This is a genomic window from Streptococcus mitis, from assembly GCF_009496285.1.
Classification (GTDB): Bacteria; Bacillota; Bacilli; order Lactobacillales; family Streptococcaceae; genus Streptococcus; species Streptococcus mitis_BP.
The window spans coordinates 1-54,471 of the sequence record NZ_WIJK01000016.1 but is presented as its reverse complement, the minus strand read 5'-3'; the positions used below and the strand labels follow the sequence as shown (position 1 = coordinate 54,471).

50 protein-coding genes and 4 pseudogenes are annotated in these 54,471 nt (G+C 38.9%); 50 read left to right on the top strand and 4 right to left on the bottom strand.

Annotation, left to right across the window (positions count from 1 at the left end):
• The first annotated feature begins 182 nt into the window (after window positions 1-182).
• From glgB to GEZ89_RS06405, 6 genes are all read left to right on the top strand, one after another.
• Entirely contained in the window at window positions 183-2,111 is a 1,929-nt protein-coding gene (glgB, locus tag GEZ89_RS06430) for a 1,4-alpha-glucan branching protein GlgB (protein WP_153225397.1), read from the top strand.
• Window positions 2,101-3,243, top strand: coding sequence for a glucose-1-phosphate adenylyltransferase (locus tag GEZ89_RS06425; protein WP_153225396.1), 1,143 nt, complete (start codon window positions 2,101-2,103; stop codon window positions 3,241-3,243). Before glgB ends, GEZ89_RS06425 begins: the two co-directional genes overlap by 11 nt.
• Window positions 3,233-4,372, top strand: coding sequence for a glucose-1-phosphate adenylyltransferase subunit GlgD (gene glgD / locus GEZ89_RS06420; protein ID WP_153225395.1), 1,140 nt, complete (start codon window positions 3,233-3,235; stop codon window positions 4,370-4,372). Before GEZ89_RS06425 ends, glgD begins: the two co-directional genes overlap by 11 nt.
• Window positions 4,369-5,802, top strand: a complete 1,434-nt coding sequence (gene glgA / locus GEZ89_RS06415) for a glycogen synthase GlgA (protein WP_153225394.1) — start codon at window positions 4,369-4,371, stop codon at window positions 5,800-5,802. Before glgD ends, glgA begins: the two co-directional genes overlap by 4 nt.
• A 211-nt stretch (window positions 5,803-6,013) precedes the next feature.
• Window positions 6,014-6,655 carry a phosphoserine phosphatase SerB gene (serB, locus tag GEZ89_RS06410; protein ID WP_153225393.1) on the top strand — a complete coding sequence of 214 codons (642 nt, stop codon included), beginning with the start codon at window positions 6,014-6,016 and terminating at the stop codon, window positions 6,653-6,655.
• Between the two features lie 16 nt (window positions 6,656-6,671).
• Window positions 6,672-7,787, top strand: a complete 1,116-nt coding sequence (locus GEZ89_RS06405; RefSeq protein WP_153225392.1) for a glycerate kinase — start codon at window positions 6,672-6,674, stop codon at window positions 7,785-7,787.
• Here the strand turns inward: GEZ89_RS06405 and GEZ89_RS06400 are convergent.
• Window positions 7,784-8,230 (bottom strand): DUF1694 domain-containing protein, encoded by a 447-nt coding sequence (locus GEZ89_RS06400; protein WP_153225391.1) that lies wholly within the window; start codon window positions 8,228-8,230, stop codon window positions 7,784-7,786. The two genes, GEZ89_RS06405 and GEZ89_RS06400, sit on opposite strands and share 4 nt — an antisense overlap.
• Before the next feature lie 164 nt (window positions 8,231-8,394).
• On the opposite strand from GEZ89_RS06400, the gene eno reads away from it, so the two are divergent.
• The 28 genes and pseudogenes from eno to GEZ89_RS06265 all read left to right on the top strand — a co-directional run bounded on the left by eno (window position 8,395) and on the right by GEZ89_RS06265 (window position 38,290).
• A complete protein-coding gene (eno, locus tag GEZ89_RS06395; protein ID WP_000022825.1) occupies window positions 8,395-9,699 on the top strand; it encodes a surface-displayed alpha-enolase in 1,305 nt (434 codons plus the stop codon).
• Window positions 9,700-9,929: 230 nt separating this feature from the next.
• Window positions 9,930-11,270 (top strand): exodeoxyribonuclease VII large subunit, encoded by a 1,341-nt coding sequence (gene xseA, locus GEZ89_RS06390; RefSeq protein ID WP_153225390.1) that lies wholly within the window; start codon window positions 9,930-9,932, stop codon window positions 11,268-11,270.
• A complete protein-coding gene (locus tag GEZ89_RS06385) occupies window positions 11,248-11,460 on the top strand; it encodes an exodeoxyribonuclease VII small subunit (protein ID WP_016465776.1) in 213 nt (70 codons plus the stop codon). Before xseA ends, GEZ89_RS06385 begins: the two co-directional genes overlap by 23 nt.
• Window positions 11,457-12,332: a polyprenyl synthetase family protein gene (locus tag GEZ89_RS06380; protein WP_153225389.1), complete on the top strand. Its 876-nt coding sequence runs from the start codon at window positions 11,457-11,459 to the stop codon at window positions 12,330-12,332. Before GEZ89_RS06385 ends, GEZ89_RS06380 begins: the two co-directional genes overlap by 4 nt.
• Window positions 12,325-13,140: a TlyA family RNA methyltransferase gene (locus GEZ89_RS06375; protein WP_153225388.1), complete on the top strand. Its 816-nt coding sequence runs from the start codon at window positions 12,325-12,327 to the stop codon at window positions 13,138-13,140. Before GEZ89_RS06380 ends, GEZ89_RS06375 begins: the two co-directional genes overlap by 8 nt.
• Window positions 13,133-13,564 (top strand): arginine repressor, encoded by a 432-nt coding sequence (locus tag GEZ89_RS06370; RefSeq protein ID WP_049526273.1) that lies wholly within the window; start codon window positions 13,133-13,135, stop codon window positions 13,562-13,564. Before GEZ89_RS06375 ends, GEZ89_RS06370 begins: the two co-directional genes overlap by 8 nt.
• A gap of 6 nt (window positions 13,565-13,570) precedes the next feature.
• The gene (recN, locus tag GEZ89_RS06365) at window positions 13,571-15,238 is read left to right on the top strand and encodes a DNA repair protein RecN (RefSeq protein WP_153225387.1); all 1,668 of its coding nucleotides are present in this window, start codon (window positions 13,571-13,573) and stop codon (window positions 15,236-15,238) included.
• Window positions 15,239-15,967 (top strand): metallophosphoesterase family protein, encoded by a 729-nt coding sequence (locus GEZ89_RS06360; protein WP_153225386.1) that lies wholly within the window; start codon window positions 15,239-15,241, stop codon window positions 15,965-15,967.
• Between the two features lie 78 nt (window positions 15,968-16,045).
• Window positions 16,046-17,869 (top strand): translation elongation factor 4, encoded by a 1,824-nt coding sequence (gene lepA, locus GEZ89_RS06355; RefSeq protein ID WP_153225385.1) that lies wholly within the window; start codon window positions 16,046-16,048, stop codon window positions 17,867-17,869.
• A gap of 298 nt (window positions 17,870-18,167) precedes the next feature.
• Window positions 18,168-18,398: pseudogene (locus GEZ89_RS09725) on the top strand (transposase); the annotation flags it as partial.
• A gap of 204 nt (window positions 18,399-18,602) precedes the next feature.
• Window positions 18,603-18,800: a hypothetical protein gene (locus GEZ89_RS06345; protein ID WP_075230276.1), complete on the top strand. Its 198-nt coding sequence runs from the start codon at window positions 18,603-18,605 to the stop codon at window positions 18,798-18,800.
• Between the two features lie 213 nt (window positions 18,801-19,013).
• A pseudogene (locus GEZ89_RS09720) lies at window positions 19,014-19,469 on the top strand (hypothetical protein); the annotation flags it as partial.
• Between the two features lie 201 nt (window positions 19,470-19,670).
• A complete protein-coding gene (locus GEZ89_RS06340; RefSeq protein ID WP_000521965.1) occupies window positions 19,671-20,147 on the top strand; it encodes a PTS sugar transporter subunit IIA in 477 nt (158 codons plus the stop codon).
• A gap of 39 nt (window positions 20,148-20,186) precedes the next feature.
• Complete coding sequence (locus tag GEZ89_RS06335) at window positions 20,187-20,492, top strand: PTS sugar transporter subunit IIB (protein ID WP_000590576.1); 306 nt, start codon at window positions 20,187-20,189, stop codon at window positions 20,490-20,492.
• Window positions 20,493-20,536: 44 nt separating this feature from the next.
• Window positions 20,537-22,012, top strand: a complete 1,476-nt coding sequence (locus GEZ89_RS06330; RefSeq protein WP_045763399.1) for a PTS galactitol transporter subunit IIC — start codon at window positions 20,537-20,539, stop codon at window positions 22,010-22,012.
• 103 nt (window positions 22,013-22,115) lie between these two features.
• A complete protein-coding gene (locus GEZ89_RS06325; RefSeq protein ID WP_194251839.1) occupies window positions 22,116-23,009 on the top strand; it encodes an aldose 1-epimerase family protein in 894 nt (297 codons plus the stop codon).
• A gap of 259 nt (window positions 23,010-23,268) precedes the next feature.
• The gene (gene lacA, locus GEZ89_RS06320) at window positions 23,269-23,694 is read left to right on the top strand and encodes a galactose-6-phosphate isomerase subunit LacA (protein ID WP_153225383.1); all 426 of its coding nucleotides are present in this window, start codon (window positions 23,269-23,271) and stop codon (window positions 23,692-23,694) included.
• A 148-nt stretch (window positions 23,695-23,842) separates the two neighbouring features.
• On the top strand, window positions 23,843-24,358 hold the full coding sequence (gene lacB / locus GEZ89_RS06315) for a galactose-6-phosphate isomerase subunit LacB (protein ID WP_001216925.1): 516 nt from the start codon (window positions 23,843-23,845) through the stop codon (window positions 24,356-24,358).
• A 10-nt stretch (window positions 24,359-24,368) separates the two neighbouring features.
• Complete coding sequence (locus GEZ89_RS06310; protein ID WP_153225382.1) at window positions 24,369-25,298, top strand: tagatose-6-phosphate kinase; 930 nt, start codon at window positions 24,369-24,371, stop codon at window positions 25,296-25,298.
• Window position 25,299: 1 nt separating this feature from the next.
• The gene (gene lacD, locus GEZ89_RS06305) at window positions 25,300-26,280 is read left to right on the top strand and encodes a tagatose-bisphosphate aldolase (protein WP_153225381.1); all 981 of its coding nucleotides are present in this window, start codon (window positions 25,300-25,302) and stop codon (window positions 26,278-26,280) included.
• A gap of 233 nt (window positions 26,281-26,513) precedes the next feature.
• Window positions 26,514-27,350 (top strand): PRD domain-containing protein, encoded by an 837-nt coding sequence (locus GEZ89_RS06300; RefSeq protein WP_006147554.1) that lies wholly within the window; start codon window positions 26,514-26,516, stop codon window positions 27,348-27,350.
• A 34-nt stretch (window positions 27,351-27,384) separates the two neighbouring features.
• Window positions 27,385-27,702, top strand: coding sequence for a PTS lactose/cellobiose transporter subunit IIA (locus tag GEZ89_RS06295; RefSeq protein ID WP_045763395.1), 318 nt, complete (start codon window positions 27,385-27,387; stop codon window positions 27,700-27,702).
• The gene (locus tag GEZ89_RS06290) at window positions 27,702-29,393 is read left to right on the top strand and encodes a lactose-specific PTS transporter subunit EIIC (protein ID WP_049548114.1); all 1,692 of its coding nucleotides are present in this window, start codon (window positions 27,702-27,704) and stop codon (window positions 29,391-29,393) included. The genes GEZ89_RS06295 and GEZ89_RS06290 overlap by 1 nt, the downstream gene beginning before the upstream one ends.
• 213 nt (window positions 29,394-29,606) lie before the next feature.
• Window positions 29,607-31,013: a 6-phospho-beta-galactosidase gene (gene lacG / locus GEZ89_RS06285; protein WP_153225380.1), complete on the top strand. Its 1,407-nt coding sequence runs from the start codon at window positions 29,607-29,609 to the stop codon at window positions 31,011-31,013.
• A 42-nt stretch (window positions 31,014-31,055) separates the two neighbouring features.
• The gene (locus tag GEZ89_RS06280; protein WP_075231579.1) at window positions 31,056-31,310 is read left to right on the top strand and encodes a DUF3884 family protein; all 255 of its coding nucleotides are present in this window, start codon (window positions 31,056-31,058) and stop codon (window positions 31,308-31,310) included.
• A 310-nt stretch (window positions 31,311-31,620) separates the two neighbouring features.
• The gene (locus tag GEZ89_RS06275) at window positions 31,621-34,203 is read left to right on the top strand and encodes a pneumococcal-type histidine triad protein (RefSeq protein WP_153225379.1); all 2,583 of its coding nucleotides are present in this window, start codon (window positions 31,621-31,623) and stop codon (window positions 34,201-34,203) included.
• A gap of 153 nt (window positions 34,204-34,356) precedes the next feature.
• Window positions 34,357-35,286: a metal ABC transporter substrate-binding protein gene (locus tag GEZ89_RS06270; protein WP_153225378.1), complete on the top strand. Its 930-nt coding sequence runs from the start codon at window positions 34,357-34,359 to the stop codon at window positions 35,284-35,286.
• Between the two features lie 7 nt (window positions 35,287-35,293).
• Entirely contained in the window at window positions 35,294-38,290 is a 2,997-nt protein-coding gene (locus GEZ89_RS06265; protein ID WP_153225377.1) for a pneumococcal-type histidine triad protein, read from the top strand.
• Between the two features lie 76 nt (window positions 38,291-38,366).
• Here the strand turns inward: GEZ89_RS06265 and pepT are convergent, their stop codons facing one another.
• Window positions 38,367-39,590, bottom strand: a complete 1,224-nt coding sequence (pepT, locus tag GEZ89_RS06260) for a peptidase T (RefSeq protein ID WP_153225376.1) — start codon at window positions 39,588-39,590, stop codon at window positions 38,367-38,369.
• A gap of 154 nt (window positions 39,591-39,744) precedes the next feature.
• Between pepT and hemH the strand changes: the two genes are divergently transcribed.
• Window positions 39,745-40,839: a ferrochelatase gene (gene hemH, locus GEZ89_RS06255; protein WP_153225375.1), complete on the top strand. Its 1,095-nt coding sequence runs from the start codon at window positions 39,745-39,747 to the stop codon at window positions 40,837-40,839.
• 435 nt (window positions 40,840-41,274) lie between these two features.
• Here the strand turns inward: hemH and mnmE are convergent, their stop codons facing one another.
• Both mnmE and GEZ89_RS06240 read right to left on the bottom strand, forming a co-directional pair.
• Window positions 41,275-42,648, bottom strand: coding sequence for a tRNA uridine-5-carboxymethylaminomethyl(34) synthesis GTPase MnmE (gene mnmE / locus GEZ89_RS06245; protein ID WP_153225374.1), 1,374 nt, complete (start codon window positions 42,646-42,648; stop codon window positions 41,275-41,277).
• Window positions 42,649-42,770: 122 nt separating this feature from the next.
• Window positions 42,771-42,953 (bottom strand): 4-oxalocrotonate tautomerase, encoded by a 183-nt coding sequence (locus tag GEZ89_RS06240; RefSeq protein WP_001117401.1) that lies wholly within the window; start codon window positions 42,951-42,953, stop codon window positions 42,771-42,773.
• Between the two features lie 123 nt (window positions 42,954-43,076).
• On the opposite strand from GEZ89_RS06240, the gene GEZ89_RS06235 reads away from it, so the two are divergent.
• The 15 genes and pseudogenes from GEZ89_RS06235 to GEZ89_RS06160 all read left to right on the top strand — a co-directional run.
• Window positions 43,077-43,676, top strand: a complete 600-nt coding sequence (locus GEZ89_RS06235; protein ID WP_153225373.1) for a thymidine kinase — start codon at window positions 43,077-43,079, stop codon at window positions 43,674-43,676.
• On the top strand, window positions 43,666-44,145 hold the full coding sequence (locus tag GEZ89_RS06230) for a GNAT family N-acetyltransferase (protein WP_153225372.1): 480 nt from the start codon (window positions 43,666-43,668) through the stop codon (window positions 44,143-44,145). Before GEZ89_RS06235 ends, GEZ89_RS06230 begins: the two co-directional genes overlap by 11 nt.
• Window positions 44,146-44,154: 9 nt before the next feature.
• Window positions 44,155-45,234: a peptide chain release factor 1 gene (gene prfA, locus GEZ89_RS06225; protein WP_001028810.1), complete on the top strand. Its 1,080-nt coding sequence runs from the start codon at window positions 44,155-44,157 to the stop codon at window positions 45,232-45,234.
• A complete protein-coding gene (gene prmC / locus GEZ89_RS06220) occupies window positions 45,234-46,061 on the top strand; it encodes a peptide chain release factor N(5)-glutamine methyltransferase (RefSeq protein ID WP_153225371.1) in 828 nt (275 codons plus the stop codon). Before prfA ends, prmC begins: the two co-directional genes overlap by 1 nt.
• Window positions 46,054-46,656 carry an L-threonylcarbamoyladenylate synthase gene (locus GEZ89_RS06215; protein ID WP_194251837.1) on the top strand — a complete coding sequence of 201 codons (603 nt, stop codon included), beginning with the start codon at window positions 46,054-46,056 and terminating at the stop codon, window positions 46,654-46,656. Before prmC ends, GEZ89_RS06215 begins: the two co-directional genes overlap by 8 nt.
• Window position 46,657: 1 nt before the next feature.
• A complete protein-coding gene (locus GEZ89_RS06210) occupies window positions 46,658-47,089 on the top strand; it encodes a GNAT family N-acetyltransferase (RefSeq protein WP_153225370.1) in 432 nt (143 codons plus the stop codon).
• Between the two features lie 67 nt (window positions 47,090-47,156).
• Window positions 47,157-48,413 carry a serine hydroxymethyltransferase gene (glyA, locus tag GEZ89_RS06205; RefSeq protein ID WP_153225369.1) on the top strand — a complete coding sequence of 419 codons (1,257 nt, stop codon included), beginning with the start codon at window positions 47,157-47,159 and terminating at the stop codon, window positions 48,411-48,413.
• A 7-nt stretch (window positions 48,414-48,420) separates the two neighbouring features.
• Window positions 48,421-49,395 carry a nucleoid-associated protein gene (locus GEZ89_RS06200; protein ID WP_194251836.1) on the top strand — a complete coding sequence of 325 codons (975 nt, stop codon included), beginning with the start codon at window positions 48,421-48,423 and terminating at the stop codon, window positions 49,393-49,395.
• The gene (locus GEZ89_RS06195; protein WP_075231768.1) at window positions 49,395-49,997 is read left to right on the top strand and encodes a lysozyme family protein; all 603 of its coding nucleotides are present in this window, start codon (window positions 49,395-49,397) and stop codon (window positions 49,995-49,997) included. The genes GEZ89_RS06200 and GEZ89_RS06195 overlap by 1 nt, the downstream gene beginning before the upstream one ends.
• Before the next feature lie 82 nt (window positions 49,998-50,079).
• Window positions 50,080-51,054, top strand: coding sequence for a DUF1002 domain-containing protein (locus GEZ89_RS06190; protein ID WP_153225367.1), 975 nt, complete (start codon window positions 50,080-50,082; stop codon window positions 51,052-51,054).
• A gap of 74 nt (window positions 51,055-51,128) precedes the next feature.
• Entirely contained in the window at window positions 51,129-52,487 is a 1,359-nt protein-coding gene (gene rlmD / locus GEZ89_RS06185; protein ID WP_153225399.1) for a 23S rRNA (uracil(1939)-C(5))-methyltransferase RlmD, read from the top strand.
• Window positions 52,488-52,662: 175 nt separating this feature from the next.
• Window positions 52,663-52,881: a hypothetical protein gene (locus GEZ89_RS06180; protein ID WP_194251840.1), complete on the top strand. Its 219-nt coding sequence runs from the start codon at window positions 52,663-52,665 to the stop codon at window positions 52,879-52,881.
• Between the two features lie 20 nt (window positions 52,882-52,901).
• Entirely contained in the window at window positions 52,902-53,393 is a 492-nt protein-coding gene (locus GEZ89_RS06175; RefSeq protein ID WP_153225366.1) for a phosphoribosylanthranilate isomerase, read from the top strand.
• Window positions 53,394-53,791: 398 nt separating this feature from the next.
• Window positions 53,792-54,105, top strand: a pseudogene (locus GEZ89_RS06165) (23S rRNA (uracil-5-)-methyltransferase RumA); the annotation flags it as partial.
• Window positions 54,106-54,158: 53 nt separating this feature from the next.
• A pseudogene (locus GEZ89_RS06160) lies at window positions 54,159-54,471 on the top strand (SAM-dependent methyltransferase); the annotation flags it as partial.

Genomic DNA, 54,471 nt, shown 5'->3' with positions numbered 1-54,471 from the left:
TAATAGTAGCTAATAGAAAATTACATCGCTTATTATAATTTATGAAAATTTTAGAAATGTTAAGATAACTATATGAAGATTTTCGAAAAAAATTTTAGGAGAATTCGGAAATTAGTTGAAAGTTTTCTTAAAAGGTAGTATAATAGAAATATAGAAAACGCTTACAATAAAAGGGGGATTCAATGGATAAATTTGAGGCTTTAAGAACTTTTACTAGTGGCGAAAATTTTCATCTTCAGCACTATTTGGGAGCGCATCGTGAAGAAAGAGACGGTGAGTATGGCTATACATTCCGTGTCTGGGCGCCAAATGCGCAGGCTGTCCATCTAGTTGGTGATTTTACTAACTGGGCTGAAAATCAAATCCCCATGGTTCGTAATGAATCTGGAGTTTGGGAAGTTTTTACAACTTTAGCTCAAGAGGGGCATATTTATAAATATCATATTACTCGTGCTAATGGTCATCAGCTTATGAAGATTGATCCTTTGGCAGTACGCTATGAAGCTCGTCCGGGAACAGGAGCTGTTTTAACAGAAATACCTGAGAAAAAATGGAAGGACGGTCTCTGGTTAGCTCGTAGAAAACGTTGGAGATTTTTCGAAAGACCGGTCAATATCTACGAGGTGCATGCAGGATCTTGGAAGAGAAATCCTGATGGAACACCTTATAGTTTTGCTCAACTCAAAGAAGAGCTCATCCCCTATCTTGTTGAGATGAACTATACTCATATCGAGTTTATGCCTTTGATGGTTCACCCACTTGGTTTGAGTTGGGGTTATCAGCTCATGGGTTACTTTGCTTTAGAGCATGCCTATGGTCGTCCTGAAGAGTTCCAAGATTTTGTTGAGGAATGTCATATCAACAATATCGGTGTAATTGTGGATTGGGTGCCGGGTCACTTTACCATCAATGATGATGCTTTGGCATACTATGATGGCACACCAACTTTTGAATACCAAGATCATAATAAGGCTAACAACTACGGTTGGGGAGCACTTAACTTTGACCTTGGTAAAAATGAAGTCCAATCTTTCTTGATTTCTAGCATTAAGTTTTGGATTGATTTCTATCACCTAGATGGTATTCGTGTTGATGCTGTAAGTAATATTCTCTATCTAGATTATGACAATGCTCCATGGACACCAAATAAAGACGGAGGCAATCTCAACTATGAAGGCTATTATTTCCTTCAACGCTTGAACGATGTTATTAAGCTAGCTCATCCGGATGTTATGATGATTGCAGAGGAGTCTTCTTCAGGTACCAAGATTACCGGTATGAAAGAAATGGGTGGACTTGGATTTGACTACAAGTGGAACATGGGTTGGATGAACGATATCCTACGTTTCTACGAAGAAGATCCTATTTACCGCAAGTATGACTTTAATCTAGTGACCTTCAGCTTCATGTATGTCTTTAATGAAAATTATCTCCTACCATTCTCACATGATGAGGTTGTACATGGTAAGAAAAGTATGATGCATAAGATGTGGGGTGATCGATACAATCAGTTTGCTGGTTTGAGAAACCTCTACACTTATCAAATTTGTCACCCTGGTAAGAAATTACTCTTCATGGGTAGTGAGTTTGGTCAATTCCTAGAGTGGAAATCCGAAGAGCAATTAGAGTGGTCTAACCTAGAAGATCCGATGAATGCCAAGATGAAATACTTTACATCACAGTTGAATCAGCTTTATAAAGACCACCGTTGTCTTTGGGAAATTGATACAAGCTATGACGGTATTGAAATTATTGATGCGGATAACAGAGATCAGAGTGTTCTTTCCTTTATCCGAAAAGGCAAGAAAGGCGAGATGCTAGTCTGTGTCTTCAATATGGCACCAGTTGAACGTCCTGATTTCACAATTGGTCTTCCTGTTGCAGGTATTTATGAAGAAATTTGGAATACAGAGTTAGAACAATGGGGTGGTGTGTGGAAAGAGCATAACCAAACTGTTCAAACTCAAGAAGGATTGTGGAAGGATTATGAGCAGACTTTGACATTTACCTTGCCAGCTATGGGAGCAAGTATTTGGAAAATCAAACGTCGCATAAAACCTACTAAGAAAGTCGCTAATAAAACTCAAAAAGGAGTAGAAAATGAAGAATGAAATGCTAGCTTTAATCCTTGCTGGTGGGCAAGGAACTCGTCTCGGTAAACTCACTCAAAGCATTGCTAAACCTGCCGTGCAATTTGGTGGGCGCTACCGTATCATTGACTTCGCTCTTTCAAACTGTGCCAACTCTGGTATCCATAATGTTGGGGTTATCACACAGTATCAACCACTAGCTCTCAACAGCCACATTGGTAATGGTTCTAGTTGGGGTCTAGACGGTATTGACACAGGTGTTTCTATCCTTCAACCCTACTCTGCAAGTGAAGGAAATCGTTGGTTTGAAGGTACAAGTCATGCCATTTACCAAAACATCGACTATATCGACAGTATCAATCCTGAGTATGTTTTGATCCTTTCAGGTGACCATATCTACAAGATGGACTATGATGATATGCTCCAATCACACAAGGACAATAATGCCAGCTTGACAGTTGCTGTCTTAGATGTGCCACTTAAAGAAGCTAGCCGTTTTGGTATCATGAATACAGATGCTAATAATCGTATTGTTGAGTTTGAAGAAAAACCAGCGGAACCAAAATCAACTAAGGCATCAATGGGTATCTATATCTTTGACTGGAAACGACTTCGCAATATGCTAGTTGCAGCTGAAAAGGCCAACCTAGACATGTCAGACTTCGGTAAAAATGTTATTCCAAACTATCTTGAAACAGGTGAAAGTGTCTATGCCTATGAATTCAATGGATACTGGAAGGACGTTGGTACTATCGAATCACTCTGGGAAGCAAATATGGAATACATCTCTCCAGAGAATGCTCTAGATAGCCGTAACCGTCAATGGAAAATTTATTCTCGTAACCTTATCGCTCCACCAAACTTCCTTGGAGAATTCGCTCAAGTAGAAGACTCTCTTGTAGTGGATGGCTGTTACGTAAATGGTACAGTGAAACACTCTATCCTTTCTACAGCTGCTCAAGTTCGTAAGGGGGCAGAAGTCGTTGATTCTGTCATCATGAGTGGAGCAGTTATTGGTAGAGGTGCTAAAATTACACGTGCAATCATCGGTGAAGGTGCAGTCATTGCCGATGGTGTAGAAATTGATGGTACAGAAGAAGTACAAGTAGTCGGATATAACGAAGTAGTGGGGGTAGCAACAGATGAAGATTGATAAATATTCAGCGATTTTAGGAAATACCGTTGGTTTCCATGATATGTCAACTTTGACAAGTAACCGTCCAGTGGCAACTTTACCATTTGGAGGAAAGTATCGTTTGATTGACTTCCCACTTTCAAGTTTAGCTAATGCAGGTGTTCGTAGTATCTTTGGAATTTTCCAACAAGATAACATCAGCTCTGTATTTGACCATATTCGTTCAGGACGTGAATGGGGCTTGAATACACTTCTTAGCCACTACTATCTTGGAATCTACAATACTCGTGTAGAAAGTAGCACTGTTGGTAAAGAGTACTATCAACAACTCTTAACTTACTTAAAACGTTCAGGTTCAGACCAAACAGTTTCCTTGAACTGTGATGTTTTGGTGAATATTGATCTCAATCAAGTATTCCATTTGCATAATACAACAAAATCACCAATTACAGTTGTTTACAAGAAATTGCCTAAGAAGGACATTTCAGAAGTAAATGCAATCCTTGATATCGATGAAACTGACCATGTGCTTTCTCACAAACTCTTTGATAAAAAATCAAATCAAGATTTTTACAACATGTCAACAGATATCTTTGTTGTAGACACTCAATGGTTGATTAAACGTTTGGAAGAAGAAGCTCAAAAAGAATATCCAGAAAAATTACGTTATGTTCTTCGTGATTTGGCAGCCAAAGAAGGTGCTTTTGCATATGAATACACAGGATACCTAGCCAATATTCATTCAGTAGAAACATACTATCAAGCGAATCTAGATATGCTGAATCAGCAAAAATTCTACTCTTTGTTCTCACCAAATCAAAAGATTCATACTAAAGTTAAAAACGAAGAACCTACCTACTACGCATCTGGTTCAAAAGTGAACACCTCTCAATTTGCTTCTGGTAGTATCATTGAAGGTGAAGTGGATAAATCTATTATTTCGCGTAATGTTCGTATCAATAAAGACAGCTTGGTTAAAGAGTCTCTTATCTTCCCTCGTGTTGTCGTTGGAAAAGGTGCACAAGTTGAGTATGCAATTGTAGATAAAGGAGCTGAAATAGCTGAGGGAGTTGTTATTCGTGGTACAGCAGAAAATCCTGTTGTCATCAAAAAAGGTGAAAAAGTAACAGAGGACATTCTTTCATGAAAATTTTATTTGTAGCAGCCGAAGGAGCTCCTTTTTCTAAAACAGGTGGCTTGGGAGATGTTATCGGGGCTCTTCCAAAATCATTAGTTAAATCTGGTCATGAAGTTGCTGTTATCCTGCCATACTATGACATGGTGGAAGCCAAGTTTGGTGATCAAATTGAAGATGTTCTCCAATTTGAAGTATACGTTGGTTGGCGGAGACAATTTTGTGGAATTAAGAAAACTGTTTTAAACGGTGTTACCTTCTACTTTATCGACAATCAATATTATTTCTTCCGTGGGCATGTTTATGGAGATTTCGATGATGGCGAACGTTTTGCTTTCTTCCAACTTGCTGCCCTTGAAGCTATGGAGCGTATCGGATTTATTCCTGATGTCCTCCACGCTCATGACTATCATACAGCAATGATTCCGTTCTTGTTAAAAGAAAAATACAGATGGATTCAAGCTTACCAAGGAATCAAGACTGTTTTGACCATTCATAACTTAGAATTTCAAGGTCAATTCTCTGAAAGCATGCTTTGGGACTTGTTCAGGGTTGGATTTGAGCGCTATGCTGATGGAACAGTTCGTTGGAATGATTGTCTTAACTGGATGAAGGCAGGTATTCTCTATGCAGATCGTGTATCAACCGTGTCACCGAGCTATGCTTATGAGATCATGACTACAGAATTTGGTTGCGGTATTGATCAGATTCTTCGTATGGAATCTGGTAAGGTTTCAGGTATTGTTAATGGTATTGATACAGATTTGTACAACCCAGAGACGGATGCTTTACTTGAGTATCATTTTAATAAAACTGATTTGTCAGGAAAAGCTCAAAATAAAGCGAAACTTCAAGAAAGAGTTGGTCTTCCAGTACGTCAAGATGTTCCAATGATTGGTATCGTGTCACGTTTGACTCGTCAGAAGGGCTTTGATGTGGTGGTTGAAAGCCTGCATCGTATGCTTCAAGAGGATATTCAAATCGTTCTCTTGGGAACTGGAGATTCAGGATTTGAACAAGCCTTCTCTTGGTTTAGTCAAGTATTCCCAGAAAAACTTTCTGCCAATATTACTTTCGATGTGAAATTAGCTCAAGAGATTTATGCAGCATGTGATATTTTCCTCATGCCAAGTCGCTTTGAACCGTGTGGACTTTCACAAATGATGGCCATGAGATATGGTACGCTTCCTTTAGTAAACGAGGTGGGTGGACTTAGAGATACAGTTCAAGCCTTTAATCCAATTGAAGGAACAGGTACAGGCTTTAGCTTTAACAACCTAACTCCATACTGGCTCAACTGGGCATTGCAAACAGCTTTGGATGTTTATCACAACCATCCTGATGTTTGGAAAAATATGCAAGTTCAAGCTATGGAATGTGATTTCTCTTGGGATACAGCCTGCAAGTCCTATCTTGATTTGTACCATAGCTTAGCAAACTAAATAGTTAAAAGGCGGTGGGACAGAAATCGATAGACAAAGTCTCGATTTCGTAGTCCCAGCCCCGCGAGGATGATTAGGAGCTTTTTGGAGTCTAAAAGACGAACAAAAAGTTCAATCAGCAACCGCGTCAAAGTTTGATTGCTAATAAAAAGTGAGGTTGGGATCTTTTGTCCCAACCTCTTTTTTGAAATGAAAAAAGTAAGGAAGTTATATGAATAAAGCTAGAGGGCTCTGTGTACTGGATGTTGATGGAACACTGATAGAAGAGGAAGTTATTGATTTGTTGGGGAAAGAAGCAGAATGTGAAGAAGAAGTAGCTCTACTGACTGCCCAAGCTATGAGAGGAGAACTAGATTTTGAAGAAAGCCTGAGAAAACGTGTTTCTTTATTACAAGGACTATCTGTAGATACTTTTGATAAGATTTATCATGAACTACACCTTAGTAAAAATGCTGCGCAATTTATTAACACTCTGCAAAAAAATCAGATAGAAATGGGTTTAGTTTCGGGTGGATTTACACCTGTTGTTGAAAGATTAGCAAAAGATTTAGGGATTTCATTACTTGCTGCTAATCAACTGGAAATCAGAGATGGTCATTTAACTGGAAATCTTGTTGGTCCTATTATAAGCAGAGAAGTTAAAAAAGAAACCCTAGTAAGATGGGCTGATGAATTAAAAGTACCTATCGAAAGGATCATTGCTATTGGAGATGGAGCTAATGATTTAGCAATGTTGAAGAGAGCTGGAATCGGCATTGGCTTCTGTGCCAAAGAAATCGTGAAAGAGGAAATTCCCCTTCAAATTGAAGATAGAGATTTAACAAAAGTATTGCATCTGATAGATTTCCTTTGATTAGAAAGATGAGTGTATGAAAATTGTTATCGCACCTGACTCTTTTAAGGAGAGTCTCCCTGCAAGTGAAGTAGCTAAAGCTATTAAACGAGGCCTTAAAAAGGCTCTACCTGAATCGAAATGTTTGCTCTTACCTGTTGGCGATGGAGGGGAAGGAACAGTAGATGCCATTAAAAATTCACTTGGTCTTGTAGAAAAAACTGCTTTAGTGACAGGTCCCTTTGGAGATGAGGTTCAAATGACATATGTTCAAAAAGGAGAACTTGCTCTGTTCGAGGTGGCTGATTTAGTTGGGCTTGCTAAAATTCCTATTGAAAAACGAAATCCACTGAAGATTCAAACAAAGGGGATTGGTCAACTGATCCTTTATTTAATTGAACAAGGAATGAAAGAAATTTATATCGGAGTTGGTGGGACATCCAGTAACGATGGTGGTATTGGAATTGCCTCAGGACTTGGTTACCAGTTCTATGACAAAAATGGAGATGAACTTCTAGCTATAGGTCAGTCTTTGTTTGAAATTACTGATATCTCAAAGGAGAAAGTTATATCTATTCCTTCTGATGTGCATATCAAAATCTTAGCAGATGTTACCAATCCACTCTGTGGAACTCACGGTGCTACCTATACATTCGGAAAGCAAAAAGGATTGAATCCAACAAAATTTCAAGAAGTTGATGCTTCTATTGAAAACTTTTACCACAAAGTTGCCCCTGAAATTTTAAGCCTTGAAGGAGCTGGAGCAGGTGGGGGTATTGCGGCTGGCTTGTGTGCCTTTGCTGGAGCAGAGATTGTATCTGGTATTCAAACCTGTCTAGATATAATCAATTTTGATAAAAATGTTGCAGATGCAGATCTAGTTATTGTTGGTGAAGGTAGGTTAGATTCTCAAAGTTTATCTGGTAAGGCTCCAATCGGAGTAGCAAAAAGAACACCAGTTGGTGTTCCAGTTATTGCTATTTGTGGTAGTTTAGCTGAGGATTTACCTCCTTTACCATTTGAGAATGTCATAGCTGCTTTTTCAATACTAGAAAAAAGCGAACCATTAGAAGATAGTTTAAAAAATGCAGCTATCTATTTAGAAGATACAGCTGCAAACATTGGTCAAATTTTAGCTTTGAAGAAAAATTAACCAAACCATTTTTTCCAAAGAGAAGTAGGAGCTTTTTTCATCTCTTTTTCCTGCCATAAGTCTGAAAAGGCCTTTCTTAGGTCTTTTTCACTTGTTTGAACAGGGGCATCGCTATGGATAACTAGGCCGAAAGGAGAAGAGTTATGATCTTCAGAAACGATGGTCGCTTGGCAGTCAGCATCTTTGGATTGTTTTAGATAAAAAACTTGTTTTTCAAACTCTACCTGAGGAGAAATTTTGACAAATAGAGGTTGAGTCTCTTTTCTAAAGGTTTCTAAAATTGTTAAAAATCCATTTTTAAATTTATCATCATCAGCTGTTTCAAGGTCCGCGTAGCCAAGGACACGTTCTTCAAATGTTCCGAGAAAACGTCTTTGTTCATCAGGATTTAGTTTAAGACCACCATTGGCCTTTTCTAGGATTTGTTTAGATAGATCAGTCATAAAAATAGTATATCATAAAATAAAGGAGAAAACAGATAAAAGAAAGCGATTACTTTATAAACTTAAGGAAAATTTGCACAAAGATAACGTTTTTCCTTGAAAAAGGAGTCTTTTTAAGGTATCATAGAGGTGTAAAAAATTTAACTCAATAAGGAGAGTAAAAAATGTCAATTATTACTGATGTTTACGCTCGCGAAGTCCTAGACTCACGCGGTAACCCAACACTTGAAGTAGAAGTTTACACTGAATCAGGTGCTTTCGGACGTGGTATGGTTCCATCAGGAGCTTCTACTGGTGAACACGAAGCAGTTGAACTTCGTGATGGTGACAAATCTCGTTACGGTGGTCTTGGTACACAAAAAGCTGTTGACAACGTAAACAACATCATCGCTGAAGCAATCATCGGCTACGATGTACGTGACCAACAAGCTATCGACCGTGCTATGATCGCACTTGACGGTACTCCTAACAAAGGTAAATTGGGTGCTAACGCTATCCTTGGTGTGTCTATCGCTGTAGCTCGTGCTGCTGCTGACTACCTTGAAATCCCACTTTACAGCTACCTTGGTGGATTCAACACTAAAGTTCTTCCAACTCCAATGATGAACATCATCAACGGTGGTTCTCACTCAGATGCTCCAATCGCTTTCCAAGAATTCATGATCGTACCTGCTGGTGCACCAACATTCAAAGAAGCTCTTCGTTGGGGTGCTGAAATCTTCCACGCTCTTAAGAAAATCCTTAAATCTCGTGGTCTTGAAACAGCCGTAGGTGACGAAGGTGGATTCGCTCCTCGTTTCGAAGGAACTGAAGACGGTGTTGAAACTATCCTTGCTGCTATCGAAGCTGCTGGTTATGTTCCAGGTAAAGACGTATTTATCGGATTTGACTGTGCATCATCAGAATTCTACGATAAAGAACGTAAAGTTTACGACTACACTAAATTCGAAGGTGAAGGAGCTGCTGTTCGTACTTCTGCAGAACAAATCGACTACCTTGAAGAATTGGTAAACAAATACCCAATCATCACTATCGAAGATGGTATGGACGAAAACGACTGGGATGGATGGAAAGCTCTTACTGAACGTCTTGGTGGTAAAGTTCAATTGGTTGGTGACGACTTCTTCGTAACAAACACTGCTTACCTTGAAAGAGGTATCGCTGAAGGCGCTGCTAACTCAATCCTTATCAAAGTTAACCAAATCGGTACTCTTACTGAAACATTCGACGCTATCGAAATGGCTAAAGAAGCTGGTTACACTGCCGTTGTATCACACCGTTCAGGTGAAACTGAAGATTCAACAATCGCTGACATCGCAGTTGCAACAAACGCAGGACAAATCAAGACTGGTTCACTTTCACGTACTGACCGTATCGCTAAATACAACCAATTGCTTCGTATCGAAGACCAACTTGGTGAAGTAGCTGAATACCGTGGATTGAAATCATTCTACAACCTTAAAAAATAAAATAGTTCAGTGAACTATTTTATCCCGAACCTTGAAACTCAAAAGTTCGGCTCTTGATTAAACAAGATTTAAGCCCCTCGGATTTTATCCGAAGGGCTTTTGTATATTATAAGACAAGGTCAAAGAAATCCAGTCTTGTTTTCGTATTCTAGAGGTGAAAAAAGAGATTTTTAAACGTTTTTTTGGTATAATAATACCCAGGAAAAACTAGAGAAAAGAAGGAGGTAGAGATGGAAAAGTATTTATCGGTTACAACTTTGACTAAGTATTTAAAAATGAAATTCGATAAAGACCCCTACTTGGAACGGATCTATTTAACTGGTCAAGTCTCTAACTTCCGCAAGCGTCCAACGCATCAGTATTTTTCTCTTAAGGATGATCGTGCAGTTATTCAGGCAACCATTTGGTCAGGTATTTATCAGAAACTAGGTTTTGATTTGGAAGAAGGTATGAAGATCAATGTGGTTGGTCGTGTCCAGGTCTATGAGCCAAGCGGAAGTTATTCGATTATCATTGAAAAAGCTGAACCAGATGGTGTTGGTGCCTTGGCTATCCAATTTGAACAACTTAAGAAGAAACTGGCAGAAGAAGGTTTGTTTCAAGAGCGATTTAAACAATCTTTACCACAATTTTCAAAAAAAATAGGTGTGGTGACCAGTCGAAGTGGTGCTGTGATTCAAGATATCATTACTACAGTCAGTAGACGATTCCCTGGTGTGGAAATTGTCTTATATCCTACTAAAGTTCAAGGTGAGGGTGCTGCAGAGGAAATTGCTCGTAACATAACTCGAGCCAATGAACGCGATGACTTAGATGTTCTGATTATTGGCCGTGGGGGAGGTTCCATTGAAGATCTTTGGGCCTTTAACGAAGAAATTGTAGTTCGAGCAATTTTTGAATCTCGTTTACCGATTATTTCGAGTGTAGGTCATGAAACAGATGTCACTTTGGCTGATTTTGTTGCTGACAAGAGAGCGGCAACGCCGACAGCAGCTGCTGAACTCGCTACACCAGTAACTAAGTTAGATCTTTTGACCTATCTTCAGAATCAAGAAAAACGCATGACTACAGCGGCTAAGCATAGTTTGTCAAAGAAACAAGAAGCTTTGAGAATCCTAAGTCAATCGGTCATCTTCAGACAACCAGAGCGTTTATATGACGGTTATCTACAACGCTTGGATCAGTTACAGCTACGACTGAAACAAGGACTGAATGCTGAATTGGTTCGTAATCAACAAAAGGTTCAAGAACTAGTCCACCGTTTGGAACAATTATCACCAACCATCAAGATTCAGCGTTATCAGGATCGTATCCAGCAATTAAAGAAACTGCTGCGTAGCCAGATGGCTGTGACCTATGATGCAAAAGTAGCAGAAGTAAAACGCCTATCAGAAGCTCTCCTTATGCTAGATACTAGTCGAATTGTAGCCAGAGGTTATGCAATTGTTAAAAAAGGAGAAGTCGTAGTGGCTTCTGCGAAGGATTTGAAAGAAAATGACCAAGTATCACTGTTGATGCGGGACGGTCAGGTAGAATTAGAGGTTAAAGATGTCAAAACAAAAGAAATTTGAGGAAAATTTAGCAGAGCTTGAAACGATTGTTCAAAGCTTAGAAAATGGTGAAATTGCTTTGGAAGATGCTATTGCTGCATTTCAAAAAGGAATGGTTCTTTCAAAAGAATTGCAAGCAACACTTGATAAAGCAGAAAAGACTTTGGTCAAGGTGATGCAAGAAGATGGAACAGAAAGTGAACTGGTATGAACAAGCAGAAAAAACTAGCTTTGGTCGAATCAGCTCTTGAAGGCTTTTATGGCAACCAACGATTTGCATCCAGTTTAAGAGAGGCTGTTCTCTATTCCGTCCATGCTGGTGGTAAACGGATTCGTCCTTATTTGCTTTTAGAAGTTTTGGACTCCTTGCAAGTGCCTATCACTCAGGAACATGCTCAAGTTGCAGCGGCACTAGAAATGATTCATACAGGAAGTTTGATCCATGATGATCTTCCTGCTATGGATAATGATGATTTTCGTCGGGGGCGTTTGACCAACCATAAGGTGTATGGTGAAGCTCTAGCTATTTTAGCTGGGGATGCGCTTTTTTTGGATCCCTATGCTTTAATTGCTCAAGCTGATTTGCCGAGTCAAACCAAGGTAGATTTAATATCAAATTTATCCCTTGCTTCTGGAAGTATGGGAATGGTGGCTGGACAAGTTTTAGATATGGAAGGTGAAGGAAAACACTTGAATTTGGAGGGACTTCAGACTATCCATGCTAATAAGACCGGTAAACTTTTAGCCTTTCCTTTCCAAGCGGCTGGAATCATTGCTGGATTGGATGAAAATCTTCAGAAACAGCTTAAAACAGTTGGCGAGTTGATTGGCCTGGCTTTCCAAGTGAGAGATGATGTGCTTGATGTTACAGCAAGTTTTGAGGAAATCGGCAAGACACCCCAGAAGGATTTGCAAGCCGAAAAGTCAACCTACCCTGCTTTGTTGGGATTAGATCAGGCGATAGCATTTTGCAATCAAACATTGGATCAAGCTAATGCGAAACTTGAAGAGATTAGCCAAGTCGTGAGCTTTGATAAGGAACCAATTGTGAAAATAGTAGAAAGTTTGAGAATCCATGGCTAAGGAAAGAGTAGATGTACTAGCTTACAAACAAGGTTTATTTGAAACGAGAGAACAAGCAAAACGTGGTGTTATGGCAGGTTTGGTAGTCGCTGTTTTAAATGGCGAACGATTTGATAAACCAGGAGAAAAAATTCCTGACGATACAGAGTTGAAACTCAAGGGCGAGAAACTTAAGTATGTCAGTCGTGGTGGCTTGAAACTTGAGAAGGCGCTAGATATTTTTGATCTATCAGTTGAGGGACAAACGACCATTGATATCGGAGCTTCAACTGGAGGTTTTACGGATGTCATGTTGCAAAATGGTGCTAAACTAGTTTTTGCAGTCGATGTTGGTACTAACCAACTGGCGTGGAAATTACGTCAAGACCCTCGTGTTGTCAGTATGGAGCAGTTTAATTTCCGCTATGCTGAAAAGACCGACTTTAATCAGGAACCAAGTTTCGCAAGTATCGATGTCAGTTTTATTTCCCTAGGCCTTATTCTGCCAGCTTTGCACCGAGTTTTAGCTGATCAAGGGCAGGTTGTCGCACTCATCAAGCCTCAGTTTGAGGCTGGACGTGAGCAGATTGGTAAGAATGGAATTATCAGAGATGCCAAGGTTCACCAAAATGTTTTAGAATCAGTTACTAAAATGGCAGTTGATGAAGGATTTTCAGTCTTAGGATTGGACTATTCTCCTATTCAAGGAGGACATGGAAATATTGAATTCTTAGCCTATTTACGGAAGGAAGACCAGGCGAGCAATCAGGTTGTTACTGAAATAGAAAAAGTTGTAGAGAGAGCACATAGAGAGTTTAAAGATGAATAAAAAAGAGAGACTTGAGAAGATTAGAAGATTTGTTACAGATTATCAAATCGGAACACAGGAAGAAATCGTTGAACACTTGAGAGAAGCGGGGATCTCTGCTACTCAAGCAACAGTCTCCCGAGATATTAAAGAATTAGGTATTGTAAAAATTCCATTAAAAGACAATACTTACATCTATGAATTACCAAAATCAATCGTTAGAAGCTTGCAGTTGGCAGAAAATAATATTATTCATGCTGAGCGCATGGGGCATATGATCAATTTGCAAGTTATTCCAGGGAATACTATTTTCGTCAAGAGTCAGTTGATGACTGTTTTTTCTGACCAAATTTTTAGCTGTATTGCTGATGATAATTCCATCTTGATGGTATTGAGAAGTGAAGAAACAGCCAAAGATATTTTTGAGCAAGTTAAAAATTGGTAGGATTATATGTTACTGGAAATTTCGATTAAAAATTTTGCTATCATCGAATCAATTTCTTTGAACTTTGAACAAGGGATGACAGTTTTAACTGGTGAAACAGGTGCGGGTAAATCAATCATCATCGACGCTATGAATATGATGTTAGGAGCTCGAGCTACAACAGAAGTTATTCGTCATGGGGCTCCCAAAGCGGAAATTGAAGGTCTTTTTTCAATTGAAAGTAATCGCGCGCTAGAAGAAATTTTTGATGAACAAGGATTAGAATTGAGTGATGAAATCATTATTCGTCGCGAAATTTTACAAAACGGCCGAAGCATCAGTCGTGTCAATGGACAGATGGTTAATCTTTCAGTATTGAGGGCGATTGGTCAACAGCTAGTTGATATCCATGGTCAACATGACCAAGAGGAGTTAATGCGCCCACATCGACATATCCAGATGTTGGATGAGTTTGGGGATGCTTCTTTCTTTGAATTAAAAGAAGCCTATCAGATGAGCTTTGATAACTATCGCCGTATGCGTAAGCAAGTGCTTGACATCAAAAAAAATCAGCAGGAACACAAGGCTCGAATTGAAATGTTGGAATTTCAGATGGCTGAGATTGAAGCAGCTAATTTGAAAGCTGGTGAAGATATTGCCCTTAATCAAGAAAGAGACAAACTTCTTAACCATAAACATATCGCCGATACTTTAACAAATGCTTATAGTATGCTTGATAATGAAGAATTTTCAAGCCTTGCAAATGTTCGTTCGGCCATGAATGATATGGAAAGTCTTGAAGAGTTCGATTCAGAGTATCGTGAGATTTCAAGTTCCCTTTCTGAATCCTATTATGTTCTAGAAGATATCACCAAGCGCTTGGAATCCATTATTGATGATTTAGATTTTGATGGTAATCGTTTGATGCAGGTTGAAAGCAGACTAGATTTAATTCACACCATTACCCGTAAGTATGGTGGTAGTGTAGATGATGTCCTTGAATACTTTGCCAAGATTACAGACGAATACAATCTTCTAACAGGAAATAATTTATCTTCTGAAGATATGGAAATCGAACTCAAGAAGCTTGAAAAAAATCTTGTGGGTTTAGCAGGTCAAGTTGCTCAAGCTCGCCATAAAATAGCGAAGGATTTAGAAGCTGAAATCAAGCAAGAATTGCAAGACCTATACATGGAGAAAGCACAATTTCAAGTTCGTTTTAGTCAAGGCAAATTCAGTCGTGAAGGTAATGAGAGTGTTGAATTTTACATTTCAACCAACCCTGGAGAAGATTTTAAACCATTGGTAAAAGTAGCTTCTGGTGGAGAGTTGTCTCGTCTCATGTTAGCTATCAAGTCCGCTTTTTCTCGTAAGGAAGGCAAGACCAGTATCGTCTTTGATGAGGTGGATACGGGAGTTTCAGGTCGTGTAGCTCAAGCCATCGCGCAAAAGATTCATAAAATTGGACAGCACGGTCAAGTATTAGCTATTTCTCACCTTCCTCAAGTTATTGCGATTGCAGATTATCAGTTCTTCATCGAAAAGATTAGCAATGAACATTCGACCGTTTCAACAGTTCGCTTGTTGACAGTTGAAGAAAGGATTGAAGAAGTCGCTAAGATGTTGGCTGGAGAGAATGTGACAGAAGCAGCATTGACTCAAGCGAGAGAATTATTACAAAGTAAGGAGAAATAAATGACAGACTATTATGTAATTGGTGATGTCCACGGAAAAGCTGGAATGTTAGAAGACTTACTTAAAACATGGGATGGTAAGACTCAATTACTCTTTCTTGGAGATTTGATTGATAGAGGAGAAGATAGTCGCCGAGTTCTAGAAATGGTCAAAGACTTGGTCGACAATCAGGGAGCTATCTGCTTATCAGGAAACCATGAGTATATGTTTTTAACTTGGTTGGATAACCCTGAAGAAAGCTATGACCACTATCGTCGAAATGGTGGGGATACAACTATTAATTCTATTTTGGGGCGTCCACTGGATGCACCAGTAGATGGAGTAGCAGATGCTAAACGAGTTGAGACAGAAGCAGCAGACTTAGTGGAGTTTATCCGTCAGATGCCTTTTGTCATTGAAACAGATAAGTATATCTTTGTTCATGCCGGTATTGATTTGACTTTGGATGATTGGCATGATACTACTGATTATAAGAAGGTATGGCTCAGAAAACCATTTCACGAAGCAGCCAATCATACTGGAAAAAACATTGTCTTTGGACATACACCAGTCTATGGTTTGTTGGATCAAAAACCTGGTACATCTGAACTTTGGATGACAGAAGACGGTAAGATTGGAATGGATGGAGGAGCTGTTTACGGCGGTGTCCTTCACGGTATTGTCTTTACCGACCAAGGTATGACTGAGCACTATTTCATCGAAAATGATGGCTTTGTTGCTGAAGATTAGTACTCCTAACAGGGTATGGTCTTGTCAAAATGTTAAAAACAATTTATAATTAATAGATACCCTGAAAGGAAGAGAATGATGAACTTAGAAGAATTGAAAAAACGACAGGAGAAGATTCGTAACTTCTCTATTATCGCCCATATTGACCACGGAAAGTCGACTCTAGCAGACCGCATTTTGGAAAAGACAGAGACAGTTTCCAGTCGTGAAATGCAGGCCCAACTTCTTGATAGTATGGATTTAGAGCGTGAGCGTGGAATTACTATCAAGCTTAATGCTATCGAGCTTAATTATACGGCTAAAGATGGTGAGACTTATATCTTCCACTTGATTGACACACCTGGACACGTGGACTTTACCTATGAGGTTTCACGTTCCCTAGCTGCCTGTGAAGGTGCTATTTTGGTCGTTGATGCTGCCCAAGGGATTGAGGCTCAAACTCTAGCAAACGTTTACCTTGCCTTAGATAATGATTTGGAAATCCTTCCAGTTATCAATAAAATTGACCTACCAGCAGCAGATCCAGAGCGCGTGCGTACAGAAATTGAAGATGTCATTGGTCTAGACGCTAGCGAAGCAGTACTGGCTTCAGCCAAGGCGGGCATCGGTATCGAAGAAATTCTCGAGCAAATTGTCGAAAAAGTACCAGCCCCAACTGGTGACGTGTCAGCACCATGGAAAGCTTTGATTTTTGACTCAGTTTATGATGCCTATCGTGGTGTTATCCTCCAAGTTCGTGTCATGGATGGAGTAGTCAAACCTGGTGATAAGATTCAGCTCATGAGCAATGGTAAAACCTTCGATGTAACTGAAGTCGGAATTTTCACACCTAAAGCAGTTGGGCGTGATTTCCTTGCGACGGGTGACGTTGGTTATATCGCGGCTTCTATCAAGACTGTTCAGGACACACGTGTGGGTGATACCGTTACCTTGGCGACAAATCCAGCGACCGAACCACTTTCAGGATACAAGCAGATGAATCCGATGGTTTTCGCAGGTCTCTATCCAATCGAGTCAAATAAATACAACGACCTTCGTGAAGCCCTTGAAAAATTGCAACTAAATGATGCTAGCTTGCAGTTTGAACCAGAAACATCCCAGGCTCTTGGATTTGGTTTCCGTTGTGGTTTCCTTGGTCTTCTTCATATGGATGTTATCCAAGAACGTTTGGAACGTGAGTTTAACATTGACCTCATTATGACAGCTCCGTCTGTTATTTACAAAGTTAATTTGACCGATGGTGAGTCGATGGACGTCTCTAACCCATCTGAGTTCCCAGACCCAACTAAGATTGCGACCATTGAAGAGCCTTATGTTAAGGCGCAAATCATGGTACCACAGGAGTTCGTGGGAGCAGTCATGGAATTAGCTCAGCGCAAACGTGGTGATTTTGTAACTATGGACTATATTGATGATAACCGAGTCAATGTTATCTATCAAATTCCACTTGCTGAAATCGTCTTTGACTTCTTTGATAAGCTCAAATCTTCAACACGTGGTTATGCAAGTTTTGACTACGAGTTGTCAGAGTATCGTCCATCTAAGCTGGTGAAAATGGATATCCTTCTTAATGGTGATAAGGTGGATGCTCTTAGCTTTATTGTTCACAAAGACTTTGCTTATGAACGTGGGAAACTCATTGTTGATAAGCTCAAGAAAATCATCCCTCGTCAACAATTTGAAGTGCCGATTCAAGCAGCTATTGGGCACAAGATTGTGGCTCGTACTGATATCAAGGCTCTTCGTAAGAACGTACTTGCTAAGTGTTACGGTGGTGACGTTTCTCGTAAACGCAAACTCCTTGAAAAACAAAAAGCTGGTAAGAAACGCATGAAAGCCATCGGTTCTGTAGAAGTACCACAAGAAGCCTTCCTCAGCGTATTGAGCATGGATGAAGAATAGTTGAGATCTCAAGAAAAAATAAGATAAATATAAAATAATGATTTTTTAAGAGGCTGGGTAAAAAGTCAATTTTCTCCGAAAATGAAAAAATATAACGCATAGTATCAAGGTTTTCAACATCTGATATTATGCGTTTTTCTGATTTTAAAGATTTTTTGCCCAGCCTCTTTTCTTAATGTTTGACAAACGCGCCAACCTCAAGTATAGCAGATTGAACTTGGGATAGTACACTACAGATTCTAAAACATTTTTAGAAATTGATTTGACTTTCCTAATCTCTTTGTTCATATATTATTTCAATCAACTATACAAGTTTTGGAATCGACATTTCTGGGCGGAAGGTTATTATGTGAGTACAGTAGGGCTTAATGAAGCCACAATAAGGAAATATATCCAAGATTAAAGAAATTATCCAGTGGATGATTTCTAAACGAGTATGAAAATTTGAAAATAAGTAAAGCATGATCTATCACTAGATAAATTGAGTGTAAAAGAATATGAGGATCCCTTTAGGGATAGTGGTAAGTAATACTTATGCCTTTTTAAGAGGCAAGTGACGAGTCAAGAGCGATGAGACTTGAACAAGGTGAAAACCAGCGTCTTTAGGCGCTGGCTGGTAATGTGGACTTATAGCCCTAGTGCAAACCACCCGTTAGATGGGTGGTTATGTTTTTTTGATTTTTTTCAACTTTTATTATACAATAAAACTAAATAAAAAGAAAGCGGTAACAATATGCTTAATGCGAAAATTTTTTATATATTTTTATGTTTGATCGTTGTCGAAACTACAGGCTTGTTGTTGTTGAAAAACGGTCTTGAAAGAGGTTATTTAGATACAGGAGCTATCATCCTTGCAGTTTTTTCATTTGCTTTCTACAACCTATGTTCATTCGGTTGGGTCTGCTCTACAATAAAAAACAATAAAAAATAAATAGACGTATTTTTAGTCAGAACCTCTCGAAAAACGCATTTTCTTGCACCTGCTCCGTAAATGTGTTATACGGATTCTGCGAAAAAGTGATAGTTTTCTAAGCCATGAGCAATGGAAAAGCACCAGCAGTACGAATGCTGAGGCTTTTTTTACGTGGTTGCGAACCACGTCCGGACCAGTGGCACTTAATCATCGCCTTTCTTATCTAGCCAGACAGAAGAAACTCAAATAGTAGGTTCAGATGATTATGGCTATGTGAAAATTCCTAAATCATGGGTTCATTTCAAAGAAATTGAAGGTGGAGGTGACATTCAGTACTGTGATGGGACGGATGTCAATATTGTAACTCTCAATACCTTTAAACCTTAGCAGTTTGGTATTAGTGAAAGTGAGTACGCTGCGCTTGAAACTGTTCAAATTTTAACTAGCATTTATGAATCTAAACAGAAAAGTCAAGAATTTTCCAAGGTATGGGGGTCAAAATCAACTATCGGTGGCTATGAGGCCTATGTAGTAAACTGTATTGCTAAGAATGGGAAATATCTAATTATCTGGGTATTTAAATCAGATGATGGTAAGTTTAGATATGTTTCTCTTGAAGGTGCTCCAGAGGTATTAAAAAATCTCCTTCCAATGGTGGAAGAAAGTTGGACCAATAAAAAGAGTTAACATCGTGAAAACAGGAGTCATTCCTGTTTTTTTTTATTATACTTATTAGGAAATTATAAAAAATATGTTTGAAATGATTAAATGTTTAATTCGTAAACAAAAAAAATAAAAATCAAACAAAATACAACAAAAAAATATTGACAACGGTTTCATATAGTGTTATACTTATACCATAAAAGTTAAATATGAAGGGAGAAGGTCATGGGATTAGATCATTTCTTTGACAAAGACCTAGTCTTTTGCTTAGAAGCAGATAATCAAGAGCAACTTTTCGATCAAGTTGCAACCCTATTGGAAGAAAAGAAAGTTGTTACAGAGACCTATCGATCGGCCTTGATTGAACGTGAAAAATCGTTCCCAACTGGTTTGGATATGGAGTTTTTAGGGAAGGATTTGCCTAACGTAGCTATCCCTCATACTGATACAATTCATAATCTAACTGAAAATGTTGTCGTGGTTCGTCTGGAAAAACCAGTAACGTTCCACAATATGATTGCACCTGATAAGGAAGTAGAAGTATCATTACTCTTCTTTATAATCAACAATTCAAGTTCAAGTCAAACAAATATTCTTGCACAGTTGATGGACTTCTTTACAGGCAATGGTCATCTTGAAGCGCTGTCTAAGATTACGGAACCTGAAGCCTTGTTCCAATATATCTCAGAAGCGACTGCTTAATTTGTTAATAATTTTTATATAAAAACGGAGGAAATCCAAATGATTAAAATTCTTGCTGCTTGTGGTGCAGGTGTTAACTCAAGCCACCAAATTAAAAGTGCTCTTGAAGAAGAACTTTCTAACCGTGGGTACGATGTTCAATGTGATGCCGTTATGGTAAAAGATGTCAATGAAGACTTGATTAAAGGTTATGATATCTTCACACCAATCGCTGCTACTGATTTAGGTTTTGAACCAGGTATTCCAGTTGTTGAAGCAGGACCAATCTTGTTCCGTATTCCAGCTATGAGCGCTCCAGTTTATGACAATATTGAAGCAGCTATCAAAGAACATGGTCTAAGCTAATTATTAATTTGTAAATATTCCATAAAAATAAAGGGAGGAAAATTATGGATATCATTATCGAACTAGCCAATAAGCTGTTCAAACCTATCTTGGAAATGGGTGGACCGATCATCATGCTGATCATTTTGACATTATTGGCTCTACTTTTTGGAGTGAAATTCTCCAAAGCGCTTGAAGGTGGTATCAAACTTGCCATCGCTCTTACTGGTATCGGTGCTATCATCGGTATGTTAAATGGTGCTTTCTCAGCGTCTCTTGCAAAATTCGTTGAAAACACTGGTATTCAATTGAATATTACCGACGTTGGTTGGGCACCACTTGCTACAATCACTTGGGGTTCAGCTTGGACACTTTACTTCTTGCTTGTGATGTTGATCGTCAACATTGTCATGCTTGCAATGAAGAAAACTGATACACTTGACGTCGATATCTTTGATATCTGGCACTTGTCTATCACAGGTCTTTTGATCAAATGGTACGCTGACAACAATGGAGTTAGCCAAGGAGTTTCACTCTTCATCGCGACTGCAGCAGTTGTTCTTGTTGGGGTTCTTAAAATCATCAACTCTGACTTGATGAAACCAACATTTGATGACCTTCTTAACGCACCAAGTTCATCACCAATGACTTCAACTCACATGAACTACATGATGAACCCAGTTATCATGGTTTTGGATAAGATTTTTGATAAACTCTTCCCAGGTCTTGATAAATACGACTTTGACGCTGCTAAATTGAATAAACGAATCGGTTTCTGGGGATCTAAATTCTTCATCGGTTTCATCCTTGGTATCGTTATCGGTTTGATGGGAACTCCACATCCAGTTCCTGGTGTTGAAGGTGCTGATAAATGGGAACTTGTTATTAAAGGTTGGTTGTCACTTGGTTTGACTGCCGGTGTCTGCTTGGAGCTCTTCTCATTGATCGGTTCATGGTTTATCGCAGCCGTAGAACCACTTTCACAAGGTATTACAAACGTTGCTACTAAACGTCTTCAAGGGCGTAAATTCAACATTGGTCTTGACTGGCCATTTATCGCTGGTCGTGCTGAAATCTGGGCTTGTGCCAACGTACTTGCACCAATCATGTTGGTTGAAGCAGTGCTTCTTTCAAATGTCGGAAATGGTATCTTGCCACTTGCTGGTATCATCGCAATGGGTGTAACTCCAGCTCTCTTGGTAGTTACTCGTGGTAAATTGCTCCGTATGATTATCTTCGGAACACTCTTGTTGCCACTCTTCCTTCTTTCAGGTACACTTATCGCACCATTCGCAACAGAACTTGCTAAAGGTGTAGGTGCATTCCCAGAAGGTGTAAGCCAAACTCAATTGATTACTCACTCAACTCTTGAAGGACCAATCGAAAAACTATTTGGTTGGGCAATTGGTAACGCTACAACTGGTGATATCAAAGCTATCCTTGGCGCATTAGTATTCCTAGTATTCTACGTTGGTATCTTTGCATGGTACAGAAAACAAATGATCAAACGTAATGAAGAATACGCAGCAAACGCAAAATAATTCGCTCCTAAAAATGTAAATTGTAAAAACTAGGTTGTCAGTTTCCAAATCTGGAGTCGACAGCCTAGTTTTTTTAGGCCTTAAATAAATGGAGGTAATTCTAATGATTGAATTAAAAACAGAACAGCTAAGTGTACAGTTTCAAACTTTTGGTGGTGCACTTTCTTCAATAAAAGACAAAGATGGTATTGAGTATTTGTGGCAGGGAGATCCAACTTACTGGAGTGGACAAGCACCTGTTTTATTTCCAATCTGTGGATCCGTTAGAAATGATACTGTCTTATATCATCAAGCAGATGGTAGTCAAGTAACAGGTAAAATTCCACGTCATGGATTGGTTCGAAAAAAAGAATTTGAATTAGTAGAACAAACAGAGAATGCTGTCACCTTTGCTATCGAAGATGACCAAGAAATGTATGAGAATTATCCCTATCATTTTCGTCTAGAAATAACTTATACTGTTACTGGAAAGACTATTCGAACACAGTATCAAGTTACCAATAAGGAAACAAATAAGAAAATGCCATATTTTATTGGTGGACATCCAGGCTTTAACTGTCCTTTATTTGATGATGAAGCCTATGAAGATTACTATCTTGAATTTGAAAAATCTGAAACTTGTACAGTTCCTAAAACATTTCCAGAAACAGGGATGTTAGATTTTCAAGATAGAAGTAGCTGGTTAAAAGACCAAAAAGAATTAGATCTAAACTATGATTTCTTTAGCTATGATGCTGTGACTTTAGATGAGTTAGTCTCTCGCTCTGTTTCCTTACGATCACGCAAGCATGATAAGGGATTGAAACTAGATTTTAAAGAGTTTCCAAACCTCATCGTGTGGTCAACTCTGAATAAAGGTCCTTTCCTTGCTCTTGAACCTTGGTCAGGTTTATCAACATCACTCGAAGAGGGCGATCATCTAGAAGATAAGAAAAATGTTCGAATCTTAAATCCAGGTCAAAGTGATCAAATTGGTTTTGATATAGAAATTTTCTAAAAAACAAACAAAAAACAAACATAAACTGTTGACTTTTTTAAATAATAGTAGTATATTATGTTTATAAAGAACAATTTGTGTTTGTTTTGACAAGTTATTCTTCCAATTTCTCCAAGGAGAAGTTACTAAGAGTGAATAGATGATTCATTCTTAATCTAAAATTGTCAACAAAAACTACTAGTAACTATTTGGTGATGGTCATTTTCTTTCCAGAACCAAAATAATTTTACTGGTCTATTATAAAAAAGGAGTATACAATATGTCTATTGTTATTGGTGCAGATGCTGCAGGTTTGAGATTGAAAGAAGTCGTTAAAGATTTCTTGGAAAAAGAAAACTTCCACGTTATGGATGTTACAGCTGAAGGTCAAGACTTCGTTGATGTAACTCTTGCAGTTGCTGAAGAAGTTAAAAAAGAAGAACAAAACCTTGGTATTGTCATTGACGCTTATGGTGCAGGTCCATTTATGGTTGCAACCAAAATCAAAGGAATGGTTGCTGCAGAAGTATCTGACGAACGTTCAGCTTATATGACTCGTGGTCACAACAACTCACGTATGATTACTATGGGTGCTCAACTTGTTGGTGACGAATTGGCTAAAAACATCGCTAAAGGCTTTGTAAATGGCAAGTATGACGGTGGTCGTCACCAGATTCGTGTCGACATGTTGAACAAAATGTGCTAATACTCTTCAAAAATCAAGATAATCTGTCGTCAGCTCACTTTAGCTAACCTCAGTTATGCTCGCAGCTCGCTTCCTAAGCTAATCTTGATTTTTCTTGAGTAAGGATAAATGATATTAGATTTATATAATTAATCGGAGGGAATAACTAATGAGAATTGCAATTGGATGTGACCACATCGTAACAAATGAAAAAATGGCGGTTTCAGAATTTTTGAAATCAAAAGGACATGAAGTCATCGACTTTGGTACTTATGACCACGCTCGTACTCACTACCCAATCTTTGGTAAAAAAGTTGGTGAAGCAGTAGTTAGTGGCCAAGCTGATCTTGGTGTATGTATCTGTGGTACTGGTGTAGGTATCAATAACGCTGTTAACAAAGTTCCAGGTGTTCGTTCTGCTTTGGTTCGTGATATGACAACAGCTCTTTACGCTAAAGAACAATTGAATGCCAACGTTATCGGATTTGGTGGTAAAATCACTGGTGAATTGCTTATGTGCGATATCATTGAAGCTTTCATCAACGCTGAATACAAACCATCTGAAGAAAATAAAAAATTGATCGCTAAAATCCAACACGTTGAAACTCATAACGATCATCAAACAGATGCCAACTTCTTTACAGAGTTCCTTGAAAAATGGGATCGCGGTGAATACCACGACTAAGAGGTGACTCATGATTTTAACAGTCACAATGAACCCATCCATTGATATTTCCTATCCTTTGGATGAATTGAAAATTGATACTGTCAACCGTGTTGTCGATGTTACAAAAACAGCGGGTGGTAAAGGTCTCAATGTTACACGAGTTCTATCAGAATTTGGTGATTCTGTAGTCGCAACTGGACTTGTTGGTGGTAAACTAGGTGATTTTTTAGTAGAAAATATTGATGATCAAGTTTCTAAACGTTTCTTCTCTATCCAAGGAGAAACTCGTAACTGTATCGCAATTCTACATGGAGAAAACCAAACAGAAATCCTAGAAAAAGGTCCTAAAGTTCAAGAACAAGAAGGTCAAGATTTCTTGGCTCATTTCAAGAAACTTTTAGAGACTGTAGAGGTAGTAGCTATTTCAGGTAGTCTACCAGCAGGACTTCCTGTTGACTATTATGCTAGTCTAGTTGAACTTGCTAACCAAGCTGGTAAACCTGTTGTCTTGGACTGTTCAGGAGCTGCACTTCAGGCGGTTCTTGAATCTCCACATAAACCAACAGTCATCAAACCAAATAATGAAGAATTGTCTCAACTTTTGGGTAGAGAAATTTCTAAAGACTTGGATGAATTAAAAGAAGTTCTACAAGAACCCCTATTTGAAGGAATTGAGTGGATCATCGTTTCCTTAGGTGCTAATGGTGCCTTTGCAAAACACGGGGATACTTTCTATAAAGTAGATATTCCAAAAATCCAAGTTGTAAACCCAGTTGGGTCAGGTGATTCAACCGTTGCAGGTATTGCATCAGGATTGTTCCATAAAGAATCTGATCAAGAATTACTGACCAAGGCGAATGTCCTTGGTATGCTAAATGCTCAAGAAAAAATGACCGGTCATGTCAATATGGCTAACTATCAAGGCCTATATGACCAACTAGTAGTGAAAGAGGTATAAAATGGTTTTAACAGAAAATAAACGTGCATGTTTGGAAAAACTCTCTGATGAGAATGGTATCATCTCAGCTCTTGCTTTTGACCAACGTGGTGCTTTGAAACGCCTCATGGCTCAATACCAGACAGAAGAGCCAACGGTAGCTCAAATGGAAGAACTTAAAGTATTGGTAGCAGATGAATTGACTAAATACGCTTCATCAATGCTCCTTGACCCTGAATATGGTCTTCCTGCTACAAAAGCTCTTGATGAAAAAGCTGGTCTTCTCCTTGCTTATGAAAAAACAGGTTACGACACAACAAGCACAAAACGTTTGCCAGACTGCTTGGATGTTTGGTCTGCAAAACGCATCAAAGAACAAGGTGCAGATGCTGTTAAGTTCTTGCTTTACTATGATGTAGATAGCTCTGATGAGCTCAACCAACAAAAACAAGCCTACATTGAACGTATTGGTTCTGAGTGTGTGGCTGAAGACATTCCATTCTTCCTTGAAATCCTTGCCTACGATGAAAAGATTGCTGACGCAGGTTCTGCAGAATACGCAAAAGTAAAACCACACAAGGTTATCGGTGCTATGAAGGTCTTCTCAGACCCACGCTTCAACATCGATGTCTTGAAAGTAGAAGTTCCAGTTAACGTGAAATACGTTGAAGGATTTGGCGATGGTGAAATCGTTCATACACGTGAAGAAGCTGCAGCCTTCTTCAAAGCCCAAGACGAAGCTACTAACCTTCCTTACATCTACTTGAGTGCAGGTGTATCAGCTAAACTCTTCCAAGAAACTCTTGTCTTTGCCCACGAATCAGGCGCAAACTTCAATGGTGTTCTTTGTGGACGTGCAACATGGGCTGGATCAGTTGAAGCTTACATCAAAGACGGTGAAGTAGCAGCTCGCGAATGGCTTCGTACAACTGGATTTGAAAACATCGATGAACTTAATAAGGTTCTTCAAACAACAGCTACTTCTTGGACTGAACGTGTCTAAATTTCCCCCCTTTTATGTCCTAAAACCTAGCTAAAAAACTTTTAAAAAAGTTGTATGTAAAGGTTTACAAAATAAAAATCTTGTGCTATACTTAAGTTACAAGTTAATACAAAGTGAGTGTTACTAAGTAATATTAGGCATGATCACAGATGACTCAGAGGTATATTTTCTGAACTCATTTGTGGTCATTTTTTATGCTCACAAAACTTAAATAATAGGGCAAGGAGGTTGCCATGTATCGGATATTAAATCCAATGAATAACAATGTTTCTCTCGTGCGAAATAGCAAGGGAGAGGAGTTGATCGTAATTGGTAAGGGTATTTCATTCGGTAAGAAGAAGGGAGATTTGATTTCTGAGGATCAGGTTGAAAAAGTTTTTCGGATGAAAACAGAAGAGTCGCGAGAAAACTTTATGGCTCTTCTCAAGGATGTACCGCTTGATTTTATTACGGTCACTTATGAGATTATTGATAATCTTTCTAAAAAATATCAATATCCTGTCCAAGAGTATTTATACGTCACTCTGACAGACCATATCTATTGTTCTTATCAGGCTATTAGCCAAGGACGCTATAAGGATAGTAACTTACCTGACATTTCTGCCAAATATCCTATCGCTTTTCAAATTGCACAAGAAGCTTTTGAAATTTATCGTCAAAAACTGACAGAAAATTTTCCTGAAGACGAAATCATTCGTATCGCTTATCATTTCATAAATGCCGAAGGTGAGAATGAAGTCGAAGTTGTTGAGTCAATTGATAAGAGAAAGGAAATTTTAAAGAGGGTCGAAAGCGTTTTGAAGAGTTATAAAATCCAGCGAACACCTGAAAATAATAATTTTTACGACCGCTTTATGATTCATCTAAATTATTTTTTGGATTATCTGGATCGTAGTCGCGATGATAATCAATCCTTGCTCGATATGGAAGAACATATAAAGAATACCTATCCAGAAGCATTCGAGATTGGTAGTAAAATTTATGAGGTCATTGCTCAGGAAACTAGTCTTGACCTCTACAAGAGTGAACGAGTTTATCTTGTTCTACACATCCAACGTTTATTGTCATAACATTTACTAAAAATTATATAAGGAGAAATCTATCATGAATAGAGAAGAAGTAACATTGTTAGGTTTTGAGATTGTTGCCTATGCAGGTGATGCTCGTTCAAAATTATTGGAAGCTTTGAAGGCTGCTGAAGCTGGTGATTTCGCGAAAGCGGATAGCCTAGTTGAGGAAGCTGGTAGCTGTATCGCTGAAGCACACCACGCGCAAACTAGTCTTTTAACCAAGGAAGCTGCTGGTGACGATTTGGCTTATAGCGTGACCATGATGCATGGTCAAGATCACCTGATGACAACAATCTTGCTAAAAGATTTGATGCACCATTTAATCGAACTTTATAAAAGAGGAGCTAAATAATGAATAAGTTAATTGCCTATATCGAGAAAGGGAAGCCTTTCTTTGAAAAACTATCTCGAAATATCTATCTTCGTGCTATTCGGGATGGATTTATCGCAGGAATGCCAGTCATTCTATTCTCAAGTATTTTTATCTTGATTGCTTTTGTTCCAAACTCTTGGGGCTTTAAATGGTCTGATGAAGTAGTAGCACTTTTGATGAAACCTTACAGCTACTCTATGGGAATTCTAGCAGTCTTGCTAGCTGGTACGACTGCTAAATCATTAACAGACTCTGTTAACCGTAGCATGGAAAAAACCAACCAAATCAACTATATGTCAACGCTATTGGCGGCTATTGTTGGATTATTGATGTTGGCAGCTGATCCAATTGAAGGTGGCTTTGCAACTGGTTTCCTTGGTACAAAAGGGTTGCTTTCAGCCTTCCTGGCAGCTTTTGTAACTGTAGCTATCTATAAGGTTTGTGTGAAGAACAACGTTACTATTCGCATGCCTGACGAAGTTCCACCGAATATCTCACAAGTCTTTAAAGACGTTATTCCGTTTACGCTTTCAGTTGTTTCTCTTTATGCTCTTGACTTGCTCGCTCGTCAATTTGTTGGTGCAAGCGTTGCAGAATCAATTGGTAAATTCTTTGCCCCATTATTCTCAGCAGCAGACGGTTATCTTGGTATTACCATTATCTTTGGTGCTTTTGCCTTCTTCTGGTTTGTCGGTATTCACGGCCCATCTATCGTTGAACCTGCCATTGCAGCGATCACTTATGCAAATGCCGAAGTCAACTTGAACCTTCTTCAACAAGGTATGCACGCTGATAAGATCCTTACATCTGGTACACAAATGTTTATCGTCACTATGGGTGGTACAGGAGCAACTCTTGTAGTTCCATTCATGTTTATGTGGTTGTGTAAGTCTAAGCGTAACCGTGCCATCGGACGCGCTTCAGTAGTTCCTACATTCTTCGGTGTAAACGAACCAATCCTGTTTGGTGCACCACTTGTTTTGAACCCAATCTTCTTTATTCCATTTATCTTTGCTCCAATTGCAAACGTTTGGATTTTCAAATTCTTTATCGAAACTCTCGGCATGAACTCATTTACTGCCAACCTTCCATGGGTTACTCCTGGACCTTTGGGGATTGTCCTTGGTACAAACTTCCAGTTCTTGTCATTTGCTCTTGCAGCATTGTTAATCGTAGTAGATATTGTTATCTACTATCCATTCCTCAAGGTTTATGACGAACAAATTCTTGAAGAAGAACGTTCAGGCAAAGCTAATGATGAATTAAAAGAAAAAGTTGCAGCAAACTTCAACACTGCTAAAGCTGATGCTATCCTTGAAAAAGCTGGAGTAGAATCAGCACAAAATACAATCACTGAAGAAACCAACGTACTCGTTCTCTGTGCAGGTGGAGGAACAAGTGGTCTTCTTGCCAACGCCTTGAACAAAGCAGCAGCAGAATACAATGTTCCTGTTAAGGCAGCCGCTGGTGGCTATGGAGCTCACCGTGAGATGCTACCAGAGTTTGATTTGGTTATCTTAGCACCACAAGTTGCTTCAAACTTTGAGGATATGAAAGCTGAAACTGATAAATTAGGTATCAAACTTGCTAAGACAGAAGGTGCACAGTACATTAAATTGACACGCGATGGACAAGGTGCTCTAGCCTTTGTTCAAGCTCAATTCGATTAACGATAGGGACTCTGAAATAGTCTCCTATCGTTACGGAAATCGCTATGGCGAATTTCCTAATCGCCTTATTAATTCGTCGGTAAAAAGATATCGTTTTTACCTCCTCATGTCACAATTCGGTGACTTGCTACAAGAAGTGAGATGGAGATGGATAGCTCACTAGCTCCTCTCCGCTCACTTTTCATTTTATCCAATCAAGAAATAGGTGAAAAAATGACAAAAACACTTCCTAAAGATTTTATTTTCGGTGGCGCAACAGCGGCTTATCAAGCAGAAGGAGCTACGCATACAGATGGTAAAGGTCCTGTTGCCTGGGACAAATACCTAGCAGATAACTATTGGTACACAGCTGAACCAGCGAGTGATTTCTACCATAAATATCCAGTGGACTTAAAGTTTGCTGAGGAATATGGGGTAAACGGTATCCGTATTTCAATTGCTTGGTCACGTATTTTTCCAACAGGTTATGGTGAAGTAAATCCAAAAGGGGTAGAATTCTATCATAAGTTATTTGCAGAATGTCATAAACGTCATGTAGAACCGTTCGTAACTCTTCACCATTTTGATACACCTGAAGCTCTTCACTCAAACGGAGACTTCTTGAATCGTGAAAATATCGAACACTTTGTAGATTATGCTGCCTTCTGTTTTGAAGAATTCCCAGAAGTAAACTACTGGACAACCTTTAATGAAATTGGTCCAATCGGTGACGGTCAATACTTGGTCGGTAAATTCCCACCAGGTATTCAATATGACCTTGCGAAAGTCTTCCAATCCCACCACAATATGATGGTTTCTCATGCTCGTGCTGTGAAATTGTACAAAGACAAAGGCTATAAAGGTGAAATCGGGGTTGTTCACGCCCTTCCAACTAAGTATCCATTGGATCCTAAAAATCCTGCAGATGTTATTGCGGCAGAGTTGGAGGACATTATCCATAACAAATTTATCTTAGATGCAACTTATCTGGGGCACTACTCTGAAAAGACCCTGGCAGGGGTAGAGGCTATCTTGGCTGCCAATGGTGGAAAGCTTGACTTGCGTGACGAAGACTTTTTAGCGCTTGAAGCAGCTAAAGATTTGAATGACTTCCTCGGAATTAACTACTATATGAGCGATTGGATGGAAGCTTTTGATGGTGAGACAGAAATCATCCATAATGGTAAAGGGGAGAAAGGAAGCTCTAAATACCAGATCAAGGGTGTTGGTCGTCGTGTAGCTCCTGACTATGTACCTCGTACTGACTGGGACTGGATTATCTATCCTCAAGGATTATACGACCAAATCATGCGCGTGAAAAAGGATTATCCAAACTACAAGAAAATCTACATCACAGAAAATGGTCTTGGTTACAAGGATGAATTCGTTGATAACACAGTTTACGATGACGGTCGAATCGACTATGTGAAGAAGCACATGGAAGTTATTTCAGATGCTATTGCAGACGGAGCAGTAGTTAAAGGCTATTTCATTTGGTCACTTATGGATGTCTTCTCATGGTCAAATGGTTATGAAAAACGCTATGGTCTCTTCTATGTGGACTTCGATACACAAGAACGCTATCCAAAGAAATCAGCTCACTGGTACAAAAAACTAGCTGAGACCCAAGTGATTGAATAGTACAACTAGTTATTAGGTATAGAATTTAAGCGAGGAAAGTTTATGCTCAAAGATTTTATCAAATCAATCTATGAAAAAGTTTATATTATTAACTTTGAACATTGCTCTCATGTACCATCCTTGACCAAGGAGCAACTTGCAAGTCTTGGAAAATGGTATGTCTCGACGGGTAAGGAGTGGATTTGTCATTCAGACTATGAATTTGAAGAATTTCAAAAGCTATTTTTAAATTTTGTCAACGCAGAAGATAAGGATAACATTTCCTTTGTTTCGGATTTTATGCCATTTCAACACTAAAATATTATAAAGAGGAATCTATCTCATACTAGGGGATATTCCTCTTTTTTATCTAGATTTTACCTGAAAGTCAAAAAAATTCTTGACAGATTTATGTGATAGGAGTAAACTATTAACTAGTTAAATAACTGGTTAAGTACATAAAGAGGTAACTCACTCGCTCAAATCTTGTTTGATAAATAGAAAATAGAAGGAGGAGTTTTAAAAGTGAGTTATTTTTCTAAATAGATATTTAACCGGTTAAGGAAGCCCTTTAGGAAAAAGTGTAGTTCTTCTTTAACGAATAAATGAAAATAGAAAGTGTGTTTAGATGAAAATCAATAAAAAATATGTTCTTGGTTCGGTAGCTCTTTTAGCCTTAAGCCTTTCCAGTTATGAACTGGGGCGTTTCCAAGCGGTACAGACTAGCAAAGAGTCTAATCGTGTGGCTTATATAGAAGGGAATCAGGCTAGTACTAAGACTGAAAATCTGACACCAGATGAAGTTAGTCAGCGAGAGGGGATTAATGCTGAACAGATTGTCATCAAGATTACGGATCAAGGCTACGTAACTTCACATGGGGACCATTATCATTACTATAATGGCAAGGTTCCTTATGATGCTATCATCAGTGAAGAATTGCTAATGAAAGATCCGAATTATCAGTTGAAGGATTCAGATATTGTCAATGAAATTAAGGGTGGCTATGTGATTAAGGTTGATGGTCGTTATTATGTATACCTCAAAGATGCATCCCATGCAGAAAATATTCGTAGTAAGGATGAGATCAATCGACAGAAGCAAGAACACGGACATGGTAGTGGAACAAAAGTTAGCAATGAAGTTACCTTAGCAAGGACTCAGGGACGTTATACAACGGATGACGGCTATGTTTTTAATGCAAGTGACATTATTGAGGATACTGGCGATGCTTACATCGTTCCACATGGCAATCACTTCCATTATATTCCTAAAAGTGACTTATCAGCTAGCGAACTTGCTGCGGCCCAAGCCTTCCTATCTGGTAAAGGTGGCCAAACAAGCTCAGTTGGGTATCGACCGTCAACAAATTCTTCTAGCAGCTCATCAGAGTCATCGAATAGTAGTTCATATGGACAAACAAATCATAGTAATGTTGAGGCAAATACTAGAATATGGATCCCAAGTGTTAGCCCACAAGTGGATAATAGTTATCAAGCAAGTCCAAGTGAAGACGTATCTAGTCTTTTGAAACAACTTTATGCCTTGCCACTCAGCCAACGACATGTGGAATCAGATGGGCTTGTCTTTGATCCAGCGCAAATTACAAGAAAAACTGCGAATGGTGTTGCAGTGCCGCACGGAGATCATTACCACTTTATCCCTTATTCTCAAATGTCTGATTTAGAGCAGAGGATTGCGAGAATGATTTCTGAAAATTATCAAGGAAATCATACAACTGCAGGTGGTAAAGAATTAAAACCAATTCCGACTCCAAGTCTTCCAAATCCAATCCCTGTTCCAGATCCTACCCCAATACCAAGTCCACAACCTGTACCAAATCCTCAACCAGGTCCAAGCAATCCAATTGATGGAAAATTGGTAAAACAGGCGATTCGAAAGGTGGTTGATGGTTATGTCTTCGAAGAGAATGGAATTTCGCGTTATATTTTTGCCAAGGAACTTTCAGCAGAAACTGTTGCAGCCATTGATAATAAACTTACCAAACAAGAAAGTTTGTCTCATGAGTTAGGAGCTAAGAAAACCAATCTTGCATCTGGTGATCAAAAATTTTACAACAAAGTTTATGATTTACTAGCAACAGTTCATCAAGATTTGATTTCCAATAAAGGGCGCCAAGCTGATTTTGACGCTTTGGATAGACTATTGGAACGTCTCAACGATGAGTCAAGTGATAAAGTCAAGTTAGTTGATGATATCCTTGCTTTTCTAGCGCCGATTCGTCATCCAGAACGTTTAGGAAAACCAAATGCACAAATAACTTACACAGATAATGAGATTCAAGTAGCCAAGTTGGCAGGCAAGTATACAACAGAAGATGGCTATATCTTTGATCCCCGTGATATCACCAGTGATGAGGGGGATGCCTATGTAACTCCGCATATGAGCCACAGTCATTGGATTAAGAAAGATAGTTTGTCTGAAGCTGAAAGAGCAGCAGCTCAAGCTTATGCTAAAGCGAAAGGTTTGACACCTCCTTCAACAAATCATCAAAGTTCAGGAAATACTGAGGCTAAGGGAGCAGAAGCGATTTACAATCGAGTAAAAGCAGCTAAGAAGGTACCACTTGACCGTATGCCTTACAATCTCCAACATACTGTGGAAGTTAAAAATGGAAGTTTGATTATACCTCATTATGACCATTACCATAACATCAAATTTGAGTGGTTTGACGAAGGTCTTTATGAGGCACCTAAGGGGTATACTTTAGAAGAGCTATTTGAAACTGTGAAGTATTATGTCGAACATCCAAACGAACGTCCGCATTCAGATAGTGGTTGGGGTAATGCGAGCGACCATGTTCAAAGAAACCACAATAGTCAAGCTGCTAACAATCAAACAGAGAAACCAACTGAGGAGAAACCTCAGACAGAAAAAATTGAGGAGGAAAAACCTCGCGAAGAAAAACCGAAAAATGAGAAAGCAGAATCTCCAAAACTAAAAGAACCAGAGGAATCAGAAGAAGAATCACCATCGGAACCAGAGGAACCTCAGGTTGAAACTGAAAAGGTTGAAGAAAAACTGAGAGAGGCGGAAGAGTTACTTAAAAAGATTCAGGATCCAATTCTTAAGTCCAATGCCAACGAAACTCTCACAGGATTAAAAAATAACCTGTTATTTGGTTCTCAGGACAACAATACTATTATGGTAGAAGCTGAAAAGTTATTAGTCTTATTAAAGGAGAGTAAGTAACTATACAACTATTATAGAAGATAAAAAGGGAGCAGAATATGGATTCTGTTCTCTTTTTTATGAAATTGTGTAAAAATTCTTGACATATTTTCTAAATAAAGATAAACTATTTACTAGTTAATTAAATGGTTAAATACTAGTTAAGGAGTTGTTATGAAAAAAAGAAGTATCCTATGGCTCATGATTGCCTTATTTGCTCTTACCATAGGAGCATGTGGACAAAAGACCAGTCAAGACAAGAGTGATGAAACTAAAGGTATGAAAATTGTGACCAGTTTTTATCCTATCTATGCCATGGTCAAGGAAGTATCTGGTGACTTGAATGATGTTCGAATGATTCAGTCAAGTAGCGGAATTCACTCCTTTGAACCTTCGGCAAATGATATCGCAGCAATATATGATGCCGATGTTTTTGTCTATCACTCTCATACACTAGAGTCATGGGCGGGAAGTTTGGATCCAAGCCTGCAAAAATCCAAGGTAAAGGTCTTAGAAGCATCAGAAGGTATGACCTTGGAGCGCGTGCCTGGATTAGAAGATATGGAAGCTGGAGATGGGATTGATGAGAAAACCTTGTACGATCCTCATACTTGGTTAGATCCTGAAAAAGCTGGCGAAGAAGCGCAAATTATCGCTGACAAACTTTCAGAGGTTGATAGTGAGCATAAAGAAACTTACCAGAAAAATGCGCAAGCCTTTATCAAAAAAGCTCAAGAATTAACTAAGAAATACCAACCCATCTTTGAAAAAGCTAATCAAAAGACTTTTGTAACCCAACACACAGCCTTTTCATATTTGGCAAAACGATTTGGACTAAATCAGCTTGGGATTGCAGGGATTTCTCCTGACCAAGAACCAAGCCCAAGACAACTAACAGAAATTCAGGAATTTGTTAAAACCTATAAGGTTAAAACGATTTTTACAGAGAGCAATGCATCATCTAAGGTAGCGGACACTCTTGTCAAATCAACAGGTGTGAGTCTTAAAACCCTCAATCCTTTAGAGGCAGATCCACAAAATGACAAGTCCTACTTGGAAAATTTAGAAGAAAATATGGCTATCTTAGCTGAAGAATTGAAATGAGGAGATTATGAAGATTAATAAAAAATATCTAGCGGGATCTGCAGTGGTCCTTGCCTTAAGTGTTTGTGCTTATGCTTTAAATCAACATCAAGCACCTGAGAAAAAAGATGACAACCGTGTATCCTACGTTGATGGTAAAGAGTCTGAAGCTAAAAAGAATGAAACTCTGACACCAGACCAAGTTAGCAAGAAGGAAGGCATAGAAGCTGAACAGATTGTTACCAAAATCACTGATCAAGGTTATGTGACTTCACACGGCGACCATTTCCATTACTATAATGGTAAGGTGCCTTATGATGCTATCTTTAGTGAAGAACTGGTCATGAAAGATCCAAACTATCAGCTGAAGGATGAAGATATTGTCAATGAGATTAAAGGTGGCTATATCATCAAAGTTGATGGCAAATACTATGTCTATCTAAAAGATGCTAGCCATGCAGATAATGTTCGTACCAAAGACCAAATTGAGCGTCAGAAACGAGAAGGCACATCAGATAGAGGAAATGAAACTAAGGAAGTCCTTGCTGCACGAGCTCAAGGCCGATATACAACGGATGATGGTTATGTCTTTAATGCTGCAGATATCATTGAAGATACAGGTGATGCCTATATCGTTCCTCACGGTGGACATTATCACTACGTTCCAAAGAGTGCACTTTCCTCAAGCGAGTTGGCTGCTGCACAAGCCTATCTGGCTGGCAGGAGAAGTCAACCGAGTGTGACGGACTATAAACCGAATCCAAGTGTTGAACCAAGTCCTCAAGCAGATAACTCAGCTACAAACAAACCAGTAGCTCAAGCGGACGACCTTCAAAGTCTTCTTGCTCAGTTATATGCTTTACCAGTTAGTCAACGCTATCAAGAATCTGATGGTTTGGTATTTGACCCAGCTAAAATTACCAGTCGAACACCGTCAGGAGTTGCGATTCCACACGGTAATCACTACCATTTCATTCCTTATAGTAGTCTATCTGCTTTGGAGCAAAAGATTGCTCGTTTGATGCCACTTTCAGGTCTAGTAAGTCCGTCAAATCCTGTAGAAAATCCAAACAAACCAAGTGAAGATCATGAACACCACCATGATCATGAAGATGCAGATCATCATCACAATGAAGATGAACATGATCATGGATTTGCAGCTGAGCGAGTGATTAGTGAGGATGAGCAAGGTTTTGTAGTTTCGCATGGAGACCATGCTCACTATTTCTTTAAGAAAGATTTGTCAGCAGAACAGATTAAAGCAGCGCAAGAACATTTACATGGTCACCATCAGGCAGAGCCTGTAAAACCTCTTGCCAAGACTGTAGAAAGTTTCTCTCGAGATACCAGCGATGAAGAAAAGATAGCTTACATCTCTAAAACCTATGGTGTTCCGCTTGAAGCTATCCGAATTTCAAATGGATTCTTTGTATTTGGAAATCCAGACCAGGCTTATGACCCAACTCACATTCACCCTTATGCAGTTCGAAAAGAACACGTACGTATTCCGCTTCAAACAGGCGATGCAGAGCTTGATTTCCTAAACGAACTCTATACAACTGCTTTACGTGATAGCGTTTCTCCTTATAGTTTGCAGGTTGAAAATGGTAGCTTCGTCATTCCTCATGGAGACCATAATCACTACATCAAAGTACAAACTAAAGGCTATGAAGTGGCTTTGAAACATAAGATTCCTGCCTTGCAATCTAACTACCAACCAGGAGCCTTTGATGAAGCTACTGTTCAAAATAAGGTTGATCAACTTCTAGCAGAAAGTCGTGAAGTCTATAAAGATAAACCAGTTTTACAAAGACAAATTGAGCTTGCCTTGGGACAATTCTCTGAAAATTTGAAGAAGCTCTCAACCAACTCAACAGCTGGTTATCTGGCTGCTTTAGATCTTTTTGACAAGCAGTATATCCACGTTGACTCTAGTGTAAAACCAACAGAAATCAGTCCATTAGACAAGAAATATCAAGCTTTAGTAGATAAGATTAATACATTAGACACAGATGCTTATGGACTACCTAAAAAGGATCTCTTGACTCAACTTCAAGAAAATAAACTAGCCCAAGATGAAGCAGGTTTAGATGCAGTTGAAGCTAAACTACAAGCTCTGCAAGATTTTAATGATCGTACTGGTGTTACGACAGTCGAATACATTAAGTATTTCTATCAACATCTGTCAGATGGTCGTTTAAACGACACTCTTAGAAATAAAGTTGCTAACTTAACTTGGACTCTTTATCAGTCACAATCTTTCCTTAAGGCAACTGACTTGAACAAACTCTTCCCTGAAATCTATCAAACAAAACTAGAAGTTGAAGAAGCTCTTAAAAATGAACCAGTTGCAAGCAAGTCTTCTGAAACAATCTTAGATAGAGAAAAAGTTGATGGTCACAGTGCTAAAACGGCAGTCTATGAATTCTTGAAAGGTTTGTTTGATGATATTCAACCTGAGGAACAAAGTAACCATGTCTTAAAAGGTCAGGTGGCAGGACTTTTAACAAAAGCTGAAGAATTAGTAGCTCAAGTCAAAGAAGAAGGTGTTAAAGCTTCACTTGTTGACGAAGTGAAGAATCTGAAAGTTGCCTTTGACAAAGAGGATGCTGACCTAGATGAATTAAATACGCAAGTCCAAGATCTTCTGAAGCGTATTTCACAAACCATTCAGACTGAACGTGAGAATGCTAACCAAGACCCAGAAGTTTTAGTTCTCTACCAAAAACTTTATAATGGTGTCATTGCCCTTCATACTTATTTAGAAATGAATAATGGTTCTGATGCTGATTTTGAAAAAGTGGACGCCTTATTTGATAAGCTTAGTGCAGCAAGCAAAGACAAGCAAGCTCTTCTAGCTCTTGCTCAAGAAATTGTCTCCTTAAACCAAGAATTTCAATCCAAAGTCAAGCCAGATGAAGCTAACACCGAAACAGCCAATAAAGAAACAAATGATAAACAAGCTGAGTCAACCTTAACTCCTGCAACTACATCTCCAGAAACAAGAGAAAAAGTAGCAGAATAACAAAATGTTCAGTCAGCTACCGTGTCAAAAGTAGGTTGCTGATAAAAAAGAGGTCGGGAATTTTTTCCCGACCTCTTTAGTCTTTATAAGCTACAATTCCGATGATTGTATCAACTGCACGTTCCATTGTTTGTAGACTAACGTATTCAAAACGACCGTGCATATTTTCTCCACCAGCGAAGATATTTGGTGTAGGAATTCCCATAAAGGAAATTTTAGAACCGTCTGTTCCTCCACGGATTGGCTCGATAATTGGTGCAATATCAAGACTTTCCATCACTGATTTAGCGATGGTGATTGGAGTCATATCTTTTTCGATGACTTCCTTCATGTTGTAATACTGGTCTGTCAAAGTCAAGGTTACACGAGCGCTACCAAGTTCTTGATTCATCTTATCAGCAATAGCTTGCATAGCGGCTTTGCGTACTTCGAAGTTTTCTTTTTCGAAGTCACGAATGATGTAGCTGGCACGCGCTTCCTCAACAGTACCTGTTACATCCATGAGATGGTAGAATCCTTGGTAACCCTCAGTCAATTCTGGTCGGTCACCAGCTGGGAGTTGGTTGTGGAAGTCGATGGCTAATTGGAGAGCGTTAACCATTTGCCCTTTAGCAGTTCCTGGGTGAACATTACGTCCTTGGAAGTGAAGTTCTGCACCGGCAGCGGAGAAGGTTTCGTATTGCAATTCTCCAAGAGGTCCGCCGTCGACTGTATAAGCGAAGTCAACATTGAAATCCTCTGCATCAAATTTATTGGCACCGACACCGATTTCTTCATCCGGACCAAAGCCGACACGGATTTCACAGTGTTTAATCTCAGGATGAGCAGTCAAGTATTCGATAGCTGTCATGATTTCAGCGATACCAGATTTGTCATCAGCCCCGAGCAGAGTAGTTCCATCAGTTGTAATCAAGGTTTGCCCTAGATATTTCTCTAAGCTCTTGAAATCCGCTGGATTTAGTTTGAAACCAGAGTTCCCAAGCTCGATAAGGCCACCGTCGTATTTTTCAACTACTTGTGGGTTAACACCTTCAGCATTAAAATCTGCTGTATCCATGTGGGAGATAAAGCCAATCTTACGAGTCAAACTAGGATCGTTAGCTGGAAGTGTACCGATACCAAAACCGTTTGGTAGATAGTAGACATTTTGCAAACCAACACGTTTCATCTCAGGGATGAGGACATTGGTTGCGAAGTCTACTTGACTTTGGGTACTTGGTGTAGTGGTTGAATGTTCGTCAGAACGTGTATTGACTTTGACATAAGTCAAAAAACGCTCCAACAAAGTTGGGTATTTCATAAAAACTCCTTTTTTACTTCTTTTAAAACCATTGTATCATAGAAGGAAGAGAAAAACAAAAGTCAGAAAGGAGATAAAATTCTTATGTTAGCGTTTACTTATGGCTTCTTTAGTGATACAATAAAAAAGATAAAAATATCACAAGGATGCAAATATGAAAAAAGCGATTTTAATGATGACATTTGGTTCACCAGAAGAGATTACCTTTGAAGGGGTAGCCGATTTTTTTACCAACATTCGTCGAGGAGTTCGACCTCAAGACCACGAGATTCAAACCCTTTATGATAATTATGTTCGAATTGGAGGAACTCCACTTCAAAGAATTACCCGTGAAGAAGTTGCCTTGGTAGAAGCTAGGTTAGGAAATGAATATAGTGTCTATTTTGCCAATAAATTTTCAACCCCTTTTATTCCAGATGTAATTCGGCAAATGGAAGCAGATGGAATTGAAAAGTGTATTTGCTTGATTTTGGAGCCACACTATTCCTTTTACTCTGTCATGGGGTACGAAAAGTTTCTGGAAAGCAAACAAATTCAGTTTTTAGTTATTAAGGACTGGTATCAAGAAGAAGCACTATTAAATTATTGGACAGCTGAAATTGATAAGATTTTAAAAGAAAAGGTGAAACAGGATAGCTTTAAAGTCATCTTTTCTGCCCACAGTGTGCCCATTTTTGCCTTGGATTTTGGTGATCCCTATATCGACCAGATTTTCGAAAATAGCAAGTTAATTGCTGAGAAATTAGGCTTGAAACCAGAGCAATATACCAACACTTGGCAGAGCGAAAGTGATATTGGTATTCCTTGGATCAAACCAGATGTATTGGAGTATCTTAGAGAACAGGAAGAACATCCAGAGCATTATATTTTTGTGCCTATTAGTTTTATCAGTGAGCATATTGAAGTCTTGTTTGACAACGATGTGGAATGTCATGACTTGTGTCAGGAATTGGAGGTGAACTACCATCGTCCACCAATGCCAAATACAGATTCTCGTTTGATTGATGCCTTGGTCAATATTGTCCGAGCTAACGAACATAAAGAATTTAGAGAATTCCTCCCAGAAGAAGAAACCTTTGATGAATTAGTCCCTTCGGATGAAACTAAGAACATTTTAGATGAATCACAAGACTTACAAATGCCAGAATTTGTTAAAAAATTAATTGAGAAAAAAGGTCGTGAAAATGTCAAGATGCCTTATTTAATCAAAAAAATGCTTGAAAAAGCTGGCAAATTACCTAAAGACTAAGTGAAAATAGAAAAGAACTGGTTATACTCTTCGAAAATCAAATTCAAACTGCGTCAACGTCGCCTTGCCGTATATATGTTACTGACTTCGTCAGTTCTATCTACAACCTCAAAGCAGTGCTTTGAGCAACCTGCAGCTAGTTTGCTTTTTAATTTTCATTGAGTATAAGGTTTGTTTCAGATATCTGCTAAGGTAGGATATAATTTAGAAATTGTAAGAAAAAGAGAGTGGGACAGAAATCGGTAATTCGTTAGAATTCGATTTCGTCGTCCCACCTCCGTACAGTTGAGTAGGGCTGTAAAAGCTGATGAAATCAGCGTAGTAGAGCCCACTCAACCACTGCATCTTGCTCGACAATCCAAAGACAAGAAGAGGCTAGGACTTTTGTCCCAACCTCTTTTTAGGTGACTAGCATTTTTTTGACCTAGTTTTTTCTTATTTACCCAGACAAAATTGGCTGAACAACTGTGTAATGAGTTCATCTGGAGCAGCATCACCAGTGATTTCTCCGAGGATTTCCCAAGTACGTGTCAAATCAACTTGAAGCAAATCAACTGGCATCCCCAGCTCAAGACCTTCGTTAACAGCTTGTAGGCTTTCAACCGCCTTTTCAATTAATGAAATATGACGGGCATTAGACAAGTAAGTAGCATCTTGTTCGACCAAGCCTGCGTTTTCAAAGAAGAGGTTGTTAATCCGTTCTTCAATCTTATCAATGTTTTGATTTTTTAGGACCGAAATACGGATGACATCTTCAGGAAGTTCCTGAGTTTCAATTGCCTCAGGTAGGTCAGTTTTGTTGAGTAGGATGATACGGTTGGTATCTTGGCTGATTTCAAGAAGTTGTCGGTCTTGGGCAGTTAGAGGTTCGCTGGCGTTTAAGACAAGTAGTACCAAGTCAGCTTCCTTGAGAGCTTTTTTGGAGCGTTCAACCCCGATTTGTTCCACGACATCATCTGTTTCACGAATACCAGCAGTATCAATCAACTTCAGTGGAACACCGTTGATATTGACGTACTCTTCAATGACATCTCGAGTAGTCCCTGCAATATCCGTTACAATAGCCTTGTCTTCACGTAGGAGGTTGTTGAGTAGGCTTGATTTCCCAACGTTGGGGCGACCAATGATAGCCGTTGAAATCCCTTCACGGAGAATCTTCCCACGACGTGCCGTTTTTAAGAGATTGGTTAAGAGTTGTTCAAACTCCATTGTTTTTTCGCGGACAACAGCAGTAGTGGCTTCTTCCACATCGTCATACTCAGGGTAATCGATATTAACCTCAACCTGAGCCAAGGTATTGAGAATTTCCTGACGAGTATTGTTAATGAGGTCAGATAGGGATCCATCAAGTTGTTTGACTGCTATATTCATAGCCTTGTCAGTCTTAGCACGAATGATATCCATAACAGCTTCAGCCTGAGTCAAGTCCACACGACCATTGAGGAAGGCACGCTTGGTAAATTCTCCAGGTTCTGCCATGCGTGCCCCTTCACGGATAGCCAATTGCAGGATTTCATTGGTTACGGCAATCCCACCGTGGGTGTTAATCTCGATAATATCCTCACAAGTGAAGGTCTTTGGAGACTTCATAGCCCCTACCATAACCTCGTCCATGACCTTACCAGTTTGAGGATCAACTATGTGGCCGTAGTTAAGAGTGTGGCTAGCAACCTTGCTCAAGTCCTTGCCTTTAAAGATTTTCTGCGCAATGGCAAAACTATCCGTTCCGCTTAAACGAACAATCCCAATAGCCCCTTCACCAAGCGGTGTCGAGATGGCTGCAATGGTATCAAATTCCCGTGTAATCATTTCAATTCCTTTATAGTTTATTTGTTTGTATAGACTAATATCTCTTCAAATTGTAACAAATTTTAGTATTTTCTTCAATGAATGTTACTTATAAAGAAAAGCATAAGCAGATTGCTTAAGCTTTACTTAGTGCGCATTTCGCCTTGTGGGAAATAGGTTCCTTCAGGCATATCGTTGATAATGACATGAACAGCAGATTGAGGTGCACCAGTGTTGCGAACAACAGCTTCCGTAACTTCCTTGGCTAGGGCTTTCTTTTGCTCTAGCGTGCGTCCTTCAAATAAATCGATGCGTACAAATGGCATAATTGCGTCCTCCACTAGTTATTTGATTTCTTCTATTTTACCACAATTTGCCGTTTAAAGCTTTGAGAAAATATGGTATACTAGAATGTAGCAAAAATTTAGAAATGGACGTGAAATAGAAGCATGGCACAGTTGTATTATCGTTATGGGACCATGAACTCAGGCAAGACGATTGAGATTCTCAAGGTAGCCTATAACTATGAGGAGCAAGGAAAGGGAGTTGTGATTATGACTTCGGCTCTGGATACGCGTGACGGTGTTGGCTATGTTTCAAGTCGAATTGGGATGAAAAGACCAGCAGTTGCTATTGAGGAAACGACGGATATCTTTGGGTTCATCCGAGATTTACCTGAAAAACCTTACTGTGTACTTGTCGATGAAGCCCAGTTTTTAAAGCGTCACCATGTTTACGACCTAGCTCGTGTTGTCGATGAGTTAGATATACCTGTCATGGCATTTGGTTTAAAAAATGACTTTCGTAATGAACTATTCGAAGGTTCAAAATATCTTTTGCTCTTAGCAGATAAGATTGACGAAATCAAGACCATTTGCCAGTATTGCAAGAAAAAAGCGACCATGGTCTTGCGTACGCAGGACGGATTGCCCGTTTATGATGGAGAGCAAATCCAGATAGGTGGCAATGAAACCTATATCTCGGTTTGCCGTAAACATTATTTTGCACCACTGATAACATCCAAAAAGGAACAAGACTATGACAATTGAACTAAGAGATGTTACAATGGAAAATTATTTTGATGTTCTGAATTTGGATGTTAAGGAATATCAAAAACAATTTATTGCTACCAACGCAATTAGTTTAGCTGAAGCATATGTCTACACAAAAAATGGAGATTTTGTAGCTCCATTGGCAGTTTATGATAATGATGCAATCATAGGTTTTGTGATGTTAGCTTATGATAAAAAAATCGGAATTAGTAATGGAAATTATTTACTTTTTCGTTTCATGATTGATAAGCATTTTCAAGATCAAGGATATTTTAAACCAATTATGGATAAGGTGCTAGACTATGTTCGGACAGCGCCAGCAGGTTTATCCAATAAACTTTGGTTGTCTTATGAACCAGAAAATGAACATGCAAGATCTTGTTACCTCAGTTATGGATTTAAAGAAACTGGGGAAATATTTGAGAACGAAGTAGTAGCAATATACGATTCAACAATTGAGAAATAAGGAGAAAAAATGAACATCTATGATCAACTACAAGCAGTAGAAGACCGTTATGAAGAATTGGGAGAATTGCTCAGTGACCCAGATGTGGTCTCTGATACCAAGCGTTTCATGGAGCTTTCAAAAGAGGAAGCTTCTACTCGCGATACTGTAACTGCCTACCGCGAATACAAACAAGTCCTTCAAAATATCATTGATGCCGAAGAGATGATTAAAGAATCAGGCGGAGATGCGGACTTGGAAGAAATGGCTAAGCAAGAATTGAAAGACGCTAAGGCTGAAAAAGAAGAATATGAAGAAAAACTGAAGATTTTGCTCCTTCCTAAAGATCCAAACGATGACAAAAATATCATCCTTGAAATCCGTGGAGCTGCAGGTGGTGATGAAGCAGCACTTTTTGCTGGCGATTTGCTAACCATGTACCAAAAATATGCTGAAGCTCAGGGCTGGCGTTTTGAAGTTATGGAAGCTTCAATGAACGGTGTTGGCGGTTTTAAAGAAGTAGTTGCTATGGTTTCTGGTCAGTCTGTTTACTCTAAACTCAAGTATGAGTCTGGTGCTCACCGTGTACAGCGCGTCCCTGTGACAGAAAGCCAAGGGCGTGTCCATACCTCAACAGCAACTGTCCTTGTCATGCCTGAAGTCGAAGAAGTAGAATACGATATTGATCCCAAAGACCTTCGTGTGGATATTTACCACGCATCTGGAGCTGGTGGACAGAACGTCAACAAGGTTGCGACTGCCGTTCGTATTGTTCACTTGCCAACCAATATCAAGGTTGAAATGCAGGAAGAACGTACTCAGCAAAAGAACCGTGAGAAGGCTATGAAGATTATCCGTGCGCGTGTTGCTGACCACTTTGCACAGATTGCTCAAGACGAGCAAGACGCAGAGCGTAAGTCTACTATCGGTACTGGTGACCGTTCAGAACGTATCCGTACTTATAACTTCCCACAAAACCGTGTTACCGACCACCGTATTGGCTTGACTCTTCAAAAACTAGATACGATTTTGTCTGGTAAACTAGATGAAGTTGTGGACGCCTTGGTTCTTTACGACCAAACTCAAAAATTGGAAGAATTAAACAAATAATGAAATTAGCTCAAATTTTTAAGGATTTTGAGGAAAAGTTGATAGCACAAGGAGAGGAAGCAGAAAGCCTCTCCTTTGTCTATCGTAGCCTGAAAAATCTATCTTTTACAGACTTTGTCTTTGCTCTCCAGCGAGAGGTAACAGATGAAGAGTTACAGCTTATAGAGGACATTTACAGGAAATTGGCAAATCATATACCCGCCCAGTATATTATCGGTCATGCTGAATTCTTTGGGATGAAGTTAAAAGTAGATGAGCGGGTCTTGATTCCTCGACCAGAGACAGAAGAACTAGTGGAGCTCACCCTGGCTGAGAATCCAAAGGAAAATCTTAAAGTTCTGGATATTGGAACAGGGAGTGGTGCTATTGCTCTTGCCTTAGCTAAAAATAGACCTGATTGGACAATCACAGCTGCCGATATTTCTCAAGATGCTTTGGATCTGGCGATGGAAAACGCTAATAAACAAGGTCTAACATTATCCTTTATTAAATCTGACTGTTTTTCCGAAATTTCTTCAAAATATGATATAATTGTATCCAATCCACCTTACATATCTCGAGTAGATGAGGCAGAAGTAGGTTTGAATGTTCTCCATTCAGAGCCACATTTAGCCCTCTTTGCAGATGAGGATGGTCTAGCGATCTATCGCAGAATTGCGGAAGAATCAAAGGACTTTCTAAATGATGGTGGTAAGATTTATCTTGAAATTGGCTACAAACAAGGAAAAAGTGTGCCCGCTCTCTTTATGGAAAATCTTCCAGAGAAACGAGTTCGAACTCTGAAAGACCAATTTGGCCAAGATAGGATGGTTGTCATTGATGATTGAGAAGATTAAGCAAGAATTGGAAAAAGGTGGAGCTGTAGTTTTGCCGACAGAAACAGTTTATGGTCTCTTTGCAAAAGCTTTGGATAAAAAGGCAGTTGACCATGTTTATCAGCTTAAACGTCGCCCAAGAGACAAGGCACTTAATCTCAATGTCGCAAGTTTAGACGATATCTTGAACTTTTCTAAGAATCAGCCACCTTATCTCAATAAACTGGTTGAAAGTTTTTTGCCAGGCCCTTTGACCATTATCTTAGAAGATAATAACAAGGTTCCTTACTGGGTCAATTCAGATTTGATGACTGTTGGATTTCGCATGCCTAGTCATCCAGTAACTCTGGACTTGATTCGTGAGTTTGGCCCCTTAATAGGACCTTCTGCCAATATCTCAGGGCAATCAAGTGGAGTTAATTTTCACAAGATTCTTCAAGACTTTGACCAAGAGGTCTTGGGACTAGAAGATGATGCTTTTTTAACAGGTCAGGATTCGACTATTTTAGACCTATCTGGTGACAAGGTAAAAATTTTACGGCAAGGTTCCATCACTCAAGAAGACATTCTTGCCAAGCTACCTAAAATCCCTTTTGAGGAGGTATGATATGCTACGTGATTTGAAAACAACAGATGTTGCAGCTATTTGTGAGATTAATAAAGAAGCTTTAGGTTATTCGTTTAGTCTAGAGGAAACGTCTAGTCAACTAGCTAAGTTATCTCAGGACTCTCATCACTACCTACTGGGTTTCGAGGATTCGACCAGCCATGACTTACTTGGTTATGTCCATGCCGAGGTTTATGAATCCCTTTATTCAAAACCAGGTTTTAATATCCTAGCTTTAGCTGTTTTGCCTCAAACACAGGGTCAGGGTATCGGAAAAACTTTGCTCCAAGGATTGGAACAAGAAGCAAAAAAACGAGGCTATAACTTTATTCGCTTAAATTCTGCAGACCATCGTTTAGGTGCGCATGCTTTCTATGAAAAAGTTGGTTATACCTGCGATAAGACGCAGAAACGGTTTATTCGCATTTTTTAGTTTGGATTTTATATTCTTGTTGTAAAAACAAACTAAAAGACCTGTCACACTATAAAGGAGAAGACCTATGATTTTTGACAAAGATGATTTTAAAGCATACGATGCTGATCTCTGGAATGCTATTGCCAAAGAAGAAGAACGCCAACAAAATAACATTGAGTTGATTGCTTCGGAAAACGTAGTTTCCAAGGCTGTTATGGCAGCTCAAGGGTCTATCTTGACAAACAAATATGCCGAGGGTTACCCAGGACGCCGTTATTATGGTGGAACTGATGTAGTAGACGTGGTAGAGACTCTAGCTATTGAACGTGCAAAAGAAATTTTCGGCGCTAAATTCGCTAATGTCCAACCTCACTCAGGAAGCCAAGCCAACTGTGCGGCTTACATGGCCTTGATTGAACCAGGTGATACCGTTATGGGGATGGATTTGGCAGCAGGTGGACACTTGACTCATGGGGCTCCTGTTAGCTTCTCAGGTCAAACCTACAACTTCGTTTCATATAGTGTTGATCCTGAAACCGAACTTTTAGACTTTGACGCCATCTTGAAACAAGCTCAAGAAGTAAAACCAAAATTGATTGTAGCAGGTGCTTCAGCCTATTCTCAAATTATCGACTTTTCAAAATTCCGTGAAATTGCTGATGCTATTGGAGCTAAGCTCATGGTTGATATGGCTCATATCGCTGGCTTGGTTGCAGCTGGTCTTCACCCAAGTCCAGTGCCATACGCTCACATCACAACAACAACGACTCACAAAACCCTTCGTGGTCCACGTGGGGGTTTGATTTTGACTAATGATGAGGAACTAGCTAAGAAAATAAATTCAGCAATTTTCCCAGGTATTCAAGGCGGTCCTTTAGAGCACGTTGTTGCTGCTAAGGCTGTTGCCTTTAAAGAGGTATTGGATCCAGCATTCAAGGAATATGCAGCAAATGTTATTAAGAACAGCAAGGCTATGGCAGAAGTCTTCTTGCAAGACCCTGATTTCCGTATTATCTCTGGTGGTACTGAAAATCACCTCTTTCTAGTTGATGTAACTAAGGTTGTAGAAAACGGAAAAGTTGCTCAAAACTTGCTAGATGAGGTCAATATTACCCTAAATAAAAACTCAATTCCATACGAAACTTTGTCACCATTTAAGACAAGTGGTATTCGTATCGGTGCAGCAGCAACAACTGCACGTGGTTTTGGTGAAGAAGAAAGTCGTAAAGTGGCTGAACTTATCATTAAAACTCTTAAGAATGCAGAAAATGAAGCTATTTTAGATGAAGTAAGAAGCGATGTCAAAGCCTTGACAGATGCCTTCCCATTATACGAGGACTAAAATTTTTATGGACATTTATATTAAGAAAGCTATTATCCATCAGTTCAGCCCGGATGACACAGAGTTGTTTCTAGCGGATAAATTTCTCAATATCACTCCAAAAATCGAGGAATACCTACGCAAGAAAATCGAACGTGTGTATTCAGATGAAGCCAAGACTGGGATTTTCGAAGAAGAAAATCCCTTCTTCAATCATATTACAGATGATTTATTGGAGACGTCGGTGACACTGGCAAACCTCTGGAAAGAGGAGTTCAGCATTTCTGAAAATCTCAAGACCAACGACTTGATTTTTGTGCAATTTTCTAAAGAAGGTGTAGAGCATTTTGCCTTCCTAAGAATTGCACTGCGTGAGACCTTGACCCACCTCGGTGGAGAGGTTGATAATCCAATCAAGCTAACTCAAAACAATCTTCCAGGATTTGGTACAGGCGCAGATGAGGCCTTGGTGGTCAATCTTCAAAGCCGAAAATATCACCTGATTGAAAAACGAATCAAGTATAACGGAACTTTTTTGAACTATTTTTCTGAGAATCTGATACAGGCTCAGCCAAAGATTTCACCTAAGAAGTCAATCAAGGAACTGGAAAAAACAGCTCAGAGAATTGCTGAAACATTTAATACAGATGATTTTCAATTTCAATCCAAGGTCAAATCAGCTATTTTTAATAATCTTGAAAAAAGCAATGAATTGTCTCCAGAAAAATTGGCAAATGACCTTTTTGACAACAATCTCACTGCACGTCTTAGCTTTATTGACCAAGTCAAGGAAGCAGTGCCAGAGCCAGTTCAGTTTGATGAAATCGATGCTAGTCGTCAATTAAAGAAATTTGAAAACCAAAAGCTTTCTCTGTCAAATGGGATTGAGTTAATCGTACCCAATAATATTTACCAAGATGCTGAGTCGGTCGAATTTATCCAAAATGACAATGGTACCTACTCTATCTTAATCAAAAACATCGAGGATATACAAAGCAAATAATGTTTAAATTTATAAGAAGGGTCTTGGTGCTTGTTCTTATCTTATTTACTGGTTATAAACTTTTTCATATGTATCGGGATGTGAAGCAGGTCATGACCTATCAATCCTTGGTACGAGAGGTTTTAAGTGAGCAAGATACGCCAGCAAATGAAGAACTAGTCCTGGCCATGATTTATACCGAAACCAAAGGTAAAGAAAGCGACGTGATGCAGTCTAGTGAGTCTGCCAGCGGAACTACAAATACGATTTCTGACAATAGGAGTAGTATTCGTCAGGGAATTCAAACCTTGACCGAGAATCTTTATTTAGCACAAGAAAAGGGTGTAGATGCTTGGACTGCTGTACAGGCCTATAACTTTGGGCCTGCTTATATCGATTTTATCGCCCAAAATGGGAAAGAAAATACCCTTGCCCTAGCTAAACAATACTCAAGAGATACCGTTGCTCCGATTTTAGGAAATACAACTGGAAAAACCTATCGATATGTCAATCCAATTTCCATCTTTCAAGGTGGAGAACTTTATGTAGATGGAGGGAACTATTATTACTCTAGACAGGTTCAACTAAATCTCTATATTATTAAATTTTTTAATCTATTTTAAGCACTTAGAAAATTCTAGGTGCTTTTATAAGCTTTCTTTAAGGCTAATCGACTATCCTAGATAGGAAAAGGAGGAACGTCTCATGCGAAAGAAATTCTTTCTGACTAGTGCTGCTGTTCTTTTAGCAGTTGCAACTTTGCAAAGCGCTCAAGCAGCCACTGATGTTCAAAAAGTAATTGATGAAACTTATGTTCAACCTGAGTACGTCTTGGGTTCTTCTCTCACTGAAGATCAAAAAAATCAAACTTTAAAAAAACTCGGCTATAACGCCTCTACAGATACCAAAGAACTGAAGACTATGACGCCAGATGTCTACTCAAAGATTATGAATGTCGCCAATGACTCTAGTCTCCAGCTCTATTCGTCTGCCAAAATTCAAAAATTAGGTGAAAAATCTCCACTTGAAGTGAAGATTGAAACCCCTGAAAATATCACTAAAGTGACCCAAGACATGTACCGTAATGCGGCCGTTACCTTGGGTGTTGAACATGCTCGTATAACCGTAGCTGCACCAATCCCTGTAACAGGTGAAAGTGCCCTAGCAGGTATTTACTATTCGTTAGAAGCTAATGGTGTTCAACTTCCTCAAGAAAATAAAGACCTGGCTCAGGAAGAACTAAAAGCCTTGTCAGACATCAACGATGAAAACAAGGACAAATCAGGCTACGATGCCAATAAACTCAATGTAGCCCTTGCCGATATCAAATCTGCTATCGCTAAAGCTAAAGAGTCCAAGGGTGAGCTTACTGAAGATGATGTTCGTAAGATTGTTGAAGATACATTGAAAAATTATAAGTTGAATCAGGTTATAACAGGAAATCAGATCAATATCATCATCAACTTTGCCTTCAATCTTTCCAAGAGTGATATTCTCAATAACGAAGATTTCACAAAGACTCTAAAGGATCTGAAACAAAGTATCGTCGCGCAAGCAGGAGATAGTTTTAGCAATATAGACCTTAACTTTGATGCTAATAAAGCTATTCAAGACGGTGGCAATATCCTCAGTGCTATTTGGCAAGCAATTGTAAACTTTTTCAAGAGTTTTGGTGCTTAGGGTAATTCATGGTATAATAGATGGTAACAGAACAGTTGCCGTCTTTTTTTGTCGGCTGATAGAAAGTGAAAATGATGTTAAAGAAAAATGATATTGTAGAAGTAGAGATTGTCGATCTGACACATGAAGGAGCAGGTGTTGCCAAGGTAGATGGCTTGGTCTTTTTTGTAGAGAATGCTCTACCAACTGAGAAAATCCTCATGCGTGTCCTTAAAGTCAACAAGAAGATTGGCTTTGGTAAGGTTGAGGAATACCTTACACAATCTCCTTACCGTAATCAAGACTTAGATTTGGCTTATTTGCGTTCAGGAATAGCTGACTTTGGTCATTTAGCTTATCCAGAGCAACTCAAGTTTAAAACCAAGCAAGTAAAAGACAGCCTCTATAAAATTGCAGGAATCAGAGATGTAGAGGTTGCTGATACACTTGGTATGGAAAATCCTATCAAGTATCGCAACAAGGCCAAGGTTCCTGTACGTAGAGTAAATGGTGTTCTGGAAACTGGCTTTTTCCGTAAGAATTCTCATGACCTTATGCCATTGGAAGATTTTTACATTCAGGATCCAGTCATTGATCAGGTTATTCTAGCCCTACGTGATTTACTCCGTCGATATGACTTGAAGCCTTATGATGAGAAAGAGCAGTCTGGCTTGATTCGTAACCTTGTTGTACGTCGTGGACATCATTCAGGTCAAATCATGGTCATTTTGGTAACAACTCGTCCTAAAGTTTTCCGAGTTGAACAGTTGATTGAACAACTCATCAAGCAATTTCCAGAAATTGTATCTATCATGCAGAACATCAATGACCAGAATACCAATGCCATTTTTGGGAAAGAATGGCGAGTTCTCTATGGTCAAGACTATATTACGGACCAAATGTTGGGCAATGATTTCCAAATCTCTGGACCAGCCTTTTACCAGGTCAATACTGAAATGGCAGAGAAACTCTATCAGACAGCTATTGACTTTGCGGAGTTAAGAGCAGAGGATGTAGTGATTGACGCCTACTCAGGAATTGGGACCATTGGACTATCCGTCGCTAAACACGTCAAGGAAGTCTATGGAGTTGAAGTCATCCCAGAAGCGGTAGAGAATAGCCAGAGGAATGCTAGTTTAAACGGCATCACCAATGCTCACTATGTCTGTGATACAGCTGAAAATGCCATGAAGAATTGGCTAAAGGAAGGTATCCAACCAACCGTTATCTTGGTTGACCCACCACGGAAGGGCTTGACCGAAAGCTTCATCAAAGCAAGTGCACAAACAGGAGCTGATCGCATCGCCTATATCTCTTGTAATGTAGCAACCATGGCTCGAGATATCAAACTCTATCAAGAGCTAGGCTATGAATTGAAGAAAGTCCAGCCGGTTGATCTTTTCCCGCAAACGCACCACGTCGAGTGTGTGAGCTTGTTGGTAAAACGCAGTTAATCCTCAAAAGGTTCACCCAAACCTTTTGAGTCCCGCAGACGCACCATGTCAAGGTAGTATCACTGCTTGTACGAGCTACAGAGTAGCGAAGTAGAAGCAGATGATCAGCCCATGGGATAGGTGTCGTAGAGTAAGAAGTATACGACGAAACGATACGGTAATAGCGAACCGCTGAATGTTTAAGCTTGTTTGTGAAATGTGGATAATCGTTCAAAAATCAGAAGGACTAGAGATGTATATGTTGGAATTATATCAAAATCCTTCTTATAAAGATCTAGTCGCATTTGGGACCTTAAAAGAAGAAAAAGAATTTGTATCTAAAATAACTGGATATACTCTAGAAAATGAAAATGATTTTGTTCAAGGTAATAAAGTAGAAATAACCAACATTTAGATGAAAGGTTTAGAGTAAACATGAGTCTCTTATTTGAAGAATTTAAAACCATTTGTTTCCATTTAAATCGAGTCGGAATTACACCGACACTGATGGGTTCTTTGGGATTGGAGTTTAGAACGAAAGAAAATTGGGGGCCGTCTGACATTGACATTCATGTGCCTGGTGACCCTAGAGGTTGGGAAGCGCCTGATCATCTCAGAATTTATGACTGGGACAAGATAATGAAAGTGATGAAAGACTTAGGCTACGTCTTAATAGATATTCATGAGCATGAATTCCAAAAGGATCGAGTGAGTGTTGAATTTGGAAGTATCGATTCCTTACTTGATTTTGCAGGAGTTTCGGAGTCGGATATAGAGCTTATTCACATTGAAGGCATCACTTTTCGTCTTCCAAGTCTGGAGCAGTATCGAAGTATTTACAAAGCTTCTTCTCAAGACTCCTATCGAAATGATCACAATAACAATAAGGATTTTAAAAAGATCGAGTGGCTGGAAAGACATTTGTAAATTATCATATGAAAAGTAGTAAGTTGTAAGACTGGCTGCTATGTTATTTTTATCATCATTTTTATTGGTCATTTAATTTATACTATATTGGCTAGTAATAGAATTAGTAAAGAAAAGGATTTTAAATTTTAGATCAGCTTATCCATTATTGAAAGTAACGATTTTATAATTAGATGATTAATGTTAGAGAATTATCAATTGTAATTCTAAGTGGAGTTATGGATGTCGTTTCTTTTGGAAGTGATGATAATCTTTCCGTTCCACAGTATCATTTTAAAATGATTTTCATTGCCTTTTGTTTATTAGTATAAAAGCAGAATATTACCACATGTTGAGTGTGTGAGTTTGTTAGTGAAACGGAGTTAATCCTCAAAAGGTTCACCCAAACCTTTTGAGTCCCACAAACGCATCACGTTGAGTGTGTGGCACTTTTGTCCAAACTCGACGTCGATAAGCATATAGATGGTGAAATTAAGCTTAATAAGCTCGATTTGACAAGTGCTGAAAGTAAAACAATCAAGGAATATATATATTGAAAAAGTTTGATTTAAAGGTTTCGACACATTTTATTGCACAGATTAAAAAGAAATTTGGTATTGTACTGAGGGAGCATTATAATAAATTGGAAAAAGAGAAATAGTTTATTCCACAATGCATACCGGAAAACGAGGAAACTATCATCGATGCTTTAAGGTATTTTAAGATGATTTAATAGAAAAGGTGCTAATTCAAGTTAAAAATTATATGAAAAAGGAGAGCGAATATATGGAAAGTATTAATATTGAATGTCAAGTGTTTACTCCTCACAATATTGTCGTTGAGATATTAAATCAAGTTGGGTATATAGAAAAGCTATATGGGAAAAAGGTTCTAGAAAATTCTTGTGGTGATGGAGCTTTTCTTGTTGAAATTGTTGATAGATATATTATTGACTGCTTGAAACAAAATTTTTCTAAAGATAGGATAATCTATGGATTGGAAAATGATATATACGGAAATGAAATAGATGAGAAGCACAAAGTGAATTGTATAGATAATTTAAATAGGGTTGCGAAAAAATATAATATTGATTGTGTTA

What these genes read in the sequence shown, in the direction of transcription:
- lacA (WP_153225383.1), top strand. Translation starts at nt 23,269, where the DNA reads ATGTCTATTGTTATTGGTGCAGATGCTGCAGGTTTGAGATTGAAAGAA.
- glyA (WP_153225369.1), top strand. Translation starts at nt 47,157, where the DNA reads ATGATTTTTGACAAAGATGATTTTAAAGCATACGATGCTGATCTCTGG.
- GEZ89_RS06275 (WP_153225379.1), top strand. Translation starts at nt 31,621, where the DNA reads ATGAAAATCAATAAAAAATATGTTCTTGGTTCGGTAGCTCTTTTAGCC.
- GEZ89_RS06425 (WP_153225396.1), top strand. Translation starts at nt 2,101, where the DNA reads ATGAAGAATGAAATGCTAGCTTTAATCCTTGCTGGTGGGCAAGGAACT.
- GEZ89_RS06270 (WP_153225378.1), top strand. Translation starts at nt 34,357, where the DNA reads ATGAAAAAAAGAAGTATCCTATGGCTCATGATTGCCTTATTTGCTCTT.
- prmC (WP_153225371.1), top strand. Translation starts at nt 45,234, where the DNA reads ATGAAATTAGCTCAAATTTTTAAGGATTTTGAGGAAAAGTTGATAGCA.
- GEZ89_RS06195 (WP_075231768.1), top strand. Translation starts at nt 49,395, where the DNA reads ATGTTTAAATTTATAAGAAGGGTCTTGGTGCTTGTTCTTATCTTATTT.
- pepT (WP_153225376.1), bottom strand. Translation starts at nt 39,590, where the DNA reads ATGAAATACCCAACTTTGTTGGAGCGTTTTTTGACTTATGTCAAAGTC.
- GEZ89_RS06210 (WP_153225370.1), top strand. Translation starts at nt 46,658, where the DNA reads ATGCTACGTGATTTGAAAACAACAGATGTTGCAGCTATTTGTGAGATT.
- GEZ89_RS06280 (WP_075231579.1), top strand. Translation starts at nt 31,056, where the DNA reads ATGCTCAAAGATTTTATCAAATCAATCTATGAAAAAGTTTATATTATT.
- lacB (WP_001216925.1), top strand. Translation starts at nt 23,843, where the DNA reads ATGAGAATTGCAATTGGATGTGACCACATCGTAACAAATGAAAAAATG.
- GEZ89_RS06240 (WP_001117401.1), bottom strand. Translation starts at nt 42,953, where the DNA reads ATGCCATTTGTACGCATCGATTTATTTGAAGGACGCACGCTAGAGCAA.
- GEZ89_RS06200 (WP_194251836.1), top strand. Translation starts at nt 48,421, where the DNA reads ATGGACATTTATATTAAGAAAGCTATTATCCATCAGTTCAGCCCGGAT.
- eno (WP_000022825.1), top strand. Translation starts at nt 8,395, where the DNA reads ATGTCAATTATTACTGATGTTTACGCTCGCGAAGTCCTAGACTCACGC.
- serB (WP_153225393.1), top strand. Translation starts at nt 6,014, where the DNA reads ATGAATAAAGCTAGAGGGCTCTGTGTACTGGATGTTGATGGAACACTG.
- lacG (WP_153225380.1), top strand. Translation starts at nt 29,607, where the DNA reads ATGACAAAAACACTTCCTAAAGATTTTATTTTCGGTGGCGCAACAGCG.
- GEZ89_RS06360 (WP_153225386.1), top strand. Translation starts at nt 15,239, where the DNA reads ATGACAGACTATTATGTAATTGGTGATGTCCACGGAAAAGCTGGAATG.
- glgB (WP_153225397.1), top strand. Translation starts at nt 183, where the DNA reads ATGGATAAATTTGAGGCTTTAAGAACTTTTACTAGTGGCGAAAATTTT.
- GEZ89_RS06325 (WP_194251839.1), top strand. Translation starts at nt 22,116, where the DNA reads ATGATTGAATTAAAAACAGAACAGCTAAGTGTACAGTTTCAAACTTTT.
- xseA (WP_153225390.1), top strand. Translation starts at nt 9,930, where the DNA reads ATGGAAAAGTATTTATCGGTTACAACTTTGACTAAGTATTTAAAAATG.
- glgD (WP_153225395.1), top strand. Translation starts at nt 3,233, where the DNA reads ATGAAGATTGATAAATATTCAGCGATTTTAGGAAATACCGTTGGTTTC.
- GEZ89_RS06400 (WP_153225391.1), bottom strand. Translation starts at nt 8,230, where the DNA reads ATGACTGATCTATCTAAACAAATCCTAGAAAAGGCCAATGGTGGTCTT.
- GEZ89_RS06335 (WP_000590576.1), top strand. Translation starts at nt 20,187, where the DNA reads ATGATTAAAATTCTTGCTGCTTGTGGTGCAGGTGTTAACTCAAGCCAC.
- GEZ89_RS06230 (WP_153225372.1), top strand. Translation starts at nt 43,666, where the DNA reads ATGACAATTGAACTAAGAGATGTTACAATGGAAAATTATTTTGATGTT.
- GEZ89_RS06215 (WP_194251837.1), top strand. Translation starts at nt 46,054, where the DNA reads ATGATTGAGAAGATTAAGCAAGAATTGGAAAAAGGTGGAGCTGTAGTT.
- mnmE (WP_153225374.1), bottom strand. Translation starts at nt 42,648, where the DNA reads ATGATTACACGGGAATTTGATACCATTGCAGCCATCTCGACACCGCTT.
- GEZ89_RS06310 (WP_153225382.1), top strand. Translation starts at nt 24,369, where the DNA reads ATGATTTTAACAGTCACAATGAACCCATCCATTGATATTTCCTATCCT.
- GEZ89_RS06290 (WP_049548114.1), top strand. Translation starts at nt 27,702, where the DNA reads ATGAATAAGTTAATTGCCTATATCGAGAAAGGGAAGCCTTTCTTTGAA.
- GEZ89_RS06375 (WP_153225388.1), top strand. Translation starts at nt 12,325, where the DNA reads ATGGCTAAGGAAAGAGTAGATGTACTAGCTTACAAACAAGGTTTATTT.
- GEZ89_RS06330 (WP_045763399.1), top strand. Translation starts at nt 20,537, where the DNA reads ATGGATATCATTATCGAACTAGCCAATAAGCTGTTCAAACCTATCTTG.
- GEZ89_RS06370 (WP_049526273.1), top strand. Translation starts at nt 13,133, where the DNA reads ATGAATAAAAAAGAGAGACTTGAGAAGATTAGAAGATTTGTTACAGAT.
- GEZ89_RS06175 (WP_153225366.1), top strand. Translation starts at nt 52,902, where the DNA reads ATGAGTCTCTTATTTGAAGAATTTAAAACCATTTGTTTCCATTTAAAT.
- GEZ89_RS06235 (WP_153225373.1), top strand. Translation starts at nt 43,077, where the DNA reads ATGGCACAGTTGTATTATCGTTATGGGACCATGAACTCAGGCAAGACG.
- prfA (WP_001028810.1), top strand. Translation starts at nt 44,155, where the DNA reads ATGAACATCTATGATCAACTACAAGCAGTAGAAGACCGTTATGAAGAA.
- lepA (WP_153225385.1), top strand. Translation starts at nt 16,046, where the DNA reads ATGAACTTAGAAGAATTGAAAAAACGACAGGAGAAGATTCGTAACTTC.
- GEZ89_RS06300 (WP_006147554.1), top strand. Translation starts at nt 26,514, where the DNA reads ATGTATCGGATATTAAATCCAATGAATAACAATGTTTCTCTCGTGCGA.
- hemH (WP_153225375.1), top strand. Translation starts at nt 39,745, where the DNA reads ATGAAAAAAGCGATTTTAATGATGACATTTGGTTCACCAGAAGAGATT.
- GEZ89_RS06190 (WP_153225367.1), top strand. Translation starts at nt 50,080, where the DNA reads ATGCGAAAGAAATTCTTTCTGACTAGTGCTGCTGTTCTTTTAGCAGTT.
- GEZ89_RS06405 (WP_153225392.1), top strand. Translation starts at nt 6,672, where the DNA reads ATGAAAATTGTTATCGCACCTGACTCTTTTAAGGAGAGTCTCCCTGCA.
- glgA (WP_153225394.1), top strand. Translation starts at nt 4,369, where the DNA reads ATGAAAATTTTATTTGTAGCAGCCGAAGGAGCTCCTTTTTCTAAAACA.
- GEZ89_RS06295 (WP_045763395.1), top strand. Translation starts at nt 27,385, where the DNA reads ATGAATAGAGAAGAAGTAACATTGTTAGGTTTTGAGATTGTTGCCTAT.
- GEZ89_RS06380 (WP_153225389.1), top strand. Translation starts at nt 11,457, where the DNA reads ATGAACAAGCAGAAAAAACTAGCTTTGGTCGAATCAGCTCTTGAAGGC.
- GEZ89_RS06340 (WP_000521965.1), top strand. Translation starts at nt 19,671, where the DNA reads ATGGGATTAGATCATTTCTTTGACAAAGACCTAGTCTTTTGCTTAGAA.
- rlmD (WP_153225399.1), top strand. Translation starts at nt 51,129, where the DNA reads ATGTTAAAGAAAAATGATATTGTAGAAGTAGAGATTGTCGATCTGACA.
- GEZ89_RS06265 (WP_153225377.1), top strand. Translation starts at nt 35,294, where the DNA reads ATGAAGATTAATAAAAAATATCTAGCGGGATCTGCAGTGGTCCTTGCC.
- GEZ89_RS06385 (WP_016465776.1), top strand. Translation starts at nt 11,248, where the DNA reads ATGTCAAAACAAAAGAAATTTGAGGAAAATTTAGCAGAGCTTGAAACG.
- GEZ89_RS06180 (WP_194251840.1), top strand. Translation starts at nt 52,663, where the DNA reads ATGTTTAAGCTTGTTTGTGAAATGTGGATAATCGTTCAAAAATCAGAA.
- GEZ89_RS06345 (WP_075230276.1), top strand. Translation starts at nt 18,603, where the DNA reads ATGCTTAATGCGAAAATTTTTTATATATTTTTATGTTTGATCGTTGTC.
- lacD (WP_153225381.1), top strand. Translation starts at nt 25,300, where the DNA reads ATGGTTTTAACAGAAAATAAACGTGCATGTTTGGAAAAACTCTCTGAT.
- recN (WP_153225387.1), top strand. Translation starts at nt 13,571, where the DNA reads ATGTTACTGGAAATTTCGATTAAAAATTTTGCTATCATCGAATCAATT.